General features: G+C 45.6%; 43 protein-coding genes and 1 pseudogene (1 of these 44 cut by a window edge). 25 read left to right on the top strand and 19 right to left on the bottom strand.

All coding sequences use genetic code 11. The features are described from left to right. A protein-coding gene (locus tag BSQ33_RS16475; RefSeq protein WP_021019194.1) for an EAL domain-containing protein crosses the window boundary here: on the top strand, positions 1-374 show its 3' end. Its footprint begins 1,372 nt before the window's first position; the window shows 374 of its 1,746 coding nt (coding positions 1,373-1,746); its start codon lies off the left edge, out of view; its stop codon occupies positions 372-374. Positions 375-497: 123 nt separating this feature from the next. Here the strand turns inward: BSQ33_RS16475 and gcvT are convergent, their stop codons facing one another. Both gcvT and BSQ33_RS16465 read right to left on the bottom strand, forming a co-directional pair. Further along, positions 498-1,634, bottom strand: a complete 1,137-nt coding sequence (gcvT, locus tag BSQ33_RS16470; protein WP_088134697.1) for a glycine cleavage system aminomethyltransferase GcvT — start codon at positions 1,632-1,634, stop codon at positions 498-500. 107 nt (positions 1,635-1,741) lie between these two features. Continuing rightward, positions 1,742-2,365: a helix-turn-helix domain-containing protein gene (locus BSQ33_RS16465; RefSeq protein ID WP_021019192.1), complete on the bottom strand. Its 624-nt coding sequence runs from the start codon at positions 2,363-2,365 to the stop codon at positions 1,742-1,744. 491 nt (positions 2,366-2,856) lie between these two features. On the opposite strand from BSQ33_RS16465, the gene gcvH reads away from it, so the two are divergent. Both gcvH and gcvP read left to right on the top strand, forming a co-directional pair. Beyond that, positions 2,857-3,234 carry a glycine cleavage system protein GcvH gene (gene gcvH / locus BSQ33_RS16460; protein ID WP_088134696.1) on the top strand — a complete coding sequence of 126 codons (378 nt, stop codon included), beginning with the start codon at positions 2,857-2,859 and terminating at the stop codon, positions 3,232-3,234. 97 nt (positions 3,235-3,331) lie between these two features. Further along, entirely contained in the window at positions 3,332-6,196 is a 2,865-nt protein-coding gene (gcvP, locus tag BSQ33_RS16455; protein ID WP_088134695.1) for an aminomethyl-transferring glycine dehydrogenase, read from the top strand. A 153-nt stretch (positions 6,197-6,349) separates the two neighbouring features. Here gcvP and BSQ33_RS16450 read toward each other — a convergent pair whose 3' ends face one another. After that, positions 6,350-6,823 carry a GNAT family N-acetyltransferase gene (locus BSQ33_RS16450; RefSeq protein WP_232472012.1) on the bottom strand — a complete coding sequence of 158 codons (474 nt, stop codon included), beginning with the start codon at positions 6,821-6,823 and terminating at the stop codon, positions 6,350-6,352. A 783-nt stretch (positions 6,824-7,606) separates the two neighbouring features. Between BSQ33_RS16450 and BSQ33_RS16445 the strand changes: the two genes are divergently transcribed. Then, on the top strand, positions 7,607-9,304 hold the full coding sequence (locus BSQ33_RS16445; protein ID WP_232472011.1) for a hybrid sensor histidine kinase/response regulator: 1,698 nt from the start codon (positions 7,607-7,609) through the stop codon (positions 9,302-9,304). A gap of 42 nt (positions 9,305-9,346) precedes the next feature. On the opposite strand, the gene cqsA is transcribed toward BSQ33_RS16445, so the two are convergent. The 4 genes from cqsA to BSQ33_RS16425 all read right to left on the bottom strand — a co-directional run bounded on the left by cqsA (position 9,347) and on the right by BSQ33_RS16425 (position 15,915). Further along, a complete protein-coding gene (gene cqsA, locus BSQ33_RS16440; RefSeq protein ID WP_021019187.1) occupies positions 9,347-10,522 on the bottom strand; it encodes an alpha-hydroxyketone-type quorum-sensing autoinducer synthase in 1,176 nt (391 codons plus the stop codon). Between the two features lie 409 nt (positions 10,523-10,931). Next, complete coding sequence (locus tag BSQ33_RS16435; RefSeq protein WP_198298215.1) at positions 10,932-14,009, bottom strand: efflux RND transporter permease subunit; 3,078 nt, start codon at positions 14,007-14,009, stop codon at positions 10,932-10,934. Continuing rightward, positions 14,006-15,151, bottom strand: a complete 1,146-nt coding sequence (locus BSQ33_RS16430) for an efflux RND transporter periplasmic adaptor subunit (protein ID WP_088134692.1) — start codon at positions 15,149-15,151, stop codon at positions 14,006-14,008. The genes BSQ33_RS16435 and BSQ33_RS16430 overlap by 4 nt, the downstream gene beginning before the upstream one ends. A 227-nt stretch (positions 15,152-15,378) precedes the next feature. Further along, complete coding sequence (locus BSQ33_RS16425; RefSeq protein WP_420070643.1) at positions 15,379-15,915, bottom strand: YgjV family protein; 537 nt, start codon at positions 15,913-15,915, stop codon at positions 15,379-15,381. 199 nt (positions 15,916-16,114) lie between these two features. On the opposite strand from BSQ33_RS16425, the gene BSQ33_RS16420 reads away from it, so the two are divergent. After that, positions 16,115-17,995 carry a DUF294 nucleotidyltransferase-like domain-containing protein gene (locus tag BSQ33_RS16420; RefSeq protein WP_088134691.1) on the top strand — a complete coding sequence of 627 codons (1,881 nt, stop codon included), beginning with the start codon at positions 16,115-16,117 and terminating at the stop codon, positions 17,993-17,995. Positions 17,996-18,014: 19 nt separating this feature from the next. Further along, positions 18,015-18,728: an exonuclease domain-containing protein gene (locus tag BSQ33_RS16415; RefSeq protein ID WP_420070642.1), complete on the top strand. Its 714-nt coding sequence runs from the start codon at positions 18,015-18,017 to the stop codon at positions 18,726-18,728. Between the two features lie 25 nt (positions 18,729-18,753). On the opposite strand, the gene BSQ33_RS16410 is transcribed toward BSQ33_RS16415, so the two are convergent. Both BSQ33_RS16410 and BSQ33_RS16405 read right to left on the bottom strand, forming a co-directional pair. Then, positions 18,754-19,209 carry an NfeD family protein gene (locus tag BSQ33_RS16410; protein WP_021019181.1) on the bottom strand — a complete coding sequence of 152 codons (456 nt, stop codon included), beginning with the start codon at positions 19,207-19,209 and terminating at the stop codon, positions 18,754-18,756. Continuing rightward, entirely contained in the window at positions 19,209-20,156 is a 948-nt protein-coding gene (locus BSQ33_RS16405) for an SPFH domain-containing protein (RefSeq protein ID WP_021019180.1), read from the bottom strand. Before BSQ33_RS16405 ends, BSQ33_RS16410 begins: the two co-directional genes overlap by 1 nt. 434 nt (positions 20,157-20,590) lie before the next feature. Here BSQ33_RS16405 and BSQ33_RS16400 point away from each other — a divergent pair, with 434 nt between their 5' ends. The 3 genes from BSQ33_RS16400 (at position 20,591) to BSQ33_RS16390 (ending at position 24,826) form a co-directional block, all read left to right on the top strand. Continuing rightward, positions 20,591-21,799 carry an FIST N-terminal domain-containing protein gene (locus tag BSQ33_RS16400; protein WP_021019179.1) on the top strand — a complete coding sequence of 403 codons (1,209 nt, stop codon included), beginning with the start codon at positions 20,591-20,593 and terminating at the stop codon, positions 21,797-21,799. Then, on the top strand, positions 21,792-22,853 hold the full coding sequence (locus BSQ33_RS16395; RefSeq protein ID WP_198298214.1) for an ATP-binding protein: 1,062 nt from the start codon (positions 21,792-21,794) through the stop codon (positions 22,851-22,853). Before BSQ33_RS16400 ends, BSQ33_RS16395 begins: the two co-directional genes overlap by 8 nt. A gap of 257 nt (positions 22,854-23,110) precedes the next feature. Beyond that, positions 23,111-24,826: a sensor domain-containing diguanylate cyclase gene (locus BSQ33_RS16390; RefSeq protein ID WP_088134690.1), complete on the top strand. Its 1,716-nt coding sequence runs from the start codon at positions 23,111-23,113 to the stop codon at positions 24,824-24,826. Between the two features lie 26 nt (positions 24,827-24,852). Here the strand turns inward: BSQ33_RS16390 and astE are convergent, their stop codons facing one another. The 5 genes from astE to BSQ33_RS16365 are packed head-to-tail and all read right to left on the bottom strand — an operon-like array spanning position 24,853 to position 30,855. Next, positions 24,853-25,842 carry a succinylglutamate desuccinylase gene (gene astE, locus BSQ33_RS16385; RefSeq protein ID WP_088134689.1) on the bottom strand — a complete coding sequence of 330 codons (990 nt, stop codon included), beginning with the start codon at positions 25,840-25,842 and terminating at the stop codon, positions 24,853-24,855. Between the two features lie 20 nt (positions 25,843-25,862). After that, positions 25,863-27,203 (bottom strand): N-succinylarginine dihydrolase, encoded by a 1,341-nt coding sequence (astB, locus tag BSQ33_RS16380; RefSeq protein ID WP_088135273.1) that lies wholly within the window; start codon positions 27,201-27,203, stop codon positions 25,863-25,865. A gap of 41 nt (positions 27,204-27,244) precedes the next feature. After that, positions 27,245-28,738: a succinylglutamate-semialdehyde dehydrogenase gene (astD, locus tag BSQ33_RS16375; RefSeq protein ID WP_088134688.1), complete on the bottom strand. Its 1,494-nt coding sequence runs from the start codon at positions 28,736-28,738 to the stop codon at positions 27,245-27,247. Beyond that, the gene (gene astA / locus BSQ33_RS16370) at positions 28,735-29,769 is read right to left on the bottom strand and encodes an arginine N-succinyltransferase (protein ID WP_088134687.1); all 1,035 of its coding nucleotides are present in this window, start codon (positions 29,767-29,769) and stop codon (positions 28,735-28,737) included. The genes astD and astA overlap by 4 nt, the downstream gene beginning before the upstream one ends. A 30-nt stretch (positions 29,770-29,799) precedes the next feature. Then, positions 29,800-30,855 carry an arginine N-succinyltransferase gene (locus BSQ33_RS16365; protein WP_088134686.1) on the bottom strand — a complete coding sequence of 352 codons (1,056 nt, stop codon included), beginning with the start codon at positions 30,853-30,855 and terminating at the stop codon, positions 29,800-29,802. Between the two features lie 295 nt (positions 30,856-31,150). Between BSQ33_RS16365 and BSQ33_RS16360 the strand changes: the two genes are divergently transcribed. Further along, positions 31,151-31,858, top strand: a complete 708-nt coding sequence (locus BSQ33_RS16360; RefSeq protein ID WP_088134685.1) for an expansin EXLX1 family cellulose-binding protein — start codon at positions 31,151-31,153, stop codon at positions 31,856-31,858. A 131-nt stretch (positions 31,859-31,989) separates the two neighbouring features. Here BSQ33_RS16360 and BSQ33_RS16355 read toward each other — a convergent pair whose 3' ends face one another. Both BSQ33_RS16355 and BSQ33_RS21635 read right to left on the bottom strand, forming a co-directional pair. Further along, positions 31,990-33,042 (bottom strand): NAD(P)-dependent alcohol dehydrogenase, encoded by a 1,053-nt coding sequence (locus BSQ33_RS16355; RefSeq protein ID WP_021019170.1) that lies wholly within the window; start codon positions 33,040-33,042, stop codon positions 31,990-31,992. Positions 33,043-33,354: 312 nt separating this feature from the next. After that, positions 33,355-33,528: a hypothetical protein gene (locus BSQ33_RS21635; protein ID WP_021019169.1), complete on the bottom strand. Its 174-nt coding sequence runs from the start codon at positions 33,526-33,528 to the stop codon at positions 33,355-33,357. A 285-nt stretch (positions 33,529-33,813) separates the two neighbouring features. Between BSQ33_RS21635 and BSQ33_RS16350 the strand changes: the two genes are divergently transcribed. The 3 genes from BSQ33_RS16350 to nqrM all read left to right on the top strand — a co-directional run bounded on the left by BSQ33_RS16350 (position 33,814) and on the right by nqrM (position 36,061). After that, a complete protein-coding gene (locus tag BSQ33_RS16350) occupies positions 33,814-34,500 on the top strand; it encodes a helix-turn-helix domain-containing protein (protein ID WP_088134684.1) in 687 nt (228 codons plus the stop codon). Positions 34,501-34,588: 88 nt separating this feature from the next. Continuing rightward, complete coding sequence (locus BSQ33_RS16345; RefSeq protein ID WP_088134683.1) at positions 34,589-35,632, top strand: oxidoreductase; 1,044 nt, start codon at positions 34,589-34,591, stop codon at positions 35,630-35,632. A 225-nt stretch (positions 35,633-35,857) separates the two neighbouring features. Beyond that, a complete protein-coding gene (nqrM, locus tag BSQ33_RS16340) occupies positions 35,858-36,061 on the top strand; it encodes a (Na+)-NQR maturation NqrM (protein ID WP_021019166.1) in 204 nt (67 codons plus the stop codon). Positions 36,062-36,396: 335 nt separating this feature from the next. Here the strand turns inward: nqrM and BSQ33_RS16335 are convergent, their stop codons facing one another. After that, the gene (locus BSQ33_RS16335) at positions 36,397-36,756 is read right to left on the bottom strand and encodes a cytochrome b562 (RefSeq protein ID WP_021019165.1); all 360 of its coding nucleotides are present in this window, start codon (positions 36,754-36,756) and stop codon (positions 36,397-36,399) included. Positions 36,757-36,875: 119 nt separating this feature from the next. Next, positions 36,876-37,622: a phosphatase gene (locus BSQ33_RS16330; RefSeq protein WP_088134682.1), complete on the bottom strand. Its 747-nt coding sequence runs from the start codon at positions 37,620-37,622 to the stop codon at positions 36,876-36,878. 161 nt (positions 37,623-37,783) lie between these two features. On the opposite strand from BSQ33_RS16330, the gene BSQ33_RS16325 reads away from it, so the two are divergent. The 5 genes from BSQ33_RS16325 to BSQ33_RS16305 all read left to right on the top strand — a co-directional run bounded on the left by BSQ33_RS16325 (position 37,784) and on the right by BSQ33_RS16305 (position 44,924). Then, on the top strand, positions 37,784-40,669 hold the full coding sequence (locus tag BSQ33_RS16325) for an HD domain-containing phosphohydrolase (protein WP_021019163.1): 2,886 nt from the start codon (positions 37,784-37,786) through the stop codon (positions 40,667-40,669). Positions 40,670-40,914: 245 nt separating this feature from the next. Then, positions 40,915-42,417: a glucose-6-phosphate dehydrogenase gene (zwf, locus tag BSQ33_RS16320; protein WP_021019162.1), complete on the top strand. Its 1,503-nt coding sequence runs from the start codon at positions 40,915-40,917 to the stop codon at positions 42,415-42,417. Further along, on the top strand, positions 42,414-43,130 hold the full coding sequence (gene pgl, locus BSQ33_RS16315; RefSeq protein ID WP_021019161.1) for a 6-phosphogluconolactonase: 717 nt from the start codon (positions 42,414-42,416) through the stop codon (positions 43,128-43,130). The genes zwf and pgl overlap by 4 nt, the downstream gene beginning before the upstream one ends. 13 nt (positions 43,131-43,143) lie before the next feature. Next, positions 43,144-44,592, top strand: coding sequence for a decarboxylating NADP(+)-dependent phosphogluconate dehydrogenase (gnd, locus tag BSQ33_RS16310; protein WP_021019160.1), 1,449 nt, complete (start codon positions 43,144-43,146; stop codon positions 44,590-44,592). Positions 44,593-44,735: 143 nt separating this feature from the next. Further along, positions 44,736-44,924, top strand: coding sequence for a hypothetical protein (locus tag BSQ33_RS16305; protein ID WP_088134680.1), 189 nt, complete (start codon positions 44,736-44,738; stop codon positions 44,922-44,924). A gap of 67 nt (positions 44,925-44,991) precedes the next feature. Here the strand turns inward: BSQ33_RS16305 and BSQ33_RS16300 are convergent, their stop codons facing one another. Beyond that, complete coding sequence (locus BSQ33_RS16300; protein WP_088134679.1) at positions 44,992-46,128, bottom strand: GNAT family N-acetyltransferase/peptidase C39 family protein; 1,137 nt, start codon at positions 46,126-46,128, stop codon at positions 44,992-44,994. Positions 46,129-46,242: 114 nt separating this feature from the next. Between BSQ33_RS16300 and BSQ33_RS16295 the strand changes: the two genes are divergently transcribed. The 7 genes and pseudogenes from BSQ33_RS16295 to BSQ33_RS16255 all read left to right on the top strand — a co-directional run bounded on the left by BSQ33_RS16295 (position 46,243) and on the right by BSQ33_RS16255 (position 57,512). Beyond that, positions 46,243-47,694 carry a RimK family protein gene (locus BSQ33_RS16295; RefSeq protein WP_021019157.1) on the top strand — a complete coding sequence of 484 codons (1,452 nt, stop codon included), beginning with the start codon at positions 46,243-46,245 and terminating at the stop codon, positions 47,692-47,694. Positions 47,695-48,010: 316 nt separating this feature from the next. Further along, the gene (locus tag BSQ33_RS16290; RefSeq protein ID WP_088134678.1) at positions 48,011-50,608 is read left to right on the top strand and encodes an ExeM/NucH family extracellular endonuclease; all 2,598 of its coding nucleotides are present in this window, start codon (positions 48,011-48,013) and stop codon (positions 50,606-50,608) included. 1,175 nt (positions 50,609-51,783) lie between these two features. Beyond that, positions 51,784-52,215 (top strand): acetyltransferase, encoded by a 432-nt coding sequence (locus tag BSQ33_RS16280; RefSeq protein WP_021019154.1) that lies wholly within the window; start codon positions 51,784-51,786, stop codon positions 52,213-52,215. Between the two features lie 171 nt (positions 52,216-52,386). Beyond that, the gene (locus tag BSQ33_RS16275; RefSeq protein WP_088134676.1) at positions 52,387-54,933 is read left to right on the top strand and encodes an HD domain-containing protein; all 2,547 of its coding nucleotides are present in this window, start codon (positions 52,387-52,389) and stop codon (positions 54,931-54,933) included. Between the two features lie 40 nt (positions 54,934-54,973). Then, positions 54,974-55,486 (top strand): GNAT family N-acetyltransferase, encoded by a 513-nt coding sequence (locus tag BSQ33_RS16270; RefSeq protein WP_088134675.1) that lies wholly within the window; start codon positions 54,974-54,976, stop codon positions 55,484-55,486. Between the two features lie 405 nt (positions 55,487-55,891). Beyond that, positions 55,892-56,422 carry a GNAT family N-acetyltransferase gene (locus tag BSQ33_RS16260; RefSeq protein ID WP_021019151.1) on the top strand — a complete coding sequence of 177 codons (531 nt, stop codon included), beginning with the start codon at positions 55,892-55,894 and terminating at the stop codon, positions 56,420-56,422. 72 nt (positions 56,423-56,494) lie between these two features. Beyond that, positions 56,495-57,512 (top strand): annotated as a pseudogene (locus BSQ33_RS16255) (IS110 family transposase). Positions 57,513-57,671 lie beyond the last annotated feature (159 nt).

Here is a 57,671-nt window from a genome sequence, read left to right as displayed (position 1 = left end):
ACCGACTCAATGAGCTTGGTTTTTTATTGTCTCTGGATGATTTTGGGGCAGGTTTTAGCTCTATCCACAGCTTTTTTGACCTACCATTTGATCAAATCAAGATAGACCGATACTTCTCAATGAAGACCATGAAAAATGATAATTCTTGCCAGTTTCTGGAATTTTTAATCAAATTATGTCGGAAAGAGCAGATCAGTGTCGTCATTGAAGGCATTGAAGACAGTAAAATGTTACACCAATTCCACGCGATGGGGGCCTCTCACCTGCAAGGTTACTGGTTTGCAAAGCCTTTATCGATTGCAGCAGCCATGTACTACAACCCATCCGGCGTGATGGGGATGCCAGTCTTAACACAGGACGACCAACAACTTTGATCTCCGTCGTTCCGGCAAAAAACACCGTATCTTGATGACAATCAATGCCACATGACTTGTGTCTAAAACAGGGAAACACCTGACGTATTCCCCCATTTCAATTGTAATTTCAATGCAATAAAATCACTTGCCCCGATAATAACGTTGAGGCACAAACGGCATTTTGGTCACCGTCATCGGCAGCATCTTACCACGCACCTCCGCGTAAATTTCAGTGCCGAGCGAGGCACTCTCACGAACAATATATCCCATCGAAACAGGCTGTCCGGCCGTTGGCCCTGACGTGCCGCTGGTCACAATACCAATCTCTTGCCCTTGCTGGTTAAATAATACCGTGCCTTCCCGAACCGGTGCTTTGGTTTGTCCAACCAACCCGACACGCTTGCGTTTTGCTGATTGCTGATCAATCTGCTCCAGAATCACAGCGGCCCCGGGAAATCCACCGGCTCTGGCACCGCCACTTCGTCGAACCGGACTGATTGCCCAGACTAAACTGGCTTCCACAGGCGTCGTCGTCTCATCCAAGTCATGACCATAAAGACACAAACCGCATTCCAGCCGTAGCGAATCACGAGCCCCAAGACCAATCGGAGCAACCTCATCGAATGTCAGAAGATGATGGGCCAGTCGTTCCGCCTGATCGGCCGGAACAGAAATTTCATAACCATCTTCACCGGTATAGCCACTACGACTCACAATACATTCGATATCCAACAACGACACACGACGAACATCCATAAAATGCATGTCTGCCACTACCGGAGCCAGTTGTGATAATACGCTGACAGCCAGAGGCCCTTGCAATGCCAGTAGTGCCTGATCATTCATCTCTTCCAAAATCAGATCCGCAGGCAAATGCTGTTTTAGATGCGCAATATCCTGCTGTTTACAGGCAGCATTGATGACCACAAACAGACAATCACCTAAATTGGCGATCATTAAATCATCAAGGATCCCACCATTTTCATTCGTCAAAAAACCATACCGCTGTTTACCGACCGGCAGATCAACAATATCGACAGGCACCAGTGATTCCAGCGCCAATGCAGCCCCCTCGCCCTTTAGGCAAATCTGTCCCATGTGGGAAACATCGAACAGACCGGCAGCAGCACGGGTGTGTAAATGTTCTTTCTTTACCCCTAAAGGATACTGAACCGGCATTTCATAACCGGCAAATGGTACCATCTTTGCACCAAACTCTTGATGTAAAGCATACAACGGCGTTCTTAACAGCGACTGGTTCTCTTGTTCAGATGACATGTGGCTCTCCCTTTTCATACATCCGGTTTGCCCGATAAAGCAGACTTTCATTGGGTATGTTAATTAAGTTTCCTATACGAAACTTAATTAACATACGTTCAGATTGATTATTTTGCCGTGACCCATAAAATCAGCGCATCAGAATCGCTGACAGACGTTAATACATGCCCCATGTTGGCATCATAGTAAACACTGTCACCCACATTCAGGGTTATCGGTTCATAAAACTCGGTATACAGCATCACCGAGCCTTCAAGCACCAGCAGAAACTCTTCACCATCGTGCCGAACCCAATCCCCATATTCCTCAAACACTCTTGCCCGGACCCGAGTCTTAAACGGAGTCATCTTCTTCCCTGATAACTGAGTCGCCAGCAATTCATGTTCATATGTGGAGGTCGGATGCGGTTTCCCCTGCTCTGCCAGAGTGATATCTCTGCGCCCCGTCGCCACAACTTTCTTCGGTGGTTCAAATAGTTGTGGCATCCCGATATCTAAGCCATGTGCTAATTTTTGCATCGCCTGAAACGTCGGCGAAATTTGCTCATTCTCAATTTTACTCAGCGTCGACCTCGCCAATCCGGTCTTTTGACTGGCTTCTTCTAACGTTAAACCGAGTTCAAGACGAATATCTTTAATACGCTGCCCTAATCGAAGCGGGTCGATATTATTTTCCTGAGATTCCTGCGTTAAAATTAAGGCAGGATTATCATCCAGCGTACTTTTTCCCATAGTGTCTCCTCGAGTAAACCTCAATGACCGTTCCCACAGGAACCGAGTCATCGCTATCAATATTGTTGCCTTCAGGTGCGATGGTTTCCCATTCACATGATGGTCTCGGTCTCTGGTAAATCTCACCGAAACGACATCTGATGACGACTTGCTTACATACTAGCAAGAAAACTAGTTTCCTATAAGAAATTTTTATTGCTTACTATTCTCTCAACAGGTAATGTTAGCCACATATGATCCGGATTTTTACAGAGATGACTTATTTTTACAGAGACGACTTAGTAACATCATCCAAATTGGCTACGCTATGGGAAGAGTCGGACACCCGATGATTCCGGATGATTGACAATCGATGAATGACACCTAAAGCAGATGTTGTTTTTCATAATGTTTTGTCGTCATGCTCTGATTTTTTACAGATTTTCAGGCATACAATCTGAATCCGGTGACGCTCTGATCACTAGTTATAATCGATTTTTGGAGATAAATGCATGGATAACACGCTGAAGTTTACCGACAGTCACGAATGGGTTCTCAATCACGGTGACGGGACTGTTACCGTCGGCATTTCAGAACACGCACAAGAAATGTTAGGTGATGTCGTATATGTTGAACTCCCTGATGTTGATAGTGACGTGGATGCTGGCGACAACTTTTCATTGGTCGAGTCCGTTAAAGCGGCATCTGATATCTATTCCCCGGTTAGCGGCATCATCATTGAAGTCAATGATGATCTCGGAGATAACCCTGAGCTGATTAACGAAGAACCGTACGAAGGGGGATGGATTGCTAAAATCCGCATGACGGATCCAACGGAATTGGATGATCTAAAAGACGAAGCAGAATATCTCAATACACTGGAAGACTGATCAATAAAAGCTGCCTACATCCCTTGTGCGCAGCTTTTTTATATCCTGAGTTCAGCTTGTATCAACGGATACCCTTTTGTGGTCACGGTAAGGAATTATGACTCAACTACTGCGCAACCTTTCTTCTCAAACAGAATTCGCAACACGTCACAACGGCCCGCGCCAGCGGGAACAAGCAATGATGCTGAAGACCATTGGCGCTGAAAGCCTCGCAACACTCATCAGCGAAACGGTTCCGGCTGACATCCGTCTGAACCAATCACTCTCGTTACCTGAACCACAGAGCGAAGCAGACATGCTCGCGGCATTAAAACGCATCGCCGGCAAAAACCAAATTGCCCGCAGTTTTATCGGCCAAGGCTACTATGGCACGCTGACACCCAGTGTCATTCAACGTAATGTTTTAGAAAATCCCGGCTGGTATACGGCGTACACGCCTTACCAGCCTGAGATTTCGCAAGGCCGTCTCGAATCACTGCTTAACTTCCAGCAGATGATCATCGACTTAACCGGCATGGACATCGCGAATGCATCATTATTAGATGAAGCAACCGCTGCGGCTGAAGCAATGGCATTATGTAAAAGAGCCGGAAAAAGCAAAAGCCAACGCTTCTTTATCGCGGATCATGTCCACCCACAGACCATTGAAGTCGTCAGAAACCGCGCTGAATTCATGAATTTTGAAGTCGTCGTGCTGCCGGTGAGCGAACTCCCCCAGCAAGACGTATTCGGTGCTTTATTACAATACCCGACGACAACCGGTGAAATCGACGATTTAACACCAATGATCGAAGCGGCTCATCACAATAAAACCTTAGTCGCAGTAGCGACCGATCTGCTGGCCAGCACCTTACTCAAACCCGCTGGTGAAATGGGTGCCGATATCGTTATCGGCTCTTCCCAACGGTTTGGTGTACCCATGGGATACGGTGGTCCCCATGCTGCATTTATGGCAACCCGCGATCAATACAAACGCACCATGCCCGGCAGAATCATCGGTGTCTCTGTAGATGCCAAAGAACAACCGGCATTACGCATGGCGATGCAAACACGGGAGCAGCATATTCGCCGGGAAAAAGCGACGTCGAATATTTGTACAGCGCAAGCATTACTCGCCAACATGGCCGTGTTTTATGCGATATACCATGGTCCGGAAGGCCTGAAAACCATTGCCCGCAGAACACACCACCTGACAGCCATCATGGCAGCCGGACTAACGTTACAGGGTTACAAACTGCGCCATCAGACATTTTTTGACACCCTGACGATTGATACTGACAGCCAAACCGAAGCCCTGTATCAGAATGCACAGCAAGCCGGACTCAACCTGCGTCGCTACGAGCGAGCACTTGGCATCAGCTTTGATGAAACCACGACGCTGGATGATATCCAAAAACTGTTTACCGTATTCAACATTCAGGCTGACCCTGAAATAATTTCTACGGATATTGCATCTGACGAATATGCAGCGATTCCTTTATCCTGTCGCAGAGAATCCGCGTATTTAACACATCCGGTTTTCCATCGTTATCACAGTGAAACACTGATGATGCGTTATCTGAAGACATTAGAAAATAAGGATTTCTCGCTCACCCACGGCATGATTCCACTGGGTAGCTGCACCATGAAACTGAACGCTTCATCCGAGATGATTCCCATCACTTGGCCTGAATTCAGTCAAATCCACCCTTTTGCGCCGAAAGATCAGGCCGCAGGATATACTGAGCTTGCTGAAGACCTGAAAGCCAAGCTATGTGCCATTACTGGCTATGACGCGTTCTCGCTGCAACCCAACTCCGGAGCTTCCGGTGAATATACCGGGCTGCTTGCGATTCAGCGTTATCATCAGAGCCGTGGTGAAAATAACCGCCATATTTGTTTGATTCCCAGTTCCGCCCACGGGACCAATCCGGCATCAGCAGCGATGGTGTCACTGGATGTCGTTGTCGTTGCCTGTGACCAAGACGGGAATATTGATCTGTCCGATCTCAAAGCCAAAATCGACCGATATCAACAAGAAATTTCCTGCATCATGATTACTTACCCTTCAACACATGGTGTTTACGAGAACCATGTCCGGGAGGTGTGTAACATGATTCATGCTATCGGTGGTCAAGTTTACCTCGATGGCGCAAACATGAACGCACAGGTCGGACTCACCAGCCCCGGATTTATCGGCTCGGATGTCTCCCACTTGAACCTGCATAAAACCTTCTGTATTCCGCACGGTGGTGGTGGACCTGGCGTCGGACCGATTGGTGTCAAATCTCATCTGGCACCCTTTCTACCCGGCCATATCGAGTCCGGCATTGAAGGCAAGCAACATGCCGTTGCGGCGGCCGATTTAGGCAGTGCATCCATTCTGCCAATCTCTTGGGCGTATATTACGATGATGGGTGCGGAAGGATTAACCGAAGCCACCCAGCTCGCGATTCTGAATGCCAACTATGTCATGGAAAGACTCAGTGCCCACTACCCGATTCTGTACCGGGGAGATAATGGCCGCGTCGCCCATGAATGTATTATCGACATTCGCCCGATCAAAGAAGCATCAGGCATTTCAGAAGAAGATATTGCCAAGCGATTGATGGATTATGGTTTCCATGCGCCGACGATGTCATTCCCGGTCGCGGGTACATTGATGATAGAACCGACAGAATCAGAAGATTTGGCTGAGCTGGACCGATTCTGTGACGCGATGATCGCAATCCGCGGTGAAATCGACCAAGTTGTTTCCGGTGTGTGGCCACTTGAGGATAATCCTCTGGTCAACGCCCCTCATACACAGGCAGACTTGGCAGCAGCAGAGTGGCAACATCCCTACAGCAGAACGCTTGCTTGCTTCCCGACCCCACACACTCAAGCGGCAAAATACTGGCCGACAGTGAATCGGGTCAATAATGTCTATGGCGACCGCAATCTAATCTGTAGCTGCCCGCCCGTCAGTGATTATGCGGGGTAAGGTTGGGTTGTTGATCACAGATAACCGAGTTGAAAACCGATAACCAAGTTGGAAACTAACTTGAATAACAAAAGGCGAACCGTTGGGTTCGCCTTTTGTCTGTATGCTGTTTTGAGTCTTGCGTGACTTCATATTTGAGGTACACCGCTCATCTTACTTACGGTAAATCAGATCGTCATACAGCGTTCCACCGATTTCGACATCTTGCTTGACCACCTCAGCACAGTGGAAACCACATTTTAACAGGACACGTTCAGAGGCATAATTCCCCTGAGTGACATTGGCTTGAAAATTTTTGATACCACAGTTGTCAGCAAACTCAAGCAGGCCATTTAAAGACTCTGTCGCATAACCCTGACCACAGGCCTCCGGCGCAATCATATAACCCAGCTCGGCCACATGATTCTGCAAATGAAATCCGGTAAGACCGACAAGCTGATTCGACGATATTTCTTGTAACATAAGACATAACCAGAAATCGGACGCTGGGGTCCACGGTGGTAAACGAGATTCGAATCGCGCCCTGATTTGGGCCTCTGTTCGTCGGTTAAAGCAGTATTTGATCGTTGTTGGGTCGGTTTGCAAAGCGTGAAAAAAATCCCAATCCGTTATATTAATCTGTCTCATTGTTAATCGTTGGGTTTGCAATTGAATCGTCACCTTGATTATCCCTTCATCTTCATTTGGTATTGATAAAAACATGGGTGATATCTAAACACAACGGTTGACCCCACAACAACTGAGCAAAGCACCACACAACAACAGCACAGAATACACCCAAAAATATGATTAATTAAATTAAATTCAATGCGTTACAATCACATGACAATACAGAATGATTATCATCAATAGTCCACAACTGACCATCACCATATTCTACAAAATCCATATAACGCACTTGCTTAAGACAAAAGGGCATTTCTCTTCGATGTATAATCAGGTAGTCTACCGTTATACAATACTAAAGTTAGACTATCGTATTACTGATACTGCGACCGTAATCTAACAGACAACAAGAAGACAATTTGTTCGGTTTAGGCTAGAAAACCCATGAGTGCTATCAAAAAAATATACCAACATATAGAACCTAACCTTACATTTATTAGTAGCATGGGGGTTATAGGATTTCCTCTCTATTACTATATCTGGAGTACCCTCTACCCTCAGCCTTATGAGACTTTGGGGTTACGTCTGTTTTGTTCTGTGTTGTTTATTCCGCTTGTCTTTCGGAAGTATCTTCATCCTTCATTAGTGCGTTACCTCCCTCATTATTATCTCGTAACAGTGGGAATATCTTTACCGTTCTTTTTCGGCTATATGCTGATTATGAATAATTGGTCCACCATTTGGGTTATGTCCCTATTAGCTTCAATATTCCTGCATATTCTTGTCATCTATGAAACCAAGATAATGTTGTTTCAGGCCACTATTTCATTCACCTTTGCCTATACCGCCGCTTATTATGTCAATGGTCATCAGACGGCTGCGTCTATCGAATGGTCATATATACCCATATTTTTATTTGTTTATATATACGGCAGCATATTCTATGTAAAAGGGAAAAATGTACATGAAGCCAAAATTTCAATTGCCAAATCCTTCGGTGCAGGAATTGCGCATGAGATGCGTAATCCGCTCAGCGCCATTCGGTCATCTGTAGAGCTGCTTCAATCACTGCTGCATACGAAGCACCCGACCGATTCCGTGCCTCATTACATGATTGAACAACATGATTATCAGATGGTCAATGAGCTACTCAACAATATGAATAGCACGGTTGATTCTGCTAATGAAACGATCAATCTGCTCCTTACTTCGATAGACCAGAACCGGATTCCGACATCGACTTTCAAAATCTACACGGTCAGTGACATTGCGCAGCATGCCATCCAATCGTTCAGTTATAAAAACCCACTCGACCGACTGGCTGTCAATATTCATATTGAAGATGATTTCAGATTCCTCGGCAGTGATGTTTTACTAAAGTATGCTTTTTACAATTTATTCAAAAATGCATTTTATTATCAAAATAACGAGAACTTTCACATTGAAGTTTCTATTTCGACTCAAGAAAATTGGAATCAAATAACGGTTAAAGATAATGGTGCCGGGATTGCCAAAGAGCATCTTCAAGATATATTTAAAGACTTTTATACACACGGTAAAAATGGAGGCTATGGTCTGGGGTTACCCTTCTGCCGACGCATTATGGAAGCCTTCGGTGGGAAAATTGAATGCGCTTCTGTATTAGGTCGATGGACGGAATTCACACTCTTATTCCCAAGCGAATCATCTCCGGCCATGAGAAAGCTCAAAGAAGAATTGGTGAATGCGAAATCCTTACTTTACGTGGGTAACGAGAGTGACGTTCGGCTGCGGCTAAAAAAACAAGCACAGCAGATGGGATTTCACATCGAGACCACCACATTGACAGAGGCGATCAAGCGCAAGGAATATGATTTTGAGTTTGATCTGATTATGGTCGATCTCAACCAAATTAATCGACAATGGGATTTACTGTCTGTTCTAGAATCTCAGCTGCATTTCTCTGAAGCGCAAATTCATTATATTTATGATGCCGATAGCCAGTATCCGATTCATATTGAACGCCATCTTTCTGTCTATCCGCTGGAAAGAAGTTATTTACTTGATCAAAGCGCCCCAATTCTATATCACTTATTTTTTGAGCGGCCAGAAAGAATTGAAACCGATAGAAACGTCATACCGCTCAAGCAGGAGCGCAGCGAGAAATGCATCCTGATCGTGGACGACAATCATTCCATTCGTAACCTGACCGCCATTCTTTTAGAGAAGCAGGGCTATCATGTTATACAGGCATCAAATGGCCAAGAGGCTCTGGAAACAATGGAAACACACGAGGTTGATCTGATTCTGATGGATATTGAGATGCCTATTCTTGATGGCATCGAAACAACCAGTACGATTCGCCGTTCCCAGAAACCTTATCGACATATTCCGATTCTTGGTCACACGGGTGATACCAACACACCAACGTTGAAACGAATTCGGAATTCAGGCATGAATGACTATATTATTAAGCCAGCAGATACTGATAATTTACTGGACAAATTAGCAGACTGGATATAATACTGACATCATATCAATATATGGGGATTTGAATACTATAATTTATTTAAAAAACACCTCGTTATTTTTGACTAATAGCTGGCAGACAGACAATATTTTATCAATGTCATTATCAGTCATAGAACTATTCAAAGAAAACCGAATTAGATTGCTATTCTTAGGTGTCGCGGGACGGCAGAAAACAGCTCCAAATATTCCATTATTTTCTAAAATATCACGGACTAACTCGGTATTGTTCTCATTTCCAGTTTCTAACGATATGATCTGAGATTGACTTCTAATTTTAATACCAAGTTGAATGAGTCCTTTCCTGAGTTTATCCGAGAGATAAAAAAGACGTTCTCTTCGGTCATCTGATTCATAAATTAAATCTAATATAGCTCCAAGTGTATCTATATCATAAGGCAATAAGGCAGAACTAAATATTGCAGGATAACTTACAAAAGGTAAGCACTGATTAACATTATTATTTGCCCATATCGCACCGGCTCTATACGCAAAAGTTTTAGCCAGGCTAGCAGTCATGAAGTCAACTTCTCTTGATAAATTCAGCTCTTCAATCAAACCTGCCCCATGTTTACCATAAATACCTAAAGAGTGCGATTCATCAATCACGGTCGCACAGCCAAACTCTTTTGCTATCTCAACCAGCTCTTTTAAGGGGGCGATCGTACCTAATGTACTGTATATTGAATCGACAGCAATAATTCCTGGGCCATGTCTTTTAATCAATTTCCGCAGATGCTTCATGTTATTATGCATAAACGGATGTACTTTCGCATTTGCATATCGAGCCCCCTCCCATACTGACATATGAGTGAAAAAATCAATATAGATATTAGTATCCGGAGCACAAATTGCTTGTAATAACCCAATGTTAGCATTCCACCCTGATTGAGAGAGTAAGCAGCTATCAAAGTTAGTAAATTCTGAAAGTCGATGCTCGATAGAGGGCTTTGAATTTTCATCTTGCAAATAAATTCCTGACATTAAGATACTATCATCCATTCTCATAATTGAGTCAATCATTTGGTGCTTTATAGTGCTATTATTTGCCAAGCATAAATAGTCATTACTTTGCATTACAATATCTTTGCTTTGGGGACGCTTTCCTAAAACAAGATGTTTCCCATTTTTATTCAATTCAATTAAGTCGTGAATATGAAAATTTATCTTTGACTGAATGAACTCTGGTAAATATTTACTAATATTGTTCATAACACCACCTCTGTTATTTATATGTAGGCAGCGACATTCTCTCAGTAAAAAAATTCTTGTCATCATGATAAATGAATTATTTTGCGTATCATTACAGATTCAATTATATTAAATTTAATATTATTTACACATCATTACCATTTGGGGGTTTAATTAATTTATCAAACACCACCTGATTAAGTGACAATTGATGTTTTTAAATATTTTCAATAAATTAAACATATTAATTTTATAGAAACCAACAAACTGAAAGCACACAAATACTCAATTGATTGAATATATAATTTAAATAAAAAATCAAATACCAGATAATATTTATTCTAAAAAATTCATAAATTATAACGTTACAGAGCCTCCCCTGAAAAAGCGCTGCTATTAATTGGCAGCGCGATTAAAAATTGGAAGGTGTTTATGCCTCTTGCTGTGATATTCCTCGCTTTTCCCACTGTAAGACCAGACTAATTGCGGCTGGTAATACCGTTAACGTAATGACAGTTGCTGCCATCAATCCACCGATAATGGCATATGCCATAGGTCCCCAGAAAACCTGTCTGGCAATTGGAATCATGCCAAGAATGGCGGCAAAAGCAGTCAGCAAAATTGGTCTGGCACGATGCGTTGCGGCGCTCACTATCGACTGATGCGCCCCATGGCCTCGCTTCAGGTTGTCATCCACCTCAGAAATCAGAATCACTGCATTACGGATAATCATACCGACCAGAGCGATCACACCAAGCAACGCGACAAAACCGACAGGCGTGCCCGTTGGTAACATCGCGACGACTATCCCGATTAAACCGAATGGCGCGGTACACAACGCCAACATCATGCTGGAGAAACGTCGAAGCTGAATCATGAGCAAGGTCAGCATCACGATGAGCGTTACCGGTAAAACCGCGTAAATTGACTCATTCCCTTTCTCTGACTCACTGACAGTACCCTCTTCGGTGACTTCATAACCAGCAGGGAGCTGTTGCCTGAATGCTTCAATCTGAGGGGCTAACTCGGAAGAGACTTTCCCGGCCATAATTCCGGGCGCGATATCGGTCTGAACCGTAATAAAGGGTTCCAACTGACGTCGCCAGATAATCGGATCCGTAATGGTATATTCGACTTTTGCCACTTGCCTGAGTGGAATGACTTGCTCCTGACCGAGCGAAATTTGCAGGTTCTCTATCGTTTCAATATCCTGCTGCTCACTCACGCCACCTTTCACCACAATACTGACCGGATGAATCCCTTCCCGTAGTGATGTAATCGTCTGACCAGAAAAAATCGTTGCCAGCTGTTGTGCAATTTGTTGGCGGCTCAGCCCGACAGCCCGGGCAGCCGTTTGATCAACGTCGACACGCAGTAAACGCTGTGGTTCTCCGGATGTCAGGTTGATATCCCGGGTATCGGAATGATCTGCAACCACATTCGCCAGTGACTGTGCATATGCCCGAACGTGATTCAGGTTCGGCCCGCTGACCCGATAACGCAACGGCCAACCGACCGGTGGCCCGAGTTCTAATGGCGAAACACGTGTAATCCATTCTCCGAAATCACGTTGCATGATGGTTTGTAACTCTTTACGCAGCGTTTTGCGCTGCTCGATATTTTTAGCCACGACCACAACCTGAGCAATGTTCTCCTGATTTAGCAAAATATCCATCGGTAGATAGAACCGCACTGCGCCAGAACCAACGTAACTTGAAAACAGAGCCACTTTCGGGTTACTTGCCAACTGAGCTTCCAGTTTTTTTACCTCAGCCAGCGTGTCGCTCTGGGATGCATTTGCCGGTAGTCTGAGACTGACAAGCAGTTCCGGCCGGTCAGATGCCGGGAAGAATTCAGAATGGAGCCGCTCAGATAACGCACTGGCGACAACCAATAAAGATACTGCCAGAACAATGGTTTTCCATCGATGATGGAGAACACCGTCAATCAGCTGCTGATACCCGGCAGACAGTCGTCCTTGTTTGGCTTCATGGGCTTTCAGATTTTCAGGTAATAACCATACCCCTAATAACGGTGAGAAAAGAATGGCAACAATCCATGAACTGGCTAGGGATACCATCACCACCACAAACAACGAATAGCAATATTCTCCGGCACCTGAGGCAGCGAATCCGACCGGAATGAAGCCCGCAATGGTAACCAGTGTTCCCGTTAACATCGGAAAGGCGGTATTTTGATAAGCCCACGCAGCCGCTTTTTTCCGCGGCCAGCCGTCTTCCAACTTGGAAACCATCGCTTCAATCGTAATCATGGCATCATCGACCAGCAAACCGAGCGAGATGATCAACGCCCCGAGAGAGATACGCTGAAAACCGATACCGGCCATCTCCATTCCGGAAAAAGTCATAGCAAGTACAATCGGAATCGACACAGCAACGACCAAGCCTGCTCTTGTGCCCAGTGATACAAACGACACCGCGAGCACAATCACCACTGCCTCAATCAGTACCTTGACGAACCCGCCGACAGCATCTTGGACCACCGCAGATTGGTCGGCCACTTTCGTGACGTCAATCCCATAGGGTAAATTATTCTCAATCCGAGACATTGCTTGGCGTAAATCCTGGCCGAATTTTAACATGTTGCCATCAGGCGACATCGAAATCGCCAGCCCGATTGCAGCCTTGCCATCGACCCGAAACTCGGGTTTCGGTGGCTGTTCGGCTTGCGTATATATCTTTGCGATGTCACGTAGGGGAATAAAACGATCATGGATACGGAGTACAATCTCTTTCAGACTTTCGGCCGAGCGGAATGCACCACTGACCTGAACAGATATCCGTTCATCACCGGTCCGAATCACCCCTGCCGGTGTCACAGCATTCTGAGCCTGTAAACTGTCAATCACCTCTTTGAGATTTAACCCGAGTCCTGCCAGCCGTTTGGATGAGATCGCCAGCACGACCTGTTGCTCCTGTGCACCCATCACTTCAATTTTACTGACATAGGGTACTCGCATCAGCGTTGAACGGACGTCATCCACGGTCTGACGCAGCTCTTTCATGCTGAATCCATCCGCCGTGAATGCGAAAATCGTCCCGAAGGTATCGGCAAATTCATCATTAACCGCAGGGCCAATCACGCCGCTCGGCAACTCCGGTGACAGATCCAACATTTTCTTGCGCGTCTGATACCAGATATCCGCCACTTGGTCTGGCGGTGTACTGTCGCGTAAATTAACAAAGATGACCGTTTCTCCGGCCCGGGTATAACTTCTCAAATGATCAAGGTAGGGGATCTCTTGCAGCTTCTTCTCTAACTTATCGGTTAGAAATTGCGTGGTTTCTTCGATAGTCGCCCCGGGCCAATGCGCAGAAACCACTGCAATCTTGACGGTAAACTCTGGATCTTCATTACGCGGTAAATTTTGAAAACTGATAATCCCCATCACGACGATCATCAACATCAAAAACGATACCATTTGTTGGTTTTCCAGTGCCCAAGCAGAGAGATTAAAGCGCTGTTCAGATGAATGGGATGCCATCATTCCCCTCCCTGCATCAGCCGGACTTTCAAACCGGGTCGCAGTTGATTGACACCGGCAATGACAACCTGATCACCGGCATCGAGCCCTGAAGAAATATAAAGCGCATCATCGCTGTAGCGAGTGACCGATATCAACTTCAGTCGCAGCGCATTGCTCTGCCCATCAACCACATAAACGGCCGGCTGATCCCCTTGACGTGTCAAAGCCGCTTTCGGCACGATAACCTGATCAATCGTGGGAAGTTGTAATTGCCCTTTGACAATTGCACCCAGCCCCATCAGTTCTGGCGGATCAACCAGCGTGACCCGAACGCGGTATGTCCGGGTATACGGATCGGCCTGTGGGGTAATGTCACGTAATTTAGCGCGAGTTTTGATTTCAGGATTCGAGAGTAGAGAAACTGTAATTTGCGGGTCTTCGATCCGGGTCTGTAAAACCTGCTCAGGCACTTCAAACACGGCGTCCAACTGCCCATTGTAGGCGAGTTTAAAGACTTGCTGCCCTGCACTGACAACCTGTCCGGGGTTCGCATTGGTCTCACTGATCACCCCATCTTGTGGCGCAATCAGATGGGTAAACTGTAGGTTATCTTGCGCATCTTTAACGGCAGCCTGAGCCCGCTCAAGCTGGGAAGCAGCGGCTTGCCAGTCTGATTTTGCCTCATCGTAACGAGAGCGGGAAATCGCCCCGTTGGGTAATAGTTTTTTCATCCGGGCAAGAGTTCGCCGAGCAAGGGTTGCCGCTGATTTTGCATTATCCAGTTCCGCGTTAGCCTGCTTGAGAGCATTATTGGCATTACTGGGATCCAAGGTCGCTAAAACCGCCCCTTGGTGCACGAGATCACCGACATCAAACCGGCGCTCAAGTATGCGTCCGGCAATCCGAAACCCCAGCAACGTTTGCTGATAAGCTTCAATATCACCGACTTGTGTCACAACCGGAGTGGTTTTCACCGATGAGACAACCATGGTTTTGACCGGACGAACCGGTTTCGGCTCAACCGTCACCGGACGGGCATCATCATAACAAGCCGTTAATCCGCTGATTAAAATCCATAACCCAAGCCACTGTCGCCAAACGCGATATCGGGAAAACCGACCAGCAATCGATGGCGGTCTTTGCTGACAAATGCGACATATCATTAGGATGTTCTCCTACTATTTTTATTTTGAATTCAATGGATACTACCGATTTATGAATCAGAATGAATGGAAATTTAATGAATATCATGGTGGTCAGACCGGATAGACAGGCAGGGTATTTAAGTCGGGGAAAATGTTTGGAAGGGGGCTCTCAAAGTCAGGCAATGCGGGCTATCATTGCCATAAGAATTCATGTTGGGCTAGTTGTAAAAATATTGCCATCATATTTAACATTCCGGCGTTTTTATCAACATATTGCTCGCTTGTCGATGAATGCGATATATCGTCAATAGATTCATACTCAATAATGAAGCTTCCAACATCACCCCACCAATCGAGCCAACAATTATGTTATTGATGAGCCAGCATATGCCGCCCAGCAGAAACCCGATCCGCATCTTAATACCAGCAAGACAGAAGACCGAATAGGTGCCGATAACCGTCCCCACAACTGACCAGAGATCCCACCAATGATTTGCCATCCATACACCGCTGACGAGACTGATCACAATAAAGATCGCTGCCACGCGGACCGAAGAGACAAAAATAGCGGTGGTCGTCCGGGCGGCAGATAACATGGTGCTGAGTGCCGAAACTGTTGAACCCAGTAACAGATAATGAATACAGTGATTCAGGTTGAAAACCAGCATCAATATTTTCAGACGCCGATCATTCTTTTGATAAAAAGTCGAAAGCCCTAAAGCAAAACTGACCAAACCTAACGCTTGTGCCAATGTATCATTGACAAAAATTGTGTCACCCACAGTAATACTCTCACCCTAAAATTCACAAAAAAGTAAATATAATCAATGTAATAAAAAGAAAAAACAGTCATAGAACCGAACCATAATTTGCGCAATAGTTGCACAGATTCAAATTTTTGAAAAGCTATTTTAAAAATACTGTTCATCTTTGCATGCAACGATATAATAGCGCAGAACAGCATCAGGATAGAATGAATATATGAGTACGTCGATCACGCCTAACATCCATGATTTTCTGGTCAGAATCGACCCGTTCGATAAGTTACCGCCAGCATTGGTTGCTTCAATGGCCAATACGGTCAAAGTCAAATATCTCGTGAAAGGCGAAACGATTGATTTTAGTTCGTTGTGTGAACAACGCTATCTATACATCATCAGAACCGGTGCGATAGAACAACGAACTCAAACGGGTGAGTTGCGAGCCAGACTCGGTCAGGATGATCAATTTGGCTTTACCTTCCTCAAACCATTGGTGAATGCAGAAGACGGCTATCAGGCACAGGCTATCGATGACTCACTGCTGTATTTGATTCCCCATCAGGAGCTGACGCTGGTCTGTGAAACCTATCCGGATTTTGCTGACTATTTTGCGTCTCAGGCCAACATTCGGCTGACCTCCGCAGTCAACGATGTGTGTAAAAAAGAAGCCAAAGGGCTTTTCTTCCGCACAGTCGGAGAAATCGCGAGTGAAAATATTACGATCGTCAACTGCCATGACAGTATCCGTGATGTCGCACGCATGATGTGCGGTCATATCCCTCACAAGCAGCGCAGTTCTTGCGCGGTCGTCATGCAGGATCAAGACATTGTCGGCCTCGTGACGGATCGGGATATGACACAATCGGTCGTTGCGAGCGGACGTGACATTGATGAGCCGATTGCAACGGTCATGACGCAGCATCCGCATTTGATCGAACACGATGCTAAAGTGATCCAAGCCATCTCACTGATGATGCAATACAACATCCGCTGTTTACCGGTTTTAACAGGCAAGCGAGTCACAGGGCTTCTCACCACCACGCATCTGGTTCACAACCATCGCACCCAGTCGCTGTTTCTACTCGAAAAAATTAAATACGCCAGTTCAGTCAATGCGTTGGCGAATCTCAAAAGCGAGCGGGAAACGATATTTCAGGCGTTAGTCGAAGGGGGCGTGAGCGCTGAAATTCAAGGCCAGATCATGTCCATGATGATGGATGCGTTTACACGCCGCATTATTCAACTCAGTGAAGAAATCCTCGGCCCGCCTCCCTGTGAATATGCCTGGGTGGTTGCCGGCTCGCATGCCCGTAATGAAGTCCACATGCTTTCCGATCAAGATAGCGCCTTAGTTCTCTCGGAACATGCCCGTGAAGAACATAAACTCTACTTCACTCATCTGGCAATGCGCGTCTGTAATGCACTGGCAGCCTGTGGCTATCCGGTCTGTGACGGTCGCTATATGGCTGCGTCCCCGAAATGGTGTCAACCCGTTTCCCGTTGGAAAGAATACTATCAAAAATGGGTATCCAGCCCGGAATATAACCGGCTATTGAGTATCAGTGTATTTCTTGAAGTCCGGGCCATTTATGGTCAACGAGATCTGGTTGATCAAATTCAGCACCATTTGCATGATTGTATTCAAAAAAGCTCTGGGTTTATTCCGGCATTAGTGCGTGATGCGATTGAAACTCAGCCTCCGCTTGGAATTTTCAATCATCTGGTGCTCGAGAAAAGCGGGCAAAACAGTAATACCCTGAATATTAAAAAGTATGCGCTGAATCTGATCATTGATCTGGCAAGAATTTTCAGTCTTGCTGCCGGTGGTTCTCTGACTGGCACGGAAGAACGCTTTCGTTATGCAGCGAAGCACGGCGTACTCTCTCAGGATAGTTGTGAAAACATTATTGGCGCTTTTCGTTTTATCACGCAGGTTCGCTTTCGCCATCAACTGAATGCGATTCTGGCCGGAGCGACACCGAATAATCATATTATTCCCGACCATTTCAGCAGCTTTGAACGTAAACATCTGAAAGACGCGTTTAAGATTATCAGCGAATTACAGGATGTCGCTAAGCTGAAATTTGTCAAAGGACGATAGACGATATCAAGGAAGATCAATGATGCTCACTGACTGGCTGCAACACTGGAAATATCCATCCGACGCAGAGGCGCTACGGCAACGGATTCAAATCGCCCCTCATTGGTCAGCGGCATTACAGGCATATTTGTCACATCCCTTTGCTCAGCCAGAAACACCACTCGGTGAGCTCCGGTTTCTGGCGCTTGATTTCGAAACGACAGGTCTGGCACCTGCACATGATCAAATCCTCTCGATTGGGATGGTTGATTTAACTTTAGAAGCCATTGATATCGCCAGTCATGAAGAACTGTTGATCAACCATGGCAAGTTCATCAAACCAGAGACCGCACAAATCAACGGGCTGACGCCGCATGCCTTGGCGCAAGGTATCTCTCTGGCCGATGGGATGAATCGGCTGTTGGAACGGGCACAGGGGAAAATATTACTGGCGCATCATTGCCAGATAGAAAAATGTTTTATCGCAACCTTTTTCCGACATCATGCGCAATTGCAATCGTTTCCTGCCTGTTTCGTCGATACTCTCGATATCGAAAAACGATTCAGTTACGCAGGGAAAAGCAGACAACACGACAGCTATCAGTTGGATGACTTACGCCGTTTCTACCATCTGCCCGATTACTGTTCACATTCGGCAGCCAGCGATGCTCTCGCCTGTGGCGAACTCTTTTTAGTTCAGATTAAAAAACTGAACTTACAAAAAACCCCTATCAGGCAATTACTGACCCGATAGGGGTTCAATGACCGCGACGACTGGGTTACGATTTCGCCCGGATGAATAATTCACCGACTTGCAAATGAATCACTTCGACTAAAGTCCCTTTGGTTAATGGCTCTTGGGTGATCAAACGCCACTCAATGCCAGAGAAACGATACGATGTCGGTTTTTCCGGTGTAGTATCTTGCGGTAACACAAAGCTATGACCAATCAAATCACTGTGTACGCTCGTGTGTTCTGGCTTTTTCTGAGCACGTTTAAAAATCGGCCACAATACACCACCGGAGAGCAGCGTATAGAAGGTCGTAGCCACCAGCGCCCATTGCCATGTGGTGGGAATCCAGTCGAGGTACATCGACAGGGACGCGAGTAATAGCCCCATCCCCATCAATAACAGCACAAATGTGCTCGCGCCCAGCACCAACACTTCAACCACTAACAGGATTAATCCGGTTACAGCTAATACCTGCACCAAATGCGCTATGATGAAATCCATTATCGACTCTTATTCAACTGACTAATGATCGACGTCGCCTGTGCCACGATAGAACTGGCATCAGTCGCGTTATCTGGCAGAATCACCATGGACGACTCTTTGGCAATCGCCTCTTTCGCTGCAATGGCTTTGGTCGCCAGTTCAAGCTGAACCGCTTTCTGGCCGCTTTCCGTATTGGCGGACTCACCGACCGTTTGCAGCGCTTCCGCCTGTGCATTTGCCACAGCAATAATCGCTTTAGCTTCCCCTTCTGCACGGAGTATTTTCTCGGCTTTATCGGCTTCCGCTGATAACACGATTGACTGTTTCTCACCTTCAGCACGGTTAATCGCGGCCTGACGATCCCCTTCTGATTCGAGAATCTGAGCCCGCTTGACCCGCTCAGCTTTCATTTGGGCTTCCATCGCTTCCATGACAGATTGAGGCGGAATAATATCCTTGATTTCATAACGCAACACCTGAATCCCCCAAGGGCCGGCCGCCTCATTGATTGCAGAAACAATATTGGTGTTCAGCGCATCACGCTCTTCGAAGGTTTTATCCAACTCCATTTTACCCAGCTCAGAACGCATGGTTGTCTGGGATAGCTGAGTCACCGCAAAAACATAGTCATCAACCCCGTAAGTCGCTTTATATGGATCAAGCACCCGGAAATACAGCACACCATCGACATGCAGGGAAATATTATCTTTGGTAATCGCACTCTGCTGGGGAACATCAACGGCCTGTTCTTTTAATGAACGATCCGCCGCGATTCGATCAATAAAGGGCACCAAAAAATGCAATCCGGCTTCTTTGGTTGACAGATATTTGCCAAACCGTTCGATCAGATAAGCTTGATTCTGAGGCACAAAAATAATCGAGGACTTGAGTAAAAAGAATACAAAAATAAGCAGTGCGACAGGCACTGTAAAAACATTATTAAACAGTAGATTCACGATATCCATGGCAAACGTGTTCCTCAGTTAGCATATACGCAGATCAAAGTGTACTGCCCTCTCATCATCAAAGAAAGCATTTCCTTTCATTCATATTTCGCATATCAATTTCACCTGAACACACTGGGGAAAAAGCGTGATTTGCAGCACAAGGTAAAGATGATGATCACAAATTCTGTGGCACACTTTTGATCTTTCTGTTGGCGACGAACTATACCTATAGCGAAACGATCATGCATATCACGCTTGCCTCCTCCTGCGGTGGTATGCAAATGAAAATTCTTATAACAATGGCTTAAATCACAGGACATCCGTACAAAGATGGGTATGGGTGAGAGTCAGTGTTACCGAGGGTGGGCAAGACAAGTTGAACGATACTTTAACAACAACGTCGTACTCCCATCTATTGGTGAGACGCACAACGGTCATCTTCGGAGGCAGTTATGGGTAAGCCAAATCCGATTCTGACAGGTCATTCTTGCGCACCGGACGCAGCAGCCGCCGTTTCAGAACTTCGGACACAAATTTATCAGCCACACATGGCGTTGATCATTTTCTTCTGTTCCAGCAACTATGATTTACAGCAACTCACGACGGCAATTCATCAGCACTTTCCTGATGAATGTGTTGTGGGCTGCACCACCGCAGGTGAAATCGGTCCGGCGGGTTATCTGAACCACAGCCTGACGGGAATCAGCTTTTCTGCGACATGCTGTACCGCTGTCGTTGGCCATCTGGATCGACTCCAATCTTTTGACATTTCTTATGGTCGCACTTTTGCCCAAGATCTCCTGCGTCAGTTGGAAAATACCGACGCTTATACGGAGACCAACCAAAATTTTGGTTTCTTGTTGATTGATGGACTCTCCGTGCGTGAAGAGCCGGTCACCCATGCTTTACAAGACGGTCTCGGTAGAATTCGGATGGTTGGCGGCTCTGCCGGTGACGAACTGAACTTTGAACAGACGTGGATCTTTGTCAACGGACAATTCAATCCTGATAGTGCAGCGCTGGTCCTGATCAATACCTCTCTTCCGTTCCACCTGTTTAAGACACAACACTTTGTCTCCGGCCATGAACGAATGGTAGTGACCGAAGTCGATGCCAAGAATCGTGTCGTCAAAGAAATCAATGGATTGCCGGCAGCCGCTGAATATGCTCGCCTCGTCAACGTTGACCCAGAACAGCTCACCTCGGATCACTTTGCTGCTTGGCCGGTCGTGGTCATGATTGACGGGACTGATTTTGTTCGCTCGATCCAGCATGCCAACCCGGATGGTAGCCTGACTTTCTATTGTGCCATCGACGAAGGTGTGGTGCTCAGAGTCGCTCATGGTGAAAACATGTTCGATAAATTAACCACAACCTTGGAAACACTGGAAGAACAGTTAGAGCATATTCAGGGCATGTTAGTGTGTGACTGTATATTGCGTAATCTGGAAGCGGCTCGGGACGGCAGCAAAGCGGCTATCAGTGAATTACTCAACCAGTACAACGCGGTCGGATTCAGTACTTATGGCGAACAATTTGGCGGCGTCCATATTAATCAAACGCTGACCGGTATTGCATTTGGCGAGGAGACAGTATTTGGCAGCGAGACGGTATTTGGCAAACAAATAGCGTGCGGTAACAAGGAAGATACCAATGACTGATTCAGCCAAAGATGAAGCCGCTCTGCGTCAGGAAATTCACCGCCTCAATAAAGTCGTCACCTCACTGATGGACCGGGCCGAGCGTGAGGCAAACAAACTGTCCGGTAACTACGGTCTGTTTCAGGATGCGGTCATGCTGGAAAATCAAGTGCGCCGTCGCACAGCCGAACTCGAATCAGCATTGCGTGAAAATGAGCGTATCAACCGCGACTTGACTCAGGAACGCGAAGAGCAACGTAAATTGATCAAAAAGCTGGAGGATGCCCACAATCAACTCTTGCAATCAGAGAAACTGGCATCCATTGGTCAATTAGCTGCCGGTGTTGCCCATGAAGTAAACAATCCGATTGGTTTTGTCAATTCTAACCTCGATATGCTGAAAGGCTATGTTGAACAGCTATTGGCGCTGCATGACCAATATGCTCAATATGAAGCCGCCCTCCCCCCTGAAATTCAAACCCGGCTCGATGCCTATAAACACAGCATTGACATCGATTATCTGCGGACTGACATTGTCACTCTGGTGAACGAATCCATCGATGGTGTGACACGCGTTCGGAGAATCGTGCAAGATTTACGCGACTTTTCACGTCCCGGTAATTGTGATTGGCAAACCGTCGATATTCACGATTGTATTGACAGTACACTCAATGTTGTCTGGAATGAAATTAAATTCAAAGCAGAGGTGATCCGCCAATACAGTACACTGCCGCCGATTGAATGCCTGCCGTCTCAACTCAATCAGGTTTTTCTCAATCTACTACTGAACGCAGCTCAGGCCATTCCCGAATGGGGCACCATCACCATCCAAACCGCCGTGGCGCAAGATCAAGCGATCATCACGATTTGCGACAACGGTGTCGGCATCGATGAAAGCATCATTCCCCACATTTTTGATCCCTTTTTCACCACCAAAGCCATTGGCAAAGGCACCGGACTGGGGCTCTCGGTTACTTATGGCATTATCGAAAAACACGGTGGACGGATCGAGGTTGAATCGACACCGGGAAAAGGCAGCACATTTACGATTCATTTGCCCATAAAACGCACCTGAATCATAATAATTCTCTCATTCCGACCAAATTCACCACAGTAAATTTGGGACGTATCTTTTAGATAAGTACAAGATAAATCATGTAAACTGTATCGCTATTGAGATAATTAAAAATATCAATACTCATCTTCGGTTAATGCCGTGAAACCATGGCATCATCTCCCAAAATGCCAGTATGACATGTCATCCCATTCAAATAATTCCAGATGATGTGATGTTTTCTACCCCCATTTTCGTCCAAACCAGAATAAGCAAACATGATAATACGTTTTGTATTGACTATTTTTTTGATGACCGTTTATTGTCAAAATACTTTTGCTGCGACAGGCCATCACAATAGCACGCCGACATTACTGACTGGTGCCGCCTATTTTCATGAGGATGGCACAACGCCCTTATCGTTTGCGCAGGCTGAACAACGCTTTCGCAGCGGAGATGTACACTACCCGTCTCAAGATTTTATGTCGTTCGGCATCCACAAACACGCCACATGGATTAAGCTCGATGTGCAAAATCATACGCAGATTGCACAATACCGGCGTCTCAATGCAGCACAACCATGGGTCGATGATCTGGCAATTTATCTGGTCAATGACCAAGGTATGATTCAAACGTGGCATTCCGGAGATCACCAGGTTGCAGATTCACATCTGTTACCCGGTATTGGTTTTGTGTTTGATATGGAACTCCCTCCCGGGCAAAGCGAGATTTTCATCCGGGGTCAGTCGCTTGACCCATTAACACTCCCGATTGCTTTACTCGATGCCTATCAATCCAGAGTCCTTGACGCACAAATCCATGTCACGTCCGGTATCTTGTATGGCATCTTACTGGCCTTGGTGGGAATGAACCTTGTCTTATACCTATCGATAAAACAGTTAGACGCCCTGCTTTACTCGCTTTACATCAGCTGTTTCATCATCGTCAATATTTCTTACAATGGCTATGGTTTCGCTTGGTTATACCCTCATTCAGTGTTTATCGAAAATCATCTCACGCTGATCATGATGATTTTTCATGGCGTCTCCGGATTAGTTTTTGTCTCTAACTTTCTGCGTATCCATCAACACTCACCCAAATTAAATCTGGCACTGTTGATCTATGGTGGTTTGGGTATTTTAACGATGGTCGCTTTGATCAGTTTAAACATGCACCTGTGGGCCACCAAATTTGCCTTCAAGTTTCTCTCACTCACCACGATGCTGATGATCTTACTGGGTGTTTTAAACCTAAATAAAACCAAAGACACACTCTATTTTCTGATTGCAGTCATATGCAGCATGCTAGGGCTGCTCATTACTACGCTTTCAGTCTGGGGGATTATTCCTTATAACTATTACAGTTATAACGGGGCGGTATTCGGTGTGGTTTTTGAAGCCACGATTCTGGCCGTGATCGTCGCTTATCGATTAAAAGATTTTGAACAGCAGAGAATCACAGCGGAATATCTGTCGTCCTATGACCCATTAACGAATCTGTTCAACAGACGCTCATTTATGGCAGCCGGTCACCAGTGTATTCAACAATCGAATCGTACGAAGAAAACACTCAGTTTCGTGATGATGGACATCGATCATTTTAAACAAATTAATGATACATACGGACATCACGTCGGTGATCTTGCCCTGAGCCACATTGCAGAACTACTCAAACGACATACACGAGAAAATGATATTATTGCGCGCTGGGGCGGTGAAGAAATGGTGATATTACTCCCTGATACAAATGCAGAACAGGCGCTCGCTTATACAGAACATTTACGTGCCGCCATTGCAGCGACACCATTCCGACACGAGGCGCTAGACATTCAGATTACCGCTAGCTTTGGGATTGCGACCCGGATAAATACTGAAACATTAGAAACGCTTTACCGGCTCGCAGATAAACGACTCTACCGAGCCAAACAACAGGGAAGAAACCGTGTCGAACCCCAAGACCGACACCTCATCGTCACCACGCAGGAACCATATTAACAGGAGTCATATCAGGGGCCCACAATTCACATTAATGCATCGATATCGGCCTCTGCCAGCATCAAACCTGCACGCAAGCCGGTCTTCACCCCGGCATTCGGGAAAATCAGCCATTCATTGCCGCGTTCAACCCGATACATCACATCGCCATCTTGGGCAATTAACGTCCCTTGAGAAAAACTGGTGAAGTTTTTGGCATCATCACTGACATCAATAAAATGAAAATCATCCGACAACTTTTTCAGTTCACGGACAACCTGATAAACCTTAATTGGTGCCAACATATCGGCAGAAAAAGCTTCCCCGCAAATAAAGCATTCCAGCGCTCTGTCGGCAGCGGCAAACTGGCTGAGGTCATTTTCACCGAATGGTCGGACTTTGCCTAATTCCAGCGTACAACTCTGCACCTGCAACGCGGCATGGGTGTAGTAACTGAATGTGCCACCGGGAATCGGGTTAATCACCAACGCTTCCAGTCCCATACCAATCAAGCCGTGGAGAAAATCGTCTGAAGCCAGTGTCTTTTGCGGTAACACTCCGAAACGGAGATGAAAGGATTCGCGAATCGCGGTATGTAAATCAAAATGAAATCGTTCGGTGCTGGTATCGGCAAAAAATGTTTCGACAATGTTTTCCAACTCAATCGCGCGCTGAGTCTCCGAGCACGCCGGATAATGACGGTGGTAACCATGAAATAATCGATTCAGATCCACCGATTGGTAGCGAACCCCGGCCCGAATGGCATCCGGATTGCCAAGCACCACCAACAAGCGAACTGCCAGTGGTATTTCCCCGCTTAATAAACGGTTGACGTGTCGAGACAGAATTTCTATCGGGGCCGTTTCATTGCCATGCACACCAGCCGACATCAACACATGTTTGATATCATCCGCCACAACTTTCGGCTCCAGCAGCAAGACACCATCCGCCAGCCATTGCCAGGTTAACTCAGCGTTTTCACCAGAGGTCTCTTGCGGTGGCTGTCCTTGTAACATCGTGTGAAGAAAATCCTTCATCTTATTCTCCTTCCTACCGATTAACGCTGGAACGGATAGATGGATCCTAAATGCAGAATCCGGGTCAATTCATCCAGCGCGGTCTGGTTCTCGAGCAGCAACTGAGGATCAGCCAGATCATATTCCGACAGGCGATCGCGATAATGTCTCTCGACCCAGTTCGTGAGCGTCCGGTAAACATCATCATTCATCAGTACGTGCGGATTGGTTGCCTGAAGTTCAGCTTCATTCAAAACAACACGTAAACGTAAACAAGCCGGACCGCCGCCATTACGCATACTTTCCCGTAAATTAAAGACCTGCACTGCATCGATCGGACCATCGCGTTGTATCAGCTCAGAAAGATAGCGCCACACCCTTTCATGCTCCCGGGCTTCCTGCGGGACGACAATCAGCATCTTACCATCGGGTTTGGTTAAAAGCTGGCTATTAAACAGATAAGTGTTAACTGCGTCAGCAACTGATACCTGTGCACTCGGAACTTCGATCGGAATAAATTCACACTCAACCGCAGCAAGTTTGGCGCGAATCTCAGCAAATGCCGCAGATGGGTTGAGAAATGCTTCCTGATGATGAAACAGCACCGGACCGTTACTCACGGAAATCACGTCATTATGAAATACCCCTTGATCAATCACTTCGGGATTCTGCTGGACAAAAACCGTCTTTGCCGGATCCAATTGATGGAGACGGGCAATGGCTTGGCTGGCTTCACGGGTCTGGCGTGCAGGATAGCGTTTTGGCTCGACTCGCCCACCATAAACCTGACGGCCATAGACAAAGACTTCCACACCTGCGCTCCCATAATGCGAACATAAACGATTATGGTTGGCAGCGCCTTCGTCCCCCATCACCGCTTGCTGTGGCAATGCTGCATGATGGACAAAATGATCAGGGTCGGAAAAAATACTGCGCAGTGCATTGCCTGTGGTCTCTTCTTCAATGGCCCGGTGGAATTTATTATTCAGATTCGCCACCGTAAAATGTACCCGTTGATCGTATGTATCTGCCGACGGGGAAATCGTGGCCGCATTCGCGACCCACATAGAAGAAGCAGAACTCACTGCGGTGAGAATTTCCGGGGCTTGCTGCGCGGCCTGCGTTAGCACCTGAGCATCGGTTCCGGAAAATCCCAACCGGCGTAACGTCCCGATACAAGGCCGCTCCTGAGGTGGCAGAATCCCCTGTTTTAGGCCGAGGTCCGCTAATGCTTTCATCTTCTGCAACCCTTGCAGTGCTGCCAACTTCGGATTCGCAGCCTGACTCTTGTTGCTGGTCGAAGCAACATTGCCGAATGACAACCCTGCATAGTTGTGCGTCAACCCGACTAAACCATCAAAATTAACTTCAGCGGCCGACATGCGCGATTGTTTTTCTTGAGTCATTCCATACACCTCACGGTTTACTTTGCATCATCTGCTGTGGCAGAAAAATCCAGCCCCGGAGATACGGATGCCGGCATAGTGAGCTGTTCAGCTTCTACTGAGGCCATTGGCCATGCACAAAAATCTGCACTGTAGAATGCACTCGGACGATGGTTACCCGAGACTCCAATCCCCCCGAATGGTGCGGTTGGCGCAGCCCCTGTCAGTGGGCGGTTCCAGTTAACAATCCCGGCTCGCACGGTTGCAGCGAACTGCTCATAATCATCGCGCTGGGTCGAAATAATCCCGGCAGACAATCCAAAACGAGTCTGATTAGCAATGTCGATGGCCTCCGCCAGAGTCTGATAACGCATCACACTGAGCAATGGCCCAAAATATTCTTCATCCGGCAGTTCACGGACATCAGATACATCCAGAATCCCGGGCGTGACCAGAGCGGTATTCGGATCGGGGCGAGTCATGGCAAGTAAGGGTTTCGCGCCTAAATCACACAAATATTGCTGTGTTTCAAACAAGGCATCCGCAGCTTGGTTCGACACCACCGCCCCCATGAATGGCTCTGGCTGAGCATCCCAGCGATCCACACGAATCTGGCGAGTAACCGCCACCAGCCGTTCGATCAGGCGATCGCCATCGGTGCCTTGCTTGACTAATAGCCGTCGGGCACAAGTACAGCGCTGCCCGGAAGAGATAAAAGCAGATTGAATCACCAAATTGATCGCAGCATCCAAATGATCGTAAGACTCGATCACCATCGGATTGTTACCCCCCATTTCAAGCGCCAGAATTTTTTCCGGCTGTCCGCCCATTTGACGATGGAGGTGATAACCGGTATTCGCGCTACCAGTAAACAGCAACCCATCGATTTGCGGATGAGAAGACAACGCGATTCCGATGTCTTTACCGCCCTGTACGAGATTAATCACTCCGGCAGGCAAACCGGCACTATGCCATATCTCCAATGTCATTTGCGCCGTCCACGGCGTCAGCTCACTCGGTTTAAACACCACACAGTTCCCGGCAATCAACGCTGGCACGATATGTCCGTTCGGTAGATGACCGGGGAAATTATACGGCCCGAAAACAGCCAATACGCCATGCGGACGGTGACGAAGCACTGCTTTTCCCCCCGCAATCTCAGCCACTTTCTCTCCGGTCCGTTCTTGGTAAGCCTGAATCGACACCTGAATTTTATTCATCATCCCCTGTACTTCGGTCAATGCTTCCCAACGCACTTTTCCCGTTTCTTGGGCAATCACTTCAGCCAGTTCCGCTTTGCGCTCACTCAAACGCTGGACAAACTGTTCCAGTAATGCGAGACGTTCTGCCATGGGCGTCTGAGACCAGATCGGAAATGCCTGACGAGCGGCTGCAACGGCCTGTTCTACATCGTCCGGTGCCGCAGCATTTGCTGACCAGATCACCGCGTTCGTCGCTGGATTACGTTTGTCAAACACATCACCGTGTCCGTCGCTCCAGACACCATTGAGATAAAGGCTTGGCTGACTCATGAGAAATTCTCCTGTGCAAAAAGTGGGGCCAGACGCACCGAGTCACCATCGGTTACGCGCAGCGCTTGTGCCTGCATACTGGTCAATAAGACGTGAGATTCGGTGACTTGCGGCGTGCCGGTAATGACCCGATAGTCGCTAAAGCTTTCATTACCGATCAAACAGTGAATCGGCCCGGATTCTTCTGTTTGCGTGATTTTCACGATTCGTGCCTGAGATTTACGCACCACGCGTAAATCATCAATGTAGGCTTCAAGTGTCGGCCCGGCATCGAAAATATCGACATACCCTTCGTAGCGCATCCCTTCACTTTCAAGAATTTTCCGCGCCGGAATCGTACTGGGATGAACCTGAGCAATTACGGCTCTGGCTTCATCGCTGAGGAAATCAACATACAACGGATGTTTGGGCATCAGTTCAGCAATAAACGATTTCTGCCCGACTCCCGTGAGATAATCCGCATGCGCAAAATCAATGGCAAAGAAATGACGCCCGAGACTTTCCCAGAACGGTGAATGTCCTTGTTGATCGGAAACCCCTCGCATTTCAGCAATTAATTTAGTGGCGAAACGGTCTGGAAATGTCGCAATAAATAACAACCGACTTTTGGACAACAGATGGCCGTTTTTACCGTGGCGATATTCCGGGTCGAGAAATAAAGTACATAATTCGCTATAACCGGTATGGTCATTACTGAGAAACAGCGTCGGCATCTGCGTATAAACATCCAAAGCTTTAGAGGCATGAACCAGCGTCCCGACGCGATAGTTATACCAAGGTTCATTTAACCCGATGGCCGCTTCGATCCCACTGATGCCCACCACGTTACCGGTATCGCTGTCTTCTAATACAAACAGATATCCCTGCGCCTCGCGTGGGACTTGTTGCTCCCAAGTCCGTCGCATCCGCTCAATCCGATCGTTTAACTGACTTTCGTCATTTTGCAACGAAGTGAAACCGACGCCCGTTTTGGTCGCCAGTGCTGTTATTGCATTGCGGTCGCTCCTTGCAACCGGACGGATCACCATCATTTTTCATTATCCCTGAATGGTTTATGTTCACTATAGACGAGTTTCAGCTGTGTCACTGACAGGAAAACACCAGATCTGGTTTCCCGTCTCAATGCCGTCTGGATGACGCATTGCCAGCATCTGCAACGTTTGTGGCTCAAGCAACAACGTCGACCCTTCCAGCCATCCTTCTCCCATCACCGCACGGAAATCTGTCTCATGACTGACGCCTATCAAATATGTTCTGCGTTGGGGAAGCCCCTCGACAACTTTTACGCGGCACAATTTATGATGCTGCCAGATATCGAGCGTATTTCGGTTCGCCGTCAGAATCGGACCGGCATCGAAAATTTCAACATATTTATCCGGCTCAAAGCCCTGATCACTCAGTAATCCACATTGTAGTGCCGCATCGGGATGGACCTGCCCCATCACCGCTTGGGCTTCTTCATGAATCAGAGGTACATACAGCGGATGATGTGGCATCAGTTCGGCAATAAACGTTTTATCCCGGGTACCGTTGTAGTATTCCACTTGGTTGTAATCGATCCGGAAAAATTTTCTGCCTACATGTTCCCAAAACGGAGCGCGGCCATCTTCATCCGCCACGCCCGGAATCACGGCCAGCCAATCGGTTGTAAAGCGCTCCGGATGGATCGACATAAACAGCAATCTGCCTAAGGTAATCAGCGCCGGATAGAGGCTATTTTTCAATGACGGAATCACATAGAAAGAGCAAAGCTGAGAGTGGTCACTCAGATCATGGGTCATGGTCAGCGCATGAATACGGCTATGAACTTTCAACTCCCGGGAGGAATGGATCAAGATATCGTTACGTAGCGCGTAAAAGGGTTCCTGGTATCCGGCCAGTGCGTTGATTGCACCCGTTCCGAGAATTTGTCCGGTCAGCGTTTCTTCCAGCACGAAAAAATAACTCTCCTCACCCGGAGAGAAAACCGCTTGCCGAAACGAATCGATTGAACGTTCGACTTTCTTAATCAGATGAGAACGCTGCGCAGGTAAGGTATACACCATCGGACCGCTTTCATGGGCCAAACGTTCGATTTGTTGGATATCACTCAATTGAGCGGGACGGAAAATAATCATCAACACGGAATCCTTGTGCAACATTATTTCAGAACAAACATGTCTGAGCTTCTTAGATTACGAGACATGACAGGGAAAAGCTTATGGAAATCTGACCTGATTTTACAATTTTACACCATCACAACGTGTTGCCAGTTACCGTGGCATGCTCATCGCGATTCGCCGATGACGGCATCCTTTTTCACAATAGTTGACCGCCACGACACATTCATCAGCAATATATGCATTAAACTGCTTAAGTGAATCTCAGTCACCGAGATTCAAGGGTGTATTTTCAACGTACAGCGAGGCTTTTATGAAAAAAATATCTAACCTATTATTCATCATCAGTATTTTATTTTGCGGATCAAGTTTTGCAGTTTTTGCAGATAGTTCAGTCCACACCGGCGAAGGCACATTTTATGGCTATGGCGGTGGCGGCAACTGTAGTTTTCCAATGCCGGATGACACCATCTATACCGCAGCAATGAACGCAACGGACTATGATGGTTCAGCGGCTTGCGGTGCCGTGATTGAAGTGACCAATATGAACACCAACCAGACCGTCACCGTGCGTATCGACGACCAATGTCCGGAATGTGCCAAAGGGGATGTCGATCTGGATCAAGATGCTTTTGCTGAAATTTCACCGCTTGTAGCCGGTCGTATTCCAATTTCCTGGAAGTATGTTGCGAACGAACAAGCCGGAAATATGAAGTTATATTTTAAAGAAGGATCCAGCCAGTGGTGGACTGCCATTCAGGTCCGTGATCATAAATATCCGATCGTGGCCATGTCATACCGGGTCTCCGGTTCAGGCAATGACTACACTCAGCTAGAGCGTAAACCCTATAACTACTTTGTCAAAAACAATGGATTTGGTATCGGCCCTTATGATTTCCTAATCACTGACTTTTGGGGACAAACCGTCGAAGTCAAATCGGTCTCACTGATACTAAACACCGAAATCGATACAGCGATGCAATTACCTACACATACCGGTAACAACTTATCGCATCGGTAATCACGACATCTGTCGTCACTGACAAAAGAGAGCGTCTACCATGCGCATAAAAAATGCACCCGCAGGTGCATTTTTTTACATCATATCTGCATCAGTGATAACACGCATACAGACAGCAAATCGTATATCGGTTATGCGCTTTCCGGCATCGTTGCCATATCAATGACGAAACGATAGCGAACATCAGAACGTTCCATACGTTCATAGGCTTCATTGATTTCATCCATCCGGATCATTTCACACTCAGGCAACACATTATGTTCACCACAGAAATCTAGCATGTCTTGTGTTTCCTGAATTCCCCCGATCAGAGAGCCTGCAATTCGACGACGGCCAAAAATCATCGGTAATGTTGATGGTTCATCCAGTGGCCCCACCTGACCAACGATAACCAGTGTGCCATTGACATCCATTAACGGGATATAACCGGTGACATCATGTTTGACCGGAATGGTATCAATGATCAAATCAAAGCTAGATTGCGCTTGTGCCATCGCTGCTTCATCTGAAGAGATCAAATAATGCTGCGCACCTAATGCTTTTGCATCTTCAACCTTCGAATCAGTCCGACCAACAACTGTCACGATAGCGCCCATTGCCACTGCAAGTTTCACAGCCATATGACCAAGACCACCCAGTCCCAGCACAGCGACTCTTGTCCCGGCTTTGACATCCCAAGCTTTGAGTGGTGAGTAAGTGGTAATACCGGCACATAACAGCGGTGCAACACGAGAAAGATCCAACGATTGCGGAATGGCTAGCACAAACTCCTCACGAACGACCACATGGCGTGAGTATCCACCTTGTGTGGGTTCATGTGTATGGCGATCCTGACCACCATACGTAGCGGTCATCCCTTCACGACAAAACTGTTCTTCCCCTGCTTCACACTGATCACAGTGCTGACATGAATCAACCATGCAGCCAACTCCGACAGTGTCACCAACCTTATAACGGGATACATCTGACCCGACGGCAGTCACTCGTCCGATAATTTCGTGTCCCGGCACAAGCGGGTAAGTTGAGCCGCCCCAATCATTACGAACCGAGTGCAGATCCGAATGGCACACACCGCAGTAAAGAATTTCGATTGCAACATCATTCTCTCTCAGTTCCCTGCGTTCAAATGCATACGGTTCCAAAGTTGCACCTTGATTGTATGCTGCGTAGCCAACTGTTTTCATGATCATCTCCTGTTTCGTGATGAATACTTGCTAATGACACGTAATGATAAAGGTCAATCAGCGTAATAAAGATATAATTCATAAGGATGACAAAGCATAATACATTATCATTGAATTTCAATCATAAAATATATACCCCAATTAAAATGAGGTAATTCATAAATATGAATTACCTCATGTCATCCCATATATTCATTAACACAACATATGCAATAGAATATATTCATCTGTAAACAAGATATATTATTATCTTGAATATATTATATTTCCCTCCCTTTTTTCATATCTTATACTGATAGATATATCACCTAGTCATGACTCTACGCTGATTCCCGACCTAAGTTTCTGATCAGCGATTAATAAGCTAATCAAATAAATACCGATATCCGCCCGACTATTTCCGATTTGATCTTGTGCCACCGCATCAAGAACAAACGCCACTGATTCAACAAAAAAATCCTGATCTTCTAATAGCATATGCTTCATCTACTCCATAAGTTATACCGTTTTCATGGCAAACGGTTCTGACAAAAAATAAGCACGACAGAAGTAAACGGGTCATAAACAGCCAATCAATCATGTCTTTTGCGACGGAGTACACGACCATTTGTCTGTCCTCCCGAGCAGGCAGTGATATTATTTTTTCACTTGTCCGGTGAGGGAGATATAACCGGTTTAAATCTGATGTCAGAATCTTAATTCTCTCCTTAAAACAGATAAAGCTTACACGGGCAATCTCATACTAAAACCATACTAAAATAGGGCTTCAGGATGTCAAATGACAATATAAAGACGTTTTCTTACTTAAAAGGAACGGCATTTACTAACAATTTAAAACTCCAGACTCAGTGCAAAGATTATATCGCATTATCCAATTTTCTGAATATTCCAAAATCGACTTTCAGTACTTGGAATGCCCATAACCGAACCTCTCATGAGCTGATTGTCCGGCTGCATCTTTCACTGGGGATTCCCGTCAAACAACTCGCTTTACCGAGGGACTATCCATGTAAAGATATCCATCCTTCGTTATGGGAAAGTCATGAATTCATGCCTCAAATACAGGATCAGGCGAACTTTTACCAATCTCCGTCAGAAACACGGCAGATTTATCAGCACGCCACCGTAATTCTCCAGCGATTCAGTCTTAAACACGGGGCGTTAATCAGTACTGGCGAATCACCCTATGCCGCACAAAGAATGCATGAACTTCAACTAAAAGCGGCCTCAACGATAGAAGTCGAAACGACAGATGCAATCTACCTGATCGATCAACATATTCAGGAGATTGTTGCCGGCCGTTATCTGATGGATATCGATGGCAGAATCGTGCTTCACACTGCACAACGGTTGCCGGAACAGCAAGTACGCATCATGTTTTCTGAGGAAGCGGTAAGTATCGATACGAATAAAGTCCGCATTCTCGGACGGGTCGTTCTCACGATACAACGGTCTTGAGCAGACATTGATTGATCAAGCTCACTGACTCCGTCATGATGTTGATCAGTCACAGAAATTTAACGCCAACGAGAATGAAGAGGTAAAGATGATGTCCCACCCCATTAAAACGGCCGTGATTGGCTATGGCTATTCAGCCAAAACATTTCATATTCCGTTCCTTGAGTCTTTACCCCAGTTTCAGTTTTGCGCCATTAGCAGCCGTCAGCAAGACGTGATTGCGGCACAATATCCAGCCGTCACCTGTTATGAAAGCGCAGACCGTTTACTTGCACAGTCAGATGCGGAACTGGTGATCATTACAGCCCCCAATGATGTGCACTTCTCGTTGGCAAAAATGGCGCTGGAACACGGTAAACATGTCGTTATCGAAAAGCCATTCGTCACTCGGGTGTCTGACGGAGAAACCTTGATCCGCATTGCTCAAGAAAAACAACTCACACTCAGTGTTTACCACAACCGCCGTTGGGATAACGATTTCCTCACTGTGAAAAAGTTGCTCGCGGCAGGCAGACTGGGCGATGTCAAATGGTTCGAATCCCATTTTGATCGTTATCGTCCGGAGGTCAGAGCCCGTTGGCGTGAATCAGCAGACGTCGAAGGCGCTGGTATACTTTATGATCTCGCGCCTCATCTCATCGATCAGGTCCTCGAACTGTTCGGTTCTCCGGATGCCCTCACTGCGCAATGCCGCTCAATGCGTCAGGCCGATGGGGCAACAGACTTCTTCAACCTGCTATTGCACTACCCGACTTTTCTGGTCCAACTGCATGCCAACCCATATAGTCCCGGTGACAATTTGCGCTATAAGATTCTGGGCACCAAAGCAAAATACATCAAAATGGGGCTTGATCCGCAAGAGTCATGGCTCAAAACCAGCGGTTGTATTGAGAAACAGCAGCAGTGCCAAGAATTTGAGGAAAACCAAGGACAACTCTCGACTGAAACGCATGTTGAATTGATTCCGAATGAACAAGGTGGCTATGAGCACTACTTTGTTCAGTTAGCCGACTCAATTCGTCAGGGCACACCTCCGCCAGTGACAGCGCATGAGGCCTTAAATGCAATTCGTCTGATAGAACTTGCGCTCAAGAGCAGCGACAGCGGGCAAACCCTCAAAGTCAATTTATAGGCGATACAACGTATTTATATGTAGCATATGCTATAAATAAGGTTTATGCTGTGCGAATTGTTTATGTGTTCCGCACGATGAACAAGCGCTGCAATCCGCTGATCATATCGGTATTCGTTCCTCATTGGTCGGTGGTTGCTTTGGCACCGTTTTATCAACTACACTTTTATCAAGAGCGTTGTTCGTCCCAAATTCATTGCAGAACCAACGCGAAAGGAGGTATCCGTGACTTACCTACTGACATTTGTTGTATTTATCATCTTAATTACTGGCATGGCGATCGGGGTCCTGTTCCATCGTCGATCCATTCAGGGGAGCTGTGGCGGTTTGTCTTCTATCGGCGTGGAGCGTGCCTGTAATTGCAAAGATGTTTGTGAAAATCAGGAAAAAACACTCTATCAAATCCAAGAACCGGATGAAGAACGTTAATCGTTTAGGTTATTCATCTTGTATGTTTTCCCGAGTCGTCAGCGCATGTCCTTTTGAGTTTGAGAGCGTTGCGCTCTAACTCAGCTTGAACATATTGGATTTGGAAGCCTTGGTTTAAAAGCTTTTGGTTTAAAAGCTTTGGGTTTAAAGACTGTCGCTTTGAAAACTGTCAGTTTGAAAATAAGCGGTTTGACAACATCAAGGACTTGGTGTGAAGCAAAAGTCTCGTTGCAGGGAAGCACAGCGTTTTCAGCACATGTTTTTGCAGAATCTGCTTTTGGAGCGACGACCGAACCTGCCAAGCAACGAAACCTTACGGGTCATCTCTGCAAAGATCATCTCACCTTGCGATGATATTCTGATCTCAATTCATCAATTGCTCTGAGCTTATCTTTGGCACTTTGTAAATTACCCTGACTGAGTTCAGACTCAACCTGATCAATGGCAACAGCCAGTTTTTGAAAACCTTCCTCCATTGTTTTCCCTCTGTCACCCGAATAATTCCCTTGTTTGAGGTGACTGACGATTTCATCAAGTCGCCCCATTGCTCCTTTCATCTCTTCAACACTAGAAGACTGCGCTGCATCAACGAAGGCTTTTTTCATCTGTCTCATGGACGAGTGCACATCATCACTATGCGCCCAGACCGGAGAAACACACATCACCAATAATAGTATTGTTATTTTTTTTAACATTGCATCACTTCCTTATTATGTTTATGACTTACTGATATTCTTTTACCATCTTAAGATAAACTCACTTTTTGACAAACTATCTCTGATGGCGATTACGCCATTCTCACCTACATCACTTTTTATCGTATTGCATCAAACTCAGGAATCGCCTCACGCCCGCGCAATGCCAAAAACTGCAAAAACTGGCGGGCACTGTGTGTAATCACCTGCTCTGCGGGAATCGCTACCTTTTTGATCAGTTCCCGGGCGAGACTCAACTCGCCGACAGCGTGACAAAAGTGAGCATCGCTGCCGGTGGTCACTGGGGCGCCATACAACTTGGCAAGACGGCCAATCTCGTAACAGCGTTCAACGCTGCCGACCCGGCTATGTCCCAGCAAAGTACTATTATTAATCTCAATCGCAACATGGTGTTCGGCTGCACACTGAATCACAGCCTCAAAGTCAAAATCATATCTGGGATTTCCCAAATGTCCCAAGGCGTCCACTTCGCCACGTTCAATCACACTCAGCAATGCTTGGGTATGGATCTGTTTATCAACAGGTGCAAACACCGGCTCATGAAAACTGCCAATCACCCAGTCAAGTTGCGCCAGCACATGCGGATGTAGATCAATTTCGCCTTCGGTATTTAAAATATTAGCTTCCACACCACGCATAATGGCGACGTCATTTAAAAAGCGAGGAATCACTCTCTGGTTGGCAAAAAACCAAGGGTGAGGGGCTCCCGGCATCCGCTCGGCATGATCGGTCGTACATAAAATTTTTAGCCCATTTGCTTTCGCAACACTGACATTTTCAAGCAACGTACTATAAGCATGACCACTTGCATAAGTATGCGTATGTGTATCAACAACAATATCCATAAAGCCTCCCTTTTCTCTCCCACACAAAACTATATCATGCACTTTGTGACTGGCTATCACCAATTTCAACGGTTTTTTTGCAACCTGACCACATTCGACAATACTTATACCCTATTCACGGATACTTATTTTCTATAACGGCTCGATTTACGGACATATTTATGAAATTACGTCGCTATTCCCTTAGTCTTCATATTGGCAGTTTATTCCTGATTTTAACTTCAATCGTTGGTGGCGTTTTAATCCTGATCAGTTATAACCATGCCCAAGCATTACTCACCGAAACCGCAAAACAGCTCAGTTATGAAAACAGCCGTAAAATCGAAACCGAATATAAACAAAGTATTGGCCCGATCCTGACCACACTGGATTTCCTTGCATTCAGCACGTTTGTCGAAAAGGAGCATTCACCGATTGACGATAAACGCTGGCTGGCATCAATGGCACTGGTATTTCAAAAGAATCCCAATTTGGTTGCTATCTACTTTGCCGACGACAATGGTGATTTCACCATCTTGCGCCCACTGTTGAATGAACAAGATATCAGGCGCTTCAATGCACCGAAAAAAGCCGTCTTGTATGCACAGCAAACCCAAATCAGTGGACAGAGTGATATCTTTTTCCTTGATGAACAATTCCAGCAAATTAGCCACCGTCAGACCTTTGATAACCAGTTTGACCCGCGTGGACGTCCTTGGTTTCTCTCCGCTCAGCTCGACGGAAAAATTCGGCTGACAGAGCCCTATTTCTTCTATTTTCTGAAAACTCACGGCGTAACGCTGTCACGACGCTCACCCGATGGTCACAAAGTGGTTGGCGCTGATTTCACACTGGATTCTCTGTCGAAACAAATCGATGCCATTGGCTTTTCTGAAGATACAAAGCTCATCCTGTTTGATCAAAAGTATAACGTCTTGGCTCAGCATGATGCCGGTGTATCGGTAAACAATACCCCGGCAGAAAATCACAGCAAGCTGGAGAAATCATTATTTACACCGATTCTCCATCGGATCAGTAGTCAGGTTCTTTATGAAACCGTCAATGATGGAGACAAGGATTGGTCTTTAACGTTGACCCCCGTGACATTAAATCCTTACGTCACTCTCATGTTAGCAGAAGCAACCCCACACAATGCCCTATTAGCCAATTTATTATCGATGCGGGATCAACAGATAAAAGTGGTCATCATTCTACTCATCTTCTGCTTTCTGACCGTTGCGATGATTGCCTCAAGGCTGGCAAAACCGTTAAAAAATCTGGTCCAGCTTTCCGATAGCATTACACGATTTGAATTTAAGAAAACGCGTTACCCGAAATCGATGATTAAAGAAGTCGCGAATCTATCTCAGTCGTTGCAGTTAATGGAACACACGCTGTACGATTTGCTGAAGTTACTCCGCAAGACTGCCAGTAATTATGATTTCAATACACTGGCAAAAACACTCACCCAGCAGAGCTATCAGATTACCCGGGCAGAAACGATCATTCTGTACATTTTCTCCCATGAAACGGCGTCATTCACCATACTGACAAATCATGCCATCATCCCATTCAGAATCGATATCAATGACTTACTGAATGAGACGCCTTGGCTTAAGTCACAATTACAAAAAGGAGAGGTGGTTCATCTGAGTAAGCAAGATAACGTCATCAAAAAGCACCGTGACCAGCTATTCAACACGGATATTTACCTGTTCCCGCTGTTGAATCGCCGTCAGCAACTGATCGGTATTCTTAATCTCGGCTACGAACGCCCGATTACTCAGGAGCAATCAGACAAACACGCCTTCCTGCGTGAACTGATGAGTTTTGCGCAAATCGCCAAAGACAATATTGACACCCTGCAACAACAAAAAGAGGTGTTCTACGCATTCATCGAGCTTATTGCTTCTGCGGTTGACACCAAGTCTCCCCAGACACGCGGCCATTCCCAGCGCGTTCCGGCCTTGGTGCAATGGTTGGCAGAAGCAACCGTCTCCGACACACATTATTACCCTTATTTCAAAATGGATGCTGCACAGTGGGAAGAGTTAAATGTTGCCTCTTGGCTGCATGACTGCGGAAAAATCACCACGCCAGAATATATCTTCAATAAAGCGACTAAGCTGGACACTATTTATAACCGGATTCATGAAGTCCGGATGCGTTTCGAACTGCTCAAACTTCAGGCAGAAGCGGATTACTGGAAGGGGCTAGCCGAAGGGAGAGATCAGACAACCTTACTGGCCGAGCTTGAAGCAACCCAGCAGACTTTGGATGAAGAGTTTGTCTTCGTTGCCCAGTGCAATATCAGCGATGAACCGATGACCAATGAAAAAATCGAGAAATTACATCATATTGCACAACGCAGTTGGAAGCGCACACTCGATGATCAGTTCGGGGTCTCCCCGATTGAACAACAACGCGCAGGCAAATCGAGAGCGCTGCCCGTCATGGAAAAATTACTTGACGATAAACCAAGCCACTGTGTGACTTGGGAATCGGGCAACTACTCGAAAGAGACATGGCAGGACCGTTTTTCACTCAAACCGGGTGAGCTGCTATACAACCGGGGTGAGCTGCATAATTTATCCGTTCGTCATGGCACATTAACGGAAGAAGAACAATTTATCCTCAATTCGCACACCATGCAGACCCTGATGTTACTGGAAAGACTCCCCTATCCGGAACATCTGAAAAATATTCCGAAAATTGCAGCATGTCACCATGAACGTATGGATGGTCAAGGGTTCCCCAGAGGATTAAAAGGCGAAGAACTCTCGGTTCAGGCCAGAATTATTGCGGTATCGGATGTCTTCGAATCACTCACTTTCCGTGAGCGACCGGATCAACCAGTCAACATGCTGTCAGATGTCATTGAACGAATGACTGAGATGGCCGTCAGCGGTCATTTGGATCCGCGTCTCTATTTACTCTTTCTGGAACACAAACTGTATCAGCGTTATGCCGAGACATTTATGGAAGAAAAACAGATCACGCAGATTGACCCGGACGTCCACATCAAACGCGTCAAACAATACCTGAAAACAATGACACATCAGATATGATCATGAAAACGAAAAGCCAGACCAGACGGACACTCATATACAAAATAAGTTGATCGAAGCGACACTTTTGGTTGATGTAAATCAAATTGTCAGAGAGAATAGAGATCAGTTTTTTGCTCTTTTATGATAGGTATCATGGATATTGATCGTGCCTATTATTGTCATAGAAAGAGCCGATTTTCTATTTTGGTATTGTGCTGTTACCGTTGGCACACGCTAAATACCTCGTTTTTAAGGGAAAGATGATGGTAATACCTGAAAACAGCAGCATCGTAATTTTTGGTGCTTCCGGCGATCTCACTTACCGCAAACTTATTCCTGCCTTATATCATCTATATGCAAACAACCAACTGCCAAAATCATTTGCAATATTAGGTGTAAGTCGAACGGAATATAGTGATGATTCCTACCGGGAAAGATTGAAGAAAACGCTTCAAGAGCTGGAAAAGACAGTTCCTGAAACGCTGGAATCGTTTTGCCAGCACCTTCATTATCAAGCAATTGATACCGCCAAGGTCGATGACTATCAGACATTGTCTGAACGGCTGGAAACACTGGCCGATCAATATAACTTTGAGCAACGCAACACTTTGTTCTATCTGGCAACACCGCCAAGCCTGTATGGCGTGATCCCCGGTTGTCTGGCCGCGCATGGATTAAACGATGAAGACCAAGGCTGGAAGCGTCTGATCATCGAAAAACCATTCGGCTATGACCTTGAGTCAGCGCAAGAGCTCGATATCGAAATCCACCGTCACTTCAAAGAACATCAAATCTACCGCATTGACCATTATTTGGGTAAAGAAACCGTACAAAACCTGCTGGTTTTCCGCTTTGCCAATGGGATGTTTGAACCACTCTGGAACCGCAACTTCATCGAGTATGTCGAAATCACCGGTGCTGAATTCCTTGGTGTAGAAGAACGTGGCGGATACTACGATAACTCGGGTGCGGTACGAGACATGTTCCAGAACCATCTGCTGCAAGTGCTGGCAATGGTCACGATGGAGCCGCCAGCCGCGATTAATGCGAATTCTATCCGGAATGAAGTCAACAAAGCACTGCAAAGTCTGCAACCACTCAGTGATGACGATCTCCAGCACAACTTGGTGCTTGGACAATACACCGAATCTGAAGTCCGGGGAAAATTCCTGCCGGGCTATCGGAATGAACATGGGGTTGCTGAAGATTCACGCACCGAAACCTATGTCGCGCTAAAAATGTTTATCAACAACTGGCGTTGGAATGGGGTGCCCTTCTATGTCCGTAGTGGAAAAAGACTACCGACCCGCGTCACCGAAGTTGTCATTCACTTCAAACCCACGCCACACCCGGTATTTGCTCAGAGCGCACCAGAAAATAAACTCGTGATCCGCATCCAGCCCGACGAAGGCATTTTAATGTGCTTTGGTCTGAAAGAGCCGGGGGCCGGTTTCCGAGCAAAAGAAGCATCCATGGACTTCCATTATACCTCTCTGGAAGAAACCAAAATGCTTACTGCTTATGAGCGTTTATTGCTCGATGCCCTAAACGGCGATGCAACACTATTTGCCCGCACAGATGCGGTTGAAGCCTGTTGGAAATTTGTTCAGCCGATTCTGGACTACAAACAAAACTCAACCGCTTTATATGGATATGCCTGTGGGACATGGGGCCCTAAAGAATCGGATGAACTGCTGCAAAGAGATGGCAGAGAATGGCGATTCCCCTGTAAAAATTTAACCAATACGGATTATTGTGAATTATGATCAACCACAAAATTTTTCAAACTGCCGATGAAGTCGTGCATTCGCTTGCTGACGACTTAAAAACCTATAGTGAACAGGGACGCCCTGTTCATATCTCTCTGTCCGGTGGTAGCACGCCTAAAATGTTGTTCAAGCTGCTGGCATCAGCCCCCTATGCGACATCAATTCAGTGGCACAACCTCCATTTTTGGTGGGGTGATGAACGCTGTGTCGCCCCTGACGATGCGGAAAGCAACTATGGTGAAGCTAACGCGCTCCTGTTTAGTCAGATTCAAATTCCGGCAGAGAATATCCACCGGATTTTAGGGGAAAATGATCCAGCATCTGAAGTCGAGCGCTTCACCGAAGAAATGCTGGCACAAATCCCGACTGAAAACGGAACCCCAGTATTTGACTGGATTCTGTTAGGCGTCGGTGCCGATGGACATACAGCGTCACTCTTCCCCGGCGCAACCAATTATCAAGATCCTGCACTGGCACTCGTGGCTTCTCACCCTGAGTCCGGCCAATTGCGTGTTTCTAAAAGTGCCAAAGTTCTTCAGGCGGCTAAACGAATCAGCTATTTGGTTCTCGGCGCAGGGAAGGCAGACATTGTCCATGAAATTCACACTACCGCTGCAGAAGCATTACCTTATCCAGCGGCTAAAGTTCAGTCCTCTCAAGGAGAGACTGAGTGGTATTTAGATAAAGATGCAGCAGCAAAGATTGCGTGAGGAGATAAATTCAATGAAAGGCGATATAGGTGTTATTGGTCTTGCGGTGATGGGGCAAAACCTAATTCTTAATATGAACGACCATGGTTTTACAGTCGTGGCACACAACCGGACCACATCCAAAGTCGATGAATTCTTAGCTGGCCCCGCCAAAGACACCAATATTATCGGTGCTTACTCTTTGGAAGATTTGGTTGAAAAACTAGAGAAGCCACGCAAAGTCATGCTGATGGTTCGTGCCGGTTCAGTCGTTGATGCATTTATCGATCAGTTAGCACCGCTCCTCGACGAAGGCGATATTATCATCGATGGTGGGAATACCAACTATCCGGATACCAACCGTCGTGTTGCTGCGTTGAAAGAAAAAGGCATTCATTTCATCGGTACCGGTGTATCCGGTGGTGAAGAAGGTGCGCGCTTTGGGCCATCGATCATGCCGGGTGGTTCACCACAGGCATGGCCAGCGGTCAAACCTATCTTTCAGGCCATTTCAGCCAAAACCGACACAGGCGAGCCTTGCTGTGACTGGGTTGGTAACGACGGTGCCGGTCACTTTGTTAAAATGGTGCACAACGGCATCGAATATGGTGACATGCAGCTGATTACTGAAGCTTATCAATTCATGAAAGACGGTCTTGGTCTGAGTCATGAAGAGATGCAACAAACCTTCAGCGATTGGAATAAAACTGAGCTGAACAGTTACTTAATCGAGATCACTGCGGATATTCTTGGCTATAAAGATGAAGATGGTAGCCCGCTGGTTGAGAAGATTCTCGATACGGCTGGTCAGAAAGGTACGGGGAAATGGACAGGTATCAATGCACTGGATCTCGGTATTCCACTGACCTTGATCAGCGAATCTGTATTTGCACGTTGTTTGTCAGCCCTCAAAGAGCAACGCGTTGATGCTGAAGCACAATTTGGCAAATCCATCGCGAAAGTGGCTGGTGATAAACAAGAATGGCTTGATGCATTACGTCAGGCACTGCTGGCTTCAAAAATCATCTCTTACGCACAAGGCTTTATGCTGATGCGTGAAGCGTCTAATGAGAACGGCTGGGAACTGAACTACGGTAACGTTGCACTCATGTGGCGAGGTGGCTGTATCATCCGTTCCGCATTCCTCGGAAATATCCGCGATGCGTATGATGCCAACCCTGAACTGGCTTTCTTAGGTTCAGATCCTTACTTTAAAGGTATTCTGGATCAGTGTCTTGCCGCGTGGCGTAAAGTGGCTGCCAAATCTCTGGAAGCCGGTATCCCAATGCCTTGTACAACATCCGCACTGACATTCCTGGATGGTTTTACCACGGCACGTCTGCCTGCAAACCTGCTTCAGGCGCAACGTGATTACTTTGGGGCGCATACCTATGAGCGTGTTGACCGTCCACGTGGTGAGTTCTTCCACACCAACTGGACAGGTACAGGCGGTGATACCGCTTCAACAACTTACGATGTCTGAGGCTCACAAATTAGAAAACAAATCGTTCAATTATTAATAGATTTGTGATTATTATTTGACCTTTCTATCGATGCTGCTTAAACTCAAGCAGCATCTTTTTTCCACCATCACATATCCACCGTAACAAATAGAGAGATCGAAAAATGTTCAACAAACATTATGTCTTTGTCCCTGCAGAACTTGAAATCGAAACGTTTCGCTCGCCAGAAACAAGCGAAATAACCACCACAGAAAGAGAGAAGCTGGTGCGCCAGGTTCAGGAACTCGGCATGCAACAATGCGCCACGATGCCTGAGCATAAAAAAAGTTCTGACTATAAACAATGTGCCTGAGCAGCTGCGCATCAAGCATACTGCAAAGACACATCGTCACTGACCTAACACGTTACGGATGCTCGTGTTAGGCGTAACTCAATTCAATCGCTTCATTCGATAGTTCAAGTGCTTTCCCCTTACGGATCACCACACAAGATGTCTGCTTCTGTTTGCCATAGCCAATGATTTGTGCGAGAACCGCTTTGCCGACCGGAATGTAAGCAGCAGAAACGACCTCAGACTGATCATCAACATGTGGATCATGAATAAAGAAAAAGTGTTCACTCATACCACTGAGTAAAATCCAGTGCGGTTCTTTGTTTCCCGTAAACCGATAAGTGCTGATTAGCAATAAAACACTCGCCCCCTCTTCCAACCACCCCTCAAACTGAGCTTGTGTCGGCGGCATATCAGTCACTGTGACATTCGAATACCCAGCCAACTGCTGACAAAAATCCTGATGGACTAATTCAATCACCGACTTTTTATTCAGGTCTCGCACACCATCAATGAATGGCACCGTCGAAGAGCGACTCCATAGCTCAACCTCAAATCCTCGCCGTGCCGCCGCCAGTGCCAAGCCGTGTCCGCTACATCCGCCATGTCCCGATGTCATGTAGATCGTGGTTGCCTCTCGCCATAACTGTAGCTCATGAGTCCGGGTCAGTTCGGTTGCAGGCTCAAAGCGCGCAAAGCTCATCAACAGACAAGCCGCACCACATGTAAACGGGGTTGTCTGGACATAAAGAGGCACGGGAATTTCCAAACGGGGTTCATGTGGATCGAGCCGTTTTTGCATCCGAATCCCGTCGCATTGATCATCGTAATAATGCACCAGTATTTTGAGCCGTTTATAGCCCATTTTTTCATATAATTTTAACGCTGCCCTATTGTCATCCCTGACTTCTAGTCGTAATGTACAAGCACCTTGATCAAGAGCTGCACGCTCACATTGTCCCACCAGTTGTTGGGCAATGCCTCGGCCTCTGAAGTCAGGGTTTACGGCAATCGAATACAACCTTGATAGCTGTGTACCTTGGTGAAACAGAAGTAAAGCATAGCCAGCCAATTGTGTGCCCGATTCGGCAACAAAAATGGCAGCATGTGCCGATTTCAGAAACCGCCGCATTTGACGTGGTGAGATTTTGTCTCCGGTGAAAAGCTGTTGCTCTAGTGCATTTAGCGCAGAAAGATCAGTGTGGTTCGCATGACGAATGTCCATACGATGCCTCAAAAGGTTAGAAGATTGCGATGCAATATTATGTCGATACTTTCCTCTCGACAAGAGACTTATCCTCATAAGAGACGAAGTATCATGCAACCGGAATGATAAGCCATGGCAAATCTTTTTATTGTGACCGATCACACCAATGACTGGCACCAATATTTCCCTTCCGATCAGGTTATCAGCGTTCAAAGCTACCTGAACACCAACTGGAAACCGACCCATAAGTCGATTCAGATCGTCAATTTATGCCGCAGTTACGACTATATGAGCAGTGGGTACTATTGCTCACTGATGGCAGAAGCGAGAGGACACCGCGTGATTCCCCGAGTCATGGCGATCAATGATATCCATCAGCCATTTCTGCACTCTTCGAATCTACTCAAGCTGAATAAACTCTATCCGTCCGAACATGCGTTGCAGTGCAAAATTTATTTTGGCCGCACACCACAAAACGGGTTAGAGAAGCTGGCACGTCATTTGTTTGAACAATTCATGATTCCGGTGATTCATCTAGAGCTATCAAGACATAACCAGCAGTGGCATATCAAATCAATTCAGCCATTTCCGTTTCAGGATCTAACCGACCCGGAGCAGGATTTCTTTATTGAATCGCTGGAAAAGTTTTCCCGCAAAGTGTGGAAAACGCCCAAACAAAACAAAGCCTCTCGCTATGATCTGGCAATGCTGACCGACCCAGAGGAAAAAATGCCCCCGTCGGATAAAGCCGCACTCAAGCGCTTCCAGAAAGCAGCCCAACGATTAGGCATGAATCTGGAAACCATTACAGCGGAGCATCTCTCTCGTTTGGGCGAGTTTGACGGGCTATTTATTCGTGCAACCACCAACATCAGCAATGAGACCTATCGTTTTGCAAAGACGGCAGAAAAAATGGGATTAGTTGTAATGGATGATTCCGAATCCATTATGAAATGCACCAATAAAGTTTTTCTGACCGAATTGTTGCAACGCAATCATATACCTACCCCAAAAAGTGTGATTGTGCAGAGCTTCGATCCGGACTGGCAGGAAAAGCTACTCTCTGAGCTATCATTCCCGATGGTGTTAAAAATTCCCGATGGTGCGTTCTCACGGGGTGTCATCAAAGTAACGGATATAAACTCGCTCAATCAAGAAGCAGCATTGCTGTTTGAGAAAAGTGCGCTGATTTTGGCTCAGGCATTCATGCCAACCGACTTTGACTGGCGTATCGGAATTCTCAATCGACAAGCGATTTTCTCATGTAAATACATGATGAGCCGCGGCCACTGGCAGATATATCACCACCATAACAATGGCAGAACAACGTCCGGCAGTTTTGAAACTTTGGATCTCAAACAAGTGCCCAAACATGTCATCGACACCGCCCTGAAAGCCGCCAATTTAATCGGTAATGGTTTATATGGCGTGGATTTAAAAGAGATCAACGGTCAGGTGTATGTCATTGAAGTCAATGATAATCCGAGTATCGATCATCATGTTGAAGATGCGTTCTTAGGGGACCTCCTCTACGATCGAATCATGACCGAATTTCTGCGTCGTATTCAGATGCGAGGATTCTGAGCTTCAGCCGTTTCGTGCCGCTGTTTGGCTCACATCTGACTCATCAATCGCCACCGCCCACTGCGGTGGCGGTTTCCCCCGCTCTCAACACTGACTTTGTTGCATATATAACTGTGACTCATCTCGATTTATTGATGCTATTTATGCGATGCACTTCTCAAGTTCATTGAAATGTATTTTTAGTTTCATATTAAAAAGTAAAACTAAACCGTGAAATAGTTGGTCATTTTCGTAGTGAGTTATCAATTTTGATGCATTGATTACTTACGAACGAAATCTCACATAATCATGGAAAACAACGTCAAGTGGATCAGAAATGAAAGTCAAAACCTCATTATCATGTCTTTCGATTGCCATCGGAGGCATTCTTTCGCTCTCGGCGCACGCTGATATTCTCCTTTCACAATATGTGGAAGGCTCCGGGTACAATAAAGCCATCGAAATAGCCAATACCGGAGATGAAGCACGCGCTCTGGACGGCTATACGCTGGCAAAATCAACCAACGGGAATGGCGAGTGGCGCAATAAACTCCACCTCGACGGGCGGAACATTCCGGCTCACGGGGTGCTCGTGATTGCCAATAGTCAGGCCGGCGGTGACATTCTGGCGGTCAGTCAGGAAACCAATACCACCGTCCTGAACTTTAACGGCAATGACCCGGTCGCTTTACTCCGTAACGGCGTAGTACACGATGTGATCGGCACGATGGGCGGCAGCGATTTTGCCAAAGACGTCACCTTGGTGCGCCAATCCAGTCATTTAACCCCTTCACCGACCTATGTCGAATCACAATGGACTCGTGCCGAAAAAGACAATATCGACGGGCTTGGCACTATCGACATCGATAGTTCTGGCTCAACCTTTACCTGTGAGGGTGAATCCTTTATCTCCATCCAAGAAATTCAGGGAGAAGGCAGCCGCTCGCCACTGCTCAGTGGCTCAAGTAACACCACTGATCAACAATATACCGTTCGGGGAGTCGTCAGCGCCGTTACAACAGGGCTGACCAAAGGCTTCTATCTGCAAGCGCTGGAAGACGACTACAATAGCAATACCTCGGAAGGTCTTTTCATCTACACCGGTCAGTCAGCCGCTGCTCTCAAACCCGGTGATGTGGTCTGCGCGAAAGGGAAAGTCAAAGAGTATTATGATTTGACCGAACTCTCGGCTGATAACCATCAGTGGGTCAAACAGGGAGCGCAACAACCGCCACAAGCAACCGATATTGTCTTAGCCGCAGGGGATGATAACTTTGCCCAAACGCTGGAACGCTATGAAGGGATGCTGGTTAACCTGCCATCCACGCTGGACATGCGAGTAACCCGCACGTTCAGTTATGACTATGACGCCAGACGCAACAATATGGTACTCGCTCAGGGGCGTTTAAATGTCCAGCCGAACCAAAACTTTGCAGCAGGGTCAGAGCAAGCCAAGCAGCAAAGTCTGGACAATGCCCGACATCGTCTGTTTGTTGAGTCGGATCAGGTTGCTGATGATGGCAAAATCCCTTACTACCCGCAGTTTGGCCGGAGCGATGCTGATCAAGACGGTTCGACCGAAGATTACATCCGCATCAACGATACCCTCAGCGATGCTCAAGGTGTGCTCACTTACAGTTATGGTGAATATCGCCTGATCATGACCAATACACTGACTCAGGATAACTTCGTTCACAACTCACCACGCCGCGCTTCACCACAATTGCAAGACGGTGGAGACCTGCGTATTGCCACGTTCAATGTGCTGAATTATTTCAATTCTCCATTTGGCGGTGATGCGAATCCTTATGGCAGTAACCGCGGCGCAAAAAGTGCCGGTGAATTTGCCATTCAGCAAGAGAAAATTGTACGTGCAATCTTGCAGCTCGATGCTGATATTGTCGGCCTGATGGAAATTGAAAATAACGGTTTCGGCGATGGCGGTGCCATTCATCAGTTGGTCGAGCAGCTCAATCAACAGATAGACAAACCGGAAAACCGCTACCATTATGTGACGATAGACAGCAATCAGGACGGCACCATCGATTCACGGGATACTGTCGGCACCGATGCGATTACCACAGGCCTTATCTACCGCAATCAACATGTCTCTTTAACCACGCCACGTATCATTCATATGCCATCGCAACAAGCACCTGCTGTGTATGACAAAGACGGCAATATGATTGAAGATGGTAAAAACTATCAGCGTGATACCCTCGCCCCGACATTTAAAGTCAGTAGCAGCAACGGCACCGAGCAAACACTCACCATTGCAGTGAACCACTTTAAATCCAAAGGCTCAGCCTGTTGGGAAGATGCGGCTGCGGTTGAAAATGGCGGACAAGGTCAGCAAGACCCGGATTTCCAAGGCTCATGTGAGAACTTCCGCGTTGCCGCTGCCGTCGCACTGGGAGACGCGTTGAAAACCATCGAGGGTCATCAAATCATTCTCGGAGATCTCAATGCCTACGGCAAAGAAGATCCATTGCTGGTACTGACCGATTACACTCCTGAGAAATATGGCAAAACCATCCATGCAGCCAGAAATACTTTCATCAATGGCAAACCGCAGTTTGGCGATCAAGGAGCTGACATCACACATGGCTACGGTTATATCAGTGCAGTGAGTATGATTCATCCTGACAACTGGAGTTATTCGTACAATGACGAAGTGGGCTCTTTAGACCATATTTTGATTAGCCCAAGTCTGAAAACGCACGTAATTGATGCCACCGACTGGCATATCAATGCGGCTGAGTCTTCTCTGTTTGATTACAATAACAAATATAAAGGCGACCTCCCTAAATACCGCGACCAATACCGGGCATCAGACCATGATCCTGCGGTTCTGGAACTAAAAATGGGCGGCTCGGTCAGTGGCGTGCTATTGGTTTCTCTGTTTGGGTTATTGGCGATTCGACGTCACGCCTAATCAATACCTTTCTTCAATCAGGGGACGCTTGTCCCCTGTCATTGTTTTGGGGCTGGCATTTGCCTGATCCTGAACGCGTCACCGCTGCATAAGCACTTTTGCTATTTCTCCCCGCCTCCGGCTCCTAAATTTGACGCACAATTGCGTTCCTCAATTTCAGAGACATCGTTACTCAGTGCGCCAGTTCATCTTTCAAAGATGAAAGACGAACCATTCATCCATGAATGATTTTCTTTGTTTGGTGGATAATTTGAGTTGGGGAGAAACCCTTTTGAAAGCCAATGAGTCTCTGAACTCAGGGGAAAAATCATGGACGATTTTTCAGGATTGCTTGAGCAGGATGCGAATCAATCCACCCCTGATAACGCGTACTGAACCAGAAAAGATGCTTTTGGTTCCTTTTGACATCTATCAAAAGGAACTGGGGTGTATCCGAAAATGCTAATGAAATCAATGAATATGATTGCGTCCCAAACATCCATATCACAAGTCTTATTAGTCTAGCCTTTGGCACCGAATTTTGACGCACAATTGCGTTCCTCAATTTCAGAAACATCATTACTCAGTGCGCCAGTTCATCTTTCAAAGATGAAAGACGAACCAGAAAATCTTTTTATTGGGCTTGGGTGTGCGCTTTCCAGAACCGACTTTTACGGGCGTCCTGCCCGGAAAAGCCTAACCATTCATCCATGAATGATTTTCTTTGTTTGGTGGCTAACCTGAATTGGGAGAAACCCTTTTGAAAGCCAATGAGTCTCTGAACTCAGGAAAGTCATCGCACATCACACCACAGCAGTATTATTTCTCTTGATGATCAAAACGCTGAAATTTTTTACAAAACCTATCTGCATCAAAAAATATCATGTTTGTGTCAATTTTTTCTGGCGATTTTCACTAACCTATTCAATGCTATTTACTGTGTTTAAGTGCTTATTTACGAACCAATGGCGCTTATCCGAGATGTATATGGTGGTGGGAACGTCAGTCAATCATTTATGAGCAAATTAGACAGCGTTGTACTGTGATTTCTGATGTAGTGATGTTTTTACTGGTATTTTGTTTGTTTTTTCATGCGATTAGGACGGAAATCTCATCAAGGAGCGGTAAGTTATACAGAAGTATTCCTGTAGAGTGGTTCTGTATAATAACTGTTAAATTTTCAATCGGGTTTAGTGATGAATATTGAGATCGTAGAAAAAGCAGATCACCTTCATCTGATAGAAGTCTGGGAAGCGTCGGTCAGGGCAACGCATGATTTTCTGGCTGAAGATGATCTACAGGAGTTAAAGCCGTTAATTCTAGAACAGTATTTTGACGCAGTTGATTTAAGGTGCGTTAAAAACGGTAACGGTGAAATTCAGGGATTCTGTGGAGTACATGACGGGAATATTGAGATGTTGTTCATCTCACCTGATGCACGTGGCAAAGGCATTGGTGCCATGTTAGCGGCCCATGCTATCAAAGAGCAGGAAGCATCAAAGGTTGATGTAAATGAGCAGAATGAACAGGCGCTAGGTTTTTACCAGCATATTGGCTTTAAAGTGGCAGGTCGATCACCAGTAGATGGGCAGGGCAAGCCTTATCCTTTGTTGCATATGGCGCTATAAAAATTTAACAAGGCTAGGCACTGCGACGTCTTTTTCGTTGTGGCTTCGCCTTCACTACAAGGCCGCGCGTGCTGGCGGCGTTAGATTTCCGAGTTTTTCGGAAGCATGCTTGGATATATGAGTCTAAAAAATAAGATTATGTAATACCATTAGCTATAGGATGAGAATTAGATGACTGATAAATATGATGTGGCTTTCATACTTGCTTTGAGGGAAGAAGACAAATCCTCAGATTTTTTTTCAGACATCAAATGGACCCCAAAAAATTATGATAGTAAATTAGAAATATATGCTGGAGAGACACAGACAAACAAGAAGGAATTGGTTTCTCTTGTTAAGCTAATAATCGATGATCAAGGGCCAGAAATTGCGGGAATTAAAACCACCCAGTATATGAACTTAATATCCGCGAAGCTACTCATTTTGGTCGGTATAAGTGGCAGGATTTCTGATGACTGTAGATTATGTGACGTAGTAATTGCCAAGTCTACCGATAATCCAATGTATAGAACTAAAATAAAAGAAGGGAAACTAATATCTGGGGGAAAAGAATTGCAGATAGATGGAATTTCGAATCAGATATATCGCCAGATTCAGTCCTCAGCCCCGTTCTATTCCATCAACGGCTTAGATACCAAGGACATAGAGGTTTTACATCAGAAAGATTTATTAACTGAAAAGATTGATACGCATTTTGGCCCTATTGCCATGACGCCATACCTTGTTGACGATCCAGAATTTCAAAGTTGGATTATCGAATCAAGAAACAGACATATCTTAGCGGTCGATATGGAGTCTTACTCGGTAGTTCTAGCGGCAATTCACAGTAGGATGGATTCAGACAAAATTGTCGTGGTCAGAGGTATTTCAGATCTAGCTGACGGCTCAAAAAAAGAACATGATCTCGTGAAAGGTGGGGCTATCAGGAAGATAGCATTAAATAATGCGACACAGCTTATTCGGCATGTTGTTAGTACTTTAATTGATTTTAAAGAGGACACAGTTTGTATAAGAATGAATGTCGAATCGGAAGGTGATACAGATAATACATTCTCAGCTTTCCATAAAAGTATAGAATTCTTAAATGAGCTATCTGAAAAAATTGACACCGGGGATTCTATAGAGAAGGTTTTCTTGGGGATTCAGCCACGTCTTAGGAGAGACCGACAACTAAATAGACAAATAGAAGAACTTTCTAAGGTTGCTTATAAGGTTGTCATAGATAAATCGCTAAGTGAAAATAAAGATATTCTTGGGAGGCTGCCTGAATCAGCAGTGGACTATTTGGTTGCTTATAGGATTATGGAGTATTTGTTCTACAAGGACTTTGATAGTCATATGGAAATGTTGCTATCCAGAATTTACCCTCACAGAATTAACAAATTTTGTAAGAAAATGCTTTTCTCTCATGAGGACGAAAGAAAGTTAGTTAGCACTCTGATAAGAGCTTATAGTAATAAGCTGTCTAAAAATGAGGGCTCTGATTTCGGAGTAAAAGCACATATCTGTTACCTGATGGGGAGAGTAAGAACTGGCCAGCAAAAGATAGTGGCTAAGAATGAACTAGTTAGATGGCGAGAACAGCTTCTTGGCAGAAAGAGTAAAAATAAAAATAGTACGTTAGAGCAGGATTTTCATAAGTTAAATTCCCCTGAAAAAAAATTATTATTCAGAAGTATTTGTATAAGCCTAATAGTTCTTGAGGCAGAGGGAGAGCTGGAGTCCTATATAGAGGCTTGCCTGTATAGTAAAGAGTTTGACAACTTAAACAGAGGGTTTCACTTAGAATATTATGGGGACATAGAATACGATCCTAGAGAGACTATGAATAATGTAGATTGTGTTGGGGTGCCTATCGATAGAACGTTCAATACATTAATTGATAAGATTAGTAGGTCAATAGAGTCTCAAATCACTTATCCTCTCAGAGATGTTGAGCTCATTACTTTATTATCACTTTGTCAAAAAAGGCTTGCTGCCGGGTGTCTTGAAAGCAAATACAGAGCTAAAATTTCTAAATTCTTAAGCGGTACAAAAATATCTAATGTAACAGAATCCTTTGAATTAAGAGATTACTGCGAAATGCTAAAAGGGCATTTTGAAGATGAATCATTTAGCATAAAGAATCTGATTTACAAATTTTATTCTCTTAAGAAATTAGACAGGTCTGGGTGGAATGATGTTGCTAAAAATCACTCAAGAAAAACAGAAAAGCCAGAGTCAGTCTTGTCGCACACAGCTGGTGGTTTACTTTTAATAGAGATGTTTCTGCCAGAAAAGGTATCTCCAAATGATGTATCAAGCTCTTGGAAAGGAAGTTGCTCTAGATACTCGAAAGAAACTATAAGAAAAATATTTTTATTTCATGATTTGGCAGAATCATACATTGGTGACTTGCTACCTAGGCAGCGAAATGATGAAGCTAAAGCAGCTGAAGCAAAAGTTAATAAGATGCTGGGTATGTTATCTACATACAATGAGTTCCAGTACTCGAATTTGTACGATCTGTGGGAGCAGTTTGAAAATAAAAGCACTATAAACGGCGCTGTTGCAAGAGAAATTGACCGAATAGATTGCTTCATACAGTTGTGTATAGAGCATGACTATGGATCAGAAATCTCAGATTATGAATCATGGAAAACCGAAATCGAAAAAAGCATCATAAATCCTGTTTGTCAGAGTATTGTAAATGCTGTAGCGGCTAAAAATACAATCTAGCAAAGCGTTGCACCGCGACGTTATGTGAATGGAGCTAACTTTGAAAGTATCAGTTATAGAAAATGCAGAGATTAAAGCTTATGAGGCCACGCTGAATACTCATTTAAACTTGGTATTTGGTGAGAGTTCTAGGCTCCTTCTAAATTCAGAATTTGTTTGCGCTATTCTTGTTGAAGATGAGAGCCAAATTATTGCCACTGGCTTCGCTTATAGTCGTTTAATGAATCAGGGCTCAACAAATTTCAAAGCGGGTATAATCGGTGGCATAGCCGTCATACCTAGCAAGCGTGGCCTAGGTTTAGCTAAAATTATCGTGAAAGAACTTGATCGATATTTAGAGTCTTTTGGGGTAACTCACTCTTTTCTCTTTGCTTATGAGCCGGATGTTTATAAAAACTCAGGGTATTCCGAGTTATTGTTGCCAATTCATTACTTCGATGAGCAGCAGAAAAATTGGAAGCAGTTTGTTTACCGTGGAGGTATGGTGAAGTCTTACAATGATAGTTGTGCCTTAAGCGAACAAGTCATTGAGTTTAATGGTTGTGTGTATTAGAAGACCGTTGGGGGATTTACATACAAGTCGCTCAAGACGGACTGCAAACGCGTGGCGGCTTTCGTTCAAATCAGTTTTATGTGTTTACGGTGGTAATTTTAGGTTTAGTGTGGTGTTTGCAGCCACTTAGCTTAGCGTTATGCGTTTCTTGCAGATCAAGGGTGGATAGATATTAAGAAAAAAATGAATCTTGATATTGGTGAACCTGTTCTTCAAGCAACAGGCCGTATTCTTAATCCTATCGAATACTCACCTATATCAACAATACAGGTGCCATAATGTCGGCTAAGTTACAGCCAGCGATGGCGTATAACAAAGCAAATTAACTCGGATGCTAATTCCGCTGCGCTCCATTCGATCCGGTTATTTGCAACGTTAGTTTGCTTCAAAGAACAGGGAAGTATCGTGGAAGAAAAACGAATAAGTATTAGACCAGCAAAATCAAATGAATTGGAATCAATCCATGCTTTGGTAACTTCAAACGACGCATGGACTCAGTTTAATGGTCCATATTTCCCTTATTCTCACCCTTCATTAAAGCAGTTTGAAAAGTCTTCGTTTCAACGGTTGTTAATCGGCTCAGATTTACAGTTAATTACTGTCGATGATACTCCGATAGGGACAGTCAACTGTTATTGGGAATGCGAAGAAACTCGTTGGCTTGAAGCTGGTGTGGTAATCTACGATTCAAAATTCTGGGGGCAAGGTATCGCTGCTTTGGCTCTTCCTCAATGGATATCATACTTGTTCAAAAATAACACAATCGAAAGGGTCGGTTTGACAACATGGTCAGGTAATCCGCGCATGATGTCTCTGGCGCTGAAGTTGGGTTTTCAACAAGAAGCAAGGCTAAGAAAAGTACGTTATTATGAAGGCGAGTATTACGATTCAATGAAATATGGGGTGTTGCGTTCGGAGTGGCAAGAACGCAACTAACAAGATAATTGGACTCCCGCTCTAATCCGTGGCCAACCTTAAGGGGGAGCTAATTTAGTCTGGGAGAGAACGATGAATACGACAGTTATCGGGGTTGATTTAGGCACTAAAGCTATTCAAGTGTGTATTTACACAAGTAAAAAGGTGCAGTCCAATAAAGAGCTGACACCTCAGCAATTTAGTGAGTTTTTACTTCAACAAGCGCCGAGTACCGTCGTGTTTGAGTCGTGCAGTGGTTCCAATTATTGGGCCCAGTATTGTCGCTCAGTTGGGCATGAGGTTAAATTGATATCTACACGCTGAGTGATGGCGATACGTCAAAATCAAAAAACTGATAAGAATGATGCATTAGCAATAGTTCAAGCGAGTTTGTTACCTGATATTAACTTCGTAAGTAGTAAAACACCGCATCAACAGCAAGCGCAAGCAATACTTCATTTGCGTGAACAGTGTATCAAACAAAAAACAGCACTGAAAAATCAACTTGGTGGTCTGCTTCGAGAGTTTAATATTTCGGTAGGTCGTGGTGAAAGTCAGTTAATTTCATCTATTGAGTCAGTTTTAGAAGATGCTGAAAATGGATTTAACTCTATTTTTCGAGATATGTTGAGTCAATCATTAGAGCTATATCAACATGTAAGCCTGACACTGAATCGCTATAATCGAGCTTTGGAGGATTGGATATCAAATACACCAGATTGTCGTAAATTATTAAAAATAGAAGGCATTGGTTTTCTAAATGCTATCTACCTTTATATAAATATTTCTAACGAAGAATTTGGTGAGTTTAAGCAAGGTCGAGATGTGTCCGCATGTATTGGTCTACGCCTATACAGCATAGTTCGGGTGGTAAAGTGAAGCTTGGCACAATAGGTAAACGTAAGAATACCAGTTTAAGGCGCTTGCTCATTACGGGGGCAATGTCAGTTGTCCAGCAAGTAAATAGACGTCATCCTAAGACAAAGAAAACTGGCTAAAAAATCTGATAGATAGACGTGGTAAAAAGTGTGCAGCGGTAGCATTAGCCAATAAAAATGTTAGAGCTGCATTCGCGTTAATAAAAAATGGTACCGATTATCAAGCAATTTAATTTTCAACATCAAAAACGCTAAATGAAGATTAAATCAGGTGACGCAGAATACTCGTTTGAGATGTTAATCTCGCTAACAAGGATTGCACCCTGAGCAACGAAATTGTCTTTGAGTCGAGGTAGTGCCTCATATAGAACTCGTACATAAGCAAGCAAATA

The organism is Vibrio gazogenes (assembly GCF_002196515.1).
In the GTDB taxonomy this organism is placed as follows: Bacteria; Pseudomonadota; Gammaproteobacteria; order Enterobacterales; family Vibrionaceae; genus Vibrio; species Vibrio gazogenes_A.
This window is presented reverse-complemented; position numbering and strand designations above follow the sequence as displayed.

Coding starts and splice junctions, on each gene's coding strand:
- BSQ33_RS16325 (WP_021019163.1), top strand. CDS start 37,784: ATGAAATTACGTCGCTATTCCCTTAGTCTTCATATTGGCAGTTTATTC.
- pgl (WP_021019161.1), top strand. CDS start 42,414: ATGATCAACCACAAAATTTTTCAAACTGCCGATGAAGTCGTGCATTCG.
- BSQ33_RS16445 (WP_232472011.1), top strand. CDS start 7,607: ATGTTGTTTCAGGCCACTATTTCATTCACCTTTGCCTATACCGCCGCT.
- gcvP (WP_088134695.1), top strand. CDS start 3,332: ATGACTCAACTACTGCGCAACCTTTCTTCTCAAACAGAATTCGCAACA.
- BSQ33_RS16335 (WP_021019165.1), bottom strand. CDS start 36,756: ATGTTAAAAAAAATAACAATACTATTATTGGTGATGTGTGTTTCTCCG.
- BSQ33_RS16390 (WP_088134690.1), top strand. CDS start 23,111: ATGATAATACGTTTTGTATTGACTATTTTTTTGATGACCGTTTATTGT.
- BSQ33_RS16435 (WP_198298215.1), bottom strand. CDS start 14,009: ATGATGGCATCCCATTCATCTGAACAGCGCTTTAATCTCTCTGCTTGG.
- astE (WP_088134689.1), bottom strand. CDS start 25,842: ATGAAGGATTTTCTTCACACGATGTTACAAGGACAGCCACCGCAAGAG.
- BSQ33_RS16465 (WP_021019192.1), bottom strand. CDS start 2,365: ATGGGAAAAAGTACGCTGGATGATAATCCTGCCTTAATTTTAACGCAG.
- BSQ33_RS16365 (WP_088134686.1), bottom strand. CDS start 30,855: ATGATTATTTTCCGTCCCGCTCAATTGAGTGATATCCAACAAATCGAA.
- BSQ33_RS16350 (WP_088134684.1), top strand. CDS start 33,814: ATGTCAAATGACAATATAAAGACGTTTTCTTACTTAAAAGGAACGGCA.
- gcvT (WP_088134697.1), bottom strand. CDS start 1,634: ATGTCATCTGAACAAGAGAACCAGTCGCTGTTAAGAACGCCGTTGTAT.
- cqsA (WP_021019187.1), bottom strand. CDS start 10,522: ATGAACAATATTAGTAAATATTTACCAGAGTTCATTCAGTCAAAGATA.
- BSQ33_RS16360 (WP_088134685.1), top strand. CDS start 31,151: ATGAAAAAAATATCTAACCTATTATTCATCATCAGTATTTTATTTTGC.
- BSQ33_RS16280 (WP_021019154.1), top strand. CDS start 51,784: ATGAATATTGAGATCGTAGAAAAAGCAGATCACCTTCATCTGATAGAA.
- BSQ33_RS16330 (WP_088134682.1), bottom strand. CDS start 37,622: ATGGATATTGTTGTTGATACACATACGCATACTTATGCAAGTGGTCAT.
- BSQ33_RS16295 (WP_021019157.1), top strand. CDS start 46,243: ATGGCAAATCTTTTTATTGTGACCGATCACACCAATGACTGGCACCAA.
- astB (WP_088135273.1), bottom strand. CDS start 27,203: ATGTCGGCCGCTGAAGTTAATTTTGATGGTTTAGTCGGGTTGACGCAC.
- gcvH (WP_088134696.1), top strand. CDS start 2,857: ATGGATAACACGCTGAAGTTTACCGACAGTCACGAATGGGTTCTCAAT.
- astA (WP_088134687.1), bottom strand. CDS start 29,769: ATGATGGTGATCCGTCCGGTTGCAAGGAGCGACCGCAATGCAATAACA.
- BSQ33_RS16355 (WP_021019170.1), bottom strand. CDS start 33,042: ATGAAAACAGTTGGCTACGCAGCATACAATCAAGGTGCAACTTTGGAA.
- BSQ33_RS16345 (WP_088134683.1), top strand. CDS start 34,589: ATGATGTCCCACCCCATTAAAACGGCCGTGATTGGCTATGGCTATTCA.
- zwf (WP_021019162.1), top strand. CDS start 40,915: ATGGTAATACCTGAAAACAGCAGCATCGTAATTTTTGGTGCTTCCGGC.
- BSQ33_RS16275 (WP_088134676.1), top strand. CDS start 52,387: ATGACTGATAAATATGATGTGGCTTTCATACTTGCTTTGAGGGAAGAA.
- BSQ33_RS16415 (WP_420070642.1), top strand. CDS start 18,015: ATGATGCTCACTGACTGGCTGCAACACTGGAAATATCCATCCGACGCA.
- BSQ33_RS16400 (WP_021019179.1), top strand. CDS start 20,591: ATGGGTAAGCCAAATCCGATTCTGACAGGTCATTCTTGCGCACCGGAC.
- BSQ33_RS16305 (WP_088134680.1), top strand. CDS start 44,736: ATGTTCAACAAACATTATGTCTTTGTCCCTGCAGAACTTGAAATCGAA.
- BSQ33_RS16450 (WP_232472012.1), bottom strand. CDS start 6,823: ATGAGACAGATTAATATAACGGATTGGGATTTTTTTCACGCTTTGCAA.
- BSQ33_RS16410 (WP_021019181.1), bottom strand. CDS start 19,209: ATGGATTTCATCATAGCGCATTTGGTGCAGGTATTAGCTGTAACCGGA.
- gnd (WP_021019160.1), top strand. CDS start 43,144: ATGAAAGGCGATATAGGTGTTATTGGTCTTGCGGTGATGGGGCAAAAC.
- BSQ33_RS16405 (WP_021019180.1), bottom strand. CDS start 20,156: ATGGATATCGTGAATCTACTGTTTAATAATGTTTTTACAGTGCCTGTC.
- BSQ33_RS16420 (WP_088134691.1), top strand. CDS start 16,115: ATGAGTACGTCGATCACGCCTAACATCCATGATTTTCTGGTCAGAATC.
- BSQ33_RS16300 (WP_088134679.1), bottom strand. CDS start 46,128: ATGGACATTCGTCATGCGAACCACACTGATCTTTCTGCGCTAAATGCA.
- BSQ33_RS16395 (WP_198298214.1), top strand. CDS start 21,792: ATGACTGATTCAGCCAAAGATGAAGCCGCTCTGCGTCAGGAAATTCAC.
- BSQ33_RS16290 (WP_088134678.1), top strand. CDS start 48,011: ATGAAAGTCAAAACCTCATTATCATGTCTTTCGATTGCCATCGGAGGC.
- BSQ33_RS16430 (WP_088134692.1), bottom strand. CDS start 15,151: ATGATATGTCGCATTTGTCAGCAAAGACCGCCATCGATTGCTGGTCGG.
- astD (WP_088134688.1), bottom strand. CDS start 28,738: ATGAGTCAGCCAAGCCTTTATCTCAATGGTGTCTGGAGCGACGGACAC.
- BSQ33_RS21635 (WP_021019169.1), bottom strand. CDS start 33,528: ATGAAGCATATGCTATTAGAAGATCAGGATTTTTTTGTTGAATCAGTG.